We start from the raw sequence: 50,102 nt of genomic DNA on the forward strand, positions 1-50,102 counted from the left end.
CATACCAAGTTTTTCTGAGTTACTTGAAAAGTCTAACTTAATTTGACAATTTAGGAATAAAAAATAACAAAGGAACAAATACTAAAAAACTCCTACCTTACAAGGTAGGAGTCAATGTCAACGTGACTATTTCTGTTTACTTTGGAATCGCCACTCAAAGCGTTTCTGATTATAAAATGGATACATAATCTGCAAAAGCGTGATAGCCAGTAACCAACCACCGACAATATCTGTCGGATAGTGGACACCAATATAGATACGAGATATAGCCACCAAAATAGCTATCAGAATCAGACTAGCTTGTAAAATAAGTCTTGCCATGCTCTTCTTCATTCGCTGCTGAACAATAATAACAACTGCGCCCGCAATCATCATCGTTGATGCGGTATGCCAGCTAGGAAAGGAATATCCGATGGTATCAATCAACCATTCAATACTAGGACGCGGGCGTTGGTAGACATATTTCAGGGCTGTAGATGCCACTCCCATCGCCGCAAAACTAGCAAGTAAGAAATAGGCTTCCATCTTCCATTTTTTATAGTAATAAAAAACAGCAGCTAGAATCAAGGTAATGGCTAAAATAATGACCGTATTTCCTAAAACAGTAATGGAAGTCCAAAATTGCGTTGCTCCACTTGGTAAGTTTCCACGAATGACTGACTGGATAGTAGAGTCAAAACCAGCTAGGGTACTAGGATAAAATTTTACTATATAGCCCAATATCACAAAGGCTAAAGCAAAAAAAGATGCGTTTCGTAAATAGATTTGTTTATTCTTCATACAATATAGTTTACCTTGTAAAGGTTAAACTTTCTTTAAAATAGGTTGGGCTGCCTTGTAACAGATATAAAATATTGCTGAAAGTACTATCCCTTGTAAAAGATTAAAAGGAAGTACCATCATCAAAAGATAGTTAGTCAAACCCAAGATTTCTTTAATATCAAAATTTGCAAAGGCTGCATAGACAGGCACTGCATACACATAGTTTAAAATTAACATCACTACTGTAGAACCAATTGTCGCAACAGTTGCCGTTTTTAAATAATTTTTTATCGTCTGATCATTTTTCCAGAAATAAGCTACTGCTAAAATGAAGACTGACATAGCTGCAACATTCATTGGTAAGCCAATAATTGTCGATGGCCCCTGATTATTTAAAATCAGCTTGAGAAAAGTTCGTACCAAAAGGATGGCAAAGCTAGACTTCATATCTAAAATCAGCAGACCAAATAAAATTGGTACGAGAGAAAAATCCACTTCCAAGAAACTTGCCGTCGGAATCAGCGGAAATTTCAAATACATGAGCAGAAAGGATACTGCCGAGAGGATGGCGATAATCGTCATCTTGCGTGTGTTTGTCATAAAGGTTCCTCCAATTTTTGAAAATTGAAGAAGCATAGAAGAGCAGGCAAAAAGCCTCCACTTCGTCTTCTCCCATCCAGACTTTACTGTCGGTTGTGGAATTGCACCACATCAGCTTTCGCTCGCAGACTGTCACGTTTCGCCTATATCGTTTAAAACGCTTGTTTTTCTTGAAGACTGTTTTCTGAATCTAGGCATCGCAGTCATAGCTTGTACTCGAGGTACAGCAAGACAAGATAACGACGAGTCAGGAAACAGTAGCCAGAAAAACCACTGCCGGTCGGGAATTTCACCCTGCCCTGAAGACCTTTTAAGGATAACATAAAAAAACCTTGGTGACAAGGTTTTTAGTTTATGGATTTCTAATCTGTTGATAATCAATAACTATAAGTATTCTTTTAAGACAAAATGAAGTATCTATTTTAATTTATCATGCTGGTAACGGTGACTCAGCTCCAACCCCTCAAACTGTTGCTGGCGAAGAGCTTCATAGACAATCATGCAAACCGTATTTGAAACATTAAGACTACGGACATGTTCATCATTCATAGGAATACGAATAGCTTTTTCAGGATGCTCACGCATAAATTCCTCAGGTAGACCTGTATCCTCACGACCAAACATAAAATAGTGATCCTCACCATCAGCATAGACCTCTTCTGAATAAGTCATATCCGCAAACTTCGTTACTAGATGCAAACGACCAGCATGATTTTTAGACATAAAATCAGCCAAATTGTCATAATAAGTGATGTCAAGCTTATCCCAATAGTCCAGCCCTGCTCGCTTCATCTTCTTGTCATCAATTGGAAATCCCATAGGTCGAATGATATGGAGGGGACTATTGGTTGCTGCGCAGGTACGCGCGATATTTCCAGTGTTTTGTGGAATACGGGGTTCAAACAAGACAATATGATTACGTGACATCTGACTTCTCCTAGACATAAAAAATACCATGTCACCCGGAGTCAAGCTCAGCAGACGACATGGTTGTAGACATTCATTAGCTTAAATCATGACAGGTTAGATTTAAAATAACGAATCGTTGAATATATTTTAGCACTTTGGCTGTAAAAGTCAACACTATTAGCAGAAAAAATTAATATTTTTGCCTTCGTCACCTTTTTTACAGGAATAACCTATAAAGCTAGCTGAAAAGGATGATTTTTCGGCCAAAATAGAGTATCATAGTAGTGATTATTTGGAGGTAACTCATGCGTATTATTGTCGTAGGTGCTGGTAAAGTCGGTACAGCTCTCTGTCGTTCTCTTGTTGATGAGAAGCACGACGTTATTTTAATTGAAGAAAAGGAAGAGGTCCTCAAACGCCTCAGTAAACGCTACGATGTTATGGGCTTTGCTGGAAACGGGGCAAATTTCAAGATTTTGGAACAAGCCGAGGTTAACAACTGCGATGTCTTTATCGCTATGACTGATAAAGATGAAGTAAACATGATATCAGCAGTTCTGGCAAAACAAATGGGAGCCAAAGAAACTATCGTTCGAGTACGTAACCCAGAATATTCTAATGCTTATTTCAAAGACAAAAACTTCCTTGGATTCTCATTAGTAGTTAACCCTGAACTTTTAACAGCTCGCTACATTGCCAATACAGTTGAATTTCCAAACGCCCTATCAGTTGAAACTTTTGCTAATGGGCGCGTTATTCTTATGGCATTTAAGGTCACTGAAACGAGCCAATTGTCTGGTATGACAATGGAACAATTTCGTAAGAAATTCGGTAACATCTTGGTTTGTACGATTGATCGTCAAGGTGACCTCATCATTCCAGACGGGAATGCTACCATGCAAGTTGGGGATAAGATTTATGTAACTGGTAAACGTGTTGATATGGCACTTTTCCATAGTTATATCAAACCCAAAAGCATCAAAAAACTTTTGTTGATTGGTGCTGGACGCATCTCCTACTACTTACTAAATATCTTGAAAAACAACCGTATTAAGGTCAAATTGATTGAACAGAAAATGGACCGTGCGCAAACCTTTAGTCAAGTATTCCCTGAAGTTTCCGTTATCTTAGGTGATGGTACTGCTAAAGACCTTCTTCTTGAAGAGAGTGCAGCTAGTTATGATGCTGTTGCTACTCTAACTGGAGTAGATGAGGAAAATATCATCACCTCTATGTTCCTTGAAAGTCTTGGTATCCACAAAAATATTACCAAGGTCAACCGTACCAGCCTTTTAGAGATTGTCGATACACGTGAGACAACAACAATTGTCACTCCTAAGAGTATTGCTGTTGATACCGTTATGCACTTTGTTCGTGGTCGCTATAACGCCAAAGATTCTAGTCTTGACGCACTTCACCACGTAGCTAACGGTCGCATTGAGACCTTGCAATTCCAAATTAAGGAAAACAACAAAATCGCTGGGAAGAAACTTTCTGAACTTAAATTCGCTCATGGTGTCCTTATTGCTGCCATCATCCGTAATGGAAAAGCTATCTTCCCAAGTGGAGAAGATACATTGGCAATTGGTGATAAAATCGTGGTCGTTACTCTCTTGCAAAACGTGACCCACATTTACGACTTGTTGAAGAGGTAAGCTGCCATGAATCGATCTATTGTCCGTTTTCTCGTTTCTAAACTGCTCCTCATTGAAGCTGGACTCCTGGTTGTACCACTCATCGTGGCTCTTATTTATCAAGAAGATGCCAGGGTATTTGCCAGCATTTTGGGGACTATGGCTATTCTTCTTTTTATCGGAGTGCTTGGTACTTTCTTTAAACCTAAGAACTACCACATTTACACAAAAGAAGGGATGCTTATTGTAGCCCTCTGTTGGGTACTCTGGTCCTTCTTTGGGGGATTGCCATTTGTTTTTGCTGGGCAAATCCCAAGTGTTATCGATGCCTTCTTCGAGATGAGTTCAGGTTTTACAACCACGGGGGCTACTATTCTCACAGATACTGGGGTCTTGACCCATTCTCTCCTCTTCTGGCGAAGCTTCGCCCACCTAATTGGAGGGATGGGGGTACTGGTCTTTGCACTAGCCATCATGAACAACAGTAAAAATGGTCACCATGAGGTTATGCGTGCAGAGGTGCCTGGTCCAGTCTTTGGTAAGGTCGTTGCCAAGCTCAAAAATACAGCTCAAATTCTTTACATCATCTATTTGACCATGTTTGTTATTTTTGCTGTTATTCTCTGGCTTTGTGGTATGCCGCTCTTTGATAGTATTGTCATTGCGATGGGAGGGGCTGGTACAGGTGGTTTCGCAGTCTACAATGACTCTATCGCTCACTATCATAGTGACTTAATTACCTATGTGGTTACAGTTGGTACCCTTCTCTTTGGGGTTAACTTCAACCTTTATTTCTATATTTTGCTTCGCAAAGTCAAATCCTTCTTCCAAGATGAAGAGTTACGTACTTATTTTGCGATTGTTGCAATCTCAACAGGTTTAATCGTCCTCAATATTTTTAGTATTTACCACAACTTGGCTGATTCGTTTAAATATTCATTCTTTGAAGTGTCAACCATCATCACTACCACTGGTTTTGGTCTAACAGATATTACCAAATGGCCACTATTTTCTCAGTATATCCTACTTCTCCTGATGTTTATCGGGGGGTCAGCGGGTTCTACAGCTGGTGGTTTCAAGGTTATCCGTGCAATGATTATTGCTAAAATTGCTCGTAATCAGACCCTGGCAAGTCTTTATCCTAACAGAATACTTTCCCTTCACATTAATGGAAGTGTTCTTGATAAAGAAACACAACACAGTGTTCTTAAATACTTAGCTGTATATGTATTTATTATGCTAGGTTTAGTAGCCCTTCTGTCATTGGATAATCAAAGCCTTTTGGTCGTGACAAGTGCTGCTGCTTCAACCTTCAACAATATTGGACCATTACTAGGAACAAGTGATAGCTTTGCTATTTTTAGCCCTTTATCTAAGCTCATCATGGGATTTGCTATGATTGCTGGACGCTTGGAAATTTATCCTTTATTGCTCCTATTCCTACCAAAAACATGGTCAAAAATTTAAGCATAAAAAAGCTCCTTTGGATTCAATTATCCAAGGGAGTTTTATTACGTTTTAGGCTAAAATAATCTGGTACTGGATCATCACCAGTCTCAGACAGGGGATGACATCTTAAGATACGGGCGATTCCCATAAGAACTCCCTTTAAACCATGTTTTTCTATTGCTTGAATCATATAGACTGAGCAAGTTGGACGAAAACGACAAGACGGTGGAAATAGGGGAGAAATCCATCTCTGATAAGCCTTTACTAAGGCAATCAGAAACCTCTTCATCATTTAACCTTGTTAACAGCAACGTTATGAAGCTGACTGATTTCTTTTTTGTTGAGACGGCGTGACTCCCCCGGACGTAGTCCTGTCAAATCTAGGGTACCAAAACGGGTACGTGACAACTTATCAACAAGCAAACCTACTGATTCAAACATTTTCTTAACCTGATGGTTACGCCCTTCATGAATCGTCAACTCGACGACTGATCGGTTCTTTTCATGATCCACCTTGATAATATTGTAACGGGCCGGCTGGGTTTTTTTACCATCAAGTACCACACCACGAGTCAAAGGACGAAGATTTTCCTTGGTCGCAATACCTTTAACACGCGCCAAATAAACCTTATCAATCTCATTACGTGGGTGAATCATTTTATCGGTAAAGTCGCCATCATTGGTTAAAATAAGAAGGCCAGTCGTATCCCAATCAAGACGACCAACAGGATAGATACGTTCCTTAACGTGGGGCATTAGGTCAATAACCGTCTTACGATTTTTCTCATCAGATACTGAAGAAATAACCCCACGTGGCTTATTAAGAAGGTAGTATACCTTTTCTTCATTATAAATTGGGCTTCCATTTACCTCGACAATGTCGCCATTTTTGACAATTGTTGCCAATTCCGTAACGGTCTTACCATTTAAAGTCACACGGCCTTCTTTAATCAATTCCTCAGCCTTACGACGACTAGCCACACCAGCATGGGCAATATATTTATTAATTCGCATTCTTTTTCTACAGCTTCAGCTGTATCCTTTCTACCTAGCATCTCTGCTATGTTTCTTTATTTTTAATGATTCGTTTCAACAAAGTTTACTCTTAATTATCCAAGTCCTCAAGCTCTTCTGGAGCATCTTCCCTAAATAGACTCGTTTCTTGCTCTTCAAGTTCAAGTTGATCAATGGCCACAAGTTCATCTAAACTGTTAATTCCCATATAATCTAAGAAATAATCAGTTGTCGCATATAGGTTGGGACGACCCACAGCATCCTTCTTACCAGCTTCTCTAATGAGATCGAAAGTCTGAAGCTTGGCAATAGCGCCGCTGGAATTGACACCTCGAATGTCATCAACCTCAGCGCGAGTAATGGGCTGTTTATAAGCAACTATAGAAAGTACCTCGAGACTCGCTCGGGATAGACTTTGGTTGATTGGCGTTTTGGAATAGTCACGCAGAAGACTTGCAAAATCAGGCTTAGTCACGAGCTTATAGGTGTTTGATGATTCCAATAAACAAAGAGCTGTGTCCTCATCTGCCTCATACTTGGCTTGCAATTTTTCCAAGGACTGAGTTAGTCCCGTCACTGGCATTTCCAAGAGCTGTGCCATAGTCCTTAGACTAAGACCATCTTCACCAGCCACAAAAAGTAGGGCCTCTAATCGTGCTAAGTGACTACTCATTCGTCCATTCCTTTCTTAGAGTGATTGTTCCAAAAATTGTTTCTTGCTGTACCGAAATTCGATGTACCTTAATCAATTCAAGAGTTGCTAAAAAGAGTGTAATCACTTGATTCATATCCTTAGCGTCTGCAAAAAGCTCATCTAAAAGCAATTCATTTTTCGCACTAAAGGCTTCCTCAATGACTAACATCATGTCTTCAATCTTATAATCATCACGTGCAATAGTCGTGTGGCTTCGACGAATTTCTTCTTGCTTTTCAGCCATAATTTTTGAAAAAGCCAAGAAAATATCTTGAATCGTCTTATCCTGATTCAGCGTCACATCTTCATAAACTAACTCTACTTTTGGTTTTGAAAAATACTGAGCTCGCACTTCATGCTGCTTAGCCAACTCTTGACTAGCTGCTTTGAAGCGTGCATATTCTTCCAGTTGACTCAAGAGCTCTAGTTCTGGATCATCCGCTTCAGGCTCAGCCTCTACAACTGTCGGCAATAATTTTCGACTCTTAATCAGCATGAGCTGGCTAGCCATAAGCATATATTCCCCAGCAACCTCTAGCTTCATGGCCTGCAAGGTCGCCAAATAAGCCAAGTATTGCTCGATGACCTCAACAATGGGAACATCGTAAATGTCTACCTCATACTTAGAAACCAGATGGAGCAACAAATCCAGTGGCCCCTCAAAATCTTTTAACTTAATATCCATTAGGTTTTATAGTATTTCTCCAAGGTCACTGGACTTTTTAGCCCAAGTAAACGAGCAAGTTCAAAGGCGCCCGTTCCCTTTTCAATCTGTCTAAGAATAAATTGCTGGCGCAAGACTTGGGCAGTTACCCCCGATAAGCCGCATCCACCAACATAAGACTGAATTTGCTTATACAGCCACTGACGGGTAAAAGCCTTACTCAAAATCAATCCCTGACTATTGTCATTTCTAATCTCAAATAAGAGCTGTTTCAAAGCTCCATCCAGTCTGAGAACACGTTTAGTACTTCCCTTAGCCACGGTTACAACACCAAAATCTAAGTCGATATCTTCCCATTTCAGCTCCAAGATTTCTGAAGGTAAGAGTCCTAACTCTAGAATAAACAGACAAGCCAGTTTACCGGACCCTTCTTGTCCCTCATAGAGCGACGACAAATCTAAGCTTTCTAACTCTTCTTCCTGTGAAGGGAGTGGTGCAGTCTCTGACAGTTTAAAAAACTCCTCTAATTCACCCTTCTGATAAAGGTAAAGCAGAAACTGATTAACCGCCGAGCGCTTACGTTTTTGCACAGAAGGCTTCCACTCCTTGAGTTGGTTTTCATAAAGCTTGAGACTGGTTTGATCTATTGGTCCTGAAAGAGAGGTTACAAACTGCTTAAGATCATAAGCATAAGCTTGTTTCGAGCTATCAGAAATGGTCTTCCTAGCTAGAAAATCAGTAATCTGAGTTATCAGTTGTTTTTGGAATGATGATATAGTCATGTGTAAAGTCATGTAAGAGGCTATTAACTGCCTTGAGAATTGATTTTCGCGTAATAATCCCTTTAAAAATACCTTGGCTGTCAACTACTGCAAGGAAAGGATTATCAACCAGCTTATGCATCACCTCATTCAGATCAGCATCATCTTTCACTGTTGCCACAACATCTGATGTCATCGGTCTGATATCGCGATTAACCATCTCCCACTCTTGCAAGTTATGTTCATCTTGGTAACGCTTGATATCCGCCAAAGATACCGTCCCAAGATAATGCTTGTCCTTAGTCAAAACGGGAACACGTGAATAACCATTGCTTGTCAAAAGCAAAACCACATGATCAGCGTTATGGCTATCAATAAAAATAGTAACTTGGTCTGATGGAATCAAATAGTTATCTAAATGAGCCAACAAAAAATCTTCAAATTCTTTAGCAATCATCGTTCAAATTCCTGTGTAAGTTCTGAATAAAGTTCATGATCACGTGTGTAATATTCCACACAAATCTTTGCATCGTTTATAATCACCTTAGCATAGAGTTTCTCATGGATAGGGCCACGTGGCTGTGAAACAGAACCTGGGTTGATATACACTGTCTTACCATTTCGCCAAGCTGCTGCCGCATGTAAATGCCCATATAGACAGATATCAGCATCCTCTTGTTGCGCCCAAAGATCTAACTTGTCCCAGGTGAAATTAATCCCAAAGAGATGACCGTGCGTTTGCGCAATAATCACATCACCAAGTTTCACAACCAAACGTTCTGGATAACCTGAATCATAGTCACAGTTACCACGAACCACATGGATACCTTCCCAAACAGGATCGCTTGATTCTAACTCAGAATCTCCATTATGGAAAATGGCATCTACCTTCCCTTGATAACGTTTTTTTATGTCTACTACAATATCACGATCTCCATGGGAGTCGCTCATTACGATTATTGTTTGTTCTGCCATGCTGGGAATACCTCCATAAGCTTCTTAACAGCTTGTCCACGATGAGATTGTTCATTCTTCTCCTCTGCAGAAAGCTCTGCTGCTGTCCTACCCGTATTGCCAACTAAGAAAAGGGGATCATAACCAAAGCCATTATCACCTTTAGGTTCTCGGCCAATATAGCCTTTCCAGTCTGCATCAACAACCAAACTATCGCGTCCAGGTGCTGCAACAACTAAGGTTGTATGGAACTGGGCAGAGCGTTTGCTATCATCAAGTACCATGGCAAGTTCATGCAGTAACTTAGCATTATTTTCAGCATCGGTAGCTTCTGGACCCGCAAAACGAGCAGACCACACACCTGGCAAACCTCCAAGAACATCTACCTGCAAGCCTGAATCATCTGAAAGAACCATCTTACCTGTTAATTCCGAAATAGTTTCCGCCTTCAAGCGTGCATTTTCTTCAAAGGTCATACCAGTTTCAGCAACCTCAGGAAGATCTGGATAATCATTAAGATTTTCTACCTTAATACCAAGCTTTCCAAATAGTTTTCGAAACTCCTTAGTTTTTCCTTCATTGCGTGTCGCAATCAACAAAACATCACCAAAGTCTGATTTATTGTCAGAACCAAAGAAATCCTCCAAGGTGATACCTTCTCTAGGTACGTGGACATAGAGAAGCTTATCCCCTTCACTTACAAGCAAGGCCCCTTGATGTTGCGTAACAACCAAGTCTCGACCAAGCTCCTCTTTCAAACAATCCAAGATAAAAGATATTAGGCGAAGGTCCGAAGAGTGTTTAACAACGTGTAACTGAAAGCCACTAACAGCCAAGGCATTAGTCAAGCCTTGAAAAAAGTCAACATATTGTTCATAGGCCTCATCACCACCAAAACATGTCAAGTGATTATAGCTTCCAAAACTAGCCAAGTACCAGTCTTGATTATCCTTATATTCAAAAATTGATTTAGTCATTTTCTAACTCCTTGTCCAAATCTACATGTTGGACAGTAACTTCCTCACCCAGCCACTGTTCAGCAATTTCTTTAAAACCAAGTACACTAGCTGTGGTGTAGTATTCTTCCGTCTTGTCTTCGACCTCACGACTACGATTAATCTCAAAGTAATTGAGCAAGACAGAGACATCACGAACAGTTTCAGCTCCGCTATCAATCAACTTGACACTTGGCCCCATAACATTCTGAATAATCGAGCGTAAAAGTGGGTAATGGGTGCAACCCAAAACCAAGGTATCTACCCTATCAACTAAAGGAGCCATACTTTCATAGACAATCTTTTTAGCCACACTGGAATTAATTTCATTGGATTCAACAATTGGGGCAAAACGGGGACAAGACAAACTCAAGACATTCATTTGTGGTGCCAGACGCTTAATTTTTTGCTCATAGATATTAGACGCAATTGTCATAGGAGTACCAATGACACCAATATGGCCAGACTGACTAGACTTAATGGCAGCACTAGAACCAGGCAAAACCACACCTAGTACTGGAATATCCAAAGCCTCTTTAATTTCCTCCCAAACCACTGCTGTCGCCGTATTACAAGCAATAACAATCATCTTTACATCTTTGGTCAGAAGAAACTTAACCAACTGCCAGGTATATTCTCTGATTTGTCCTGCTGGTCTAGGGCCATATGGAGCCCTAGCAGAATCACCAATATAAACAATAGACTCGTGAGGCAACTGACGTTTAAGCTCACGTACTACCGTCAGGCCTCCGACACCAGAATCCAAAAATCCTATAGGTCGATTATCCATCTTGCCTCCTTATCCCCTTACATTATATGTAAAAAGCTGAGATTCACGTCCCAGCTCCCCACCATTATTTTTTCTTTTTCTTGCTATCTGCAAGTGCTTGTTTTTGTTGTTTGATAATCTGATTATATGTTTGACGCACTTTGGCTTCATTAGGCTTTTGGCCTGCTGCAGACATCATTGTACGAACAGCGTCCACATTCAAACGAGGATTTTCAGCTAATTCTTTCTCAATTTGTTTGCGGGCAAAATATGCGCCTCCATAAAAGCCACCCAAGAGGGCTACAAAAACAAGAATAATCCAAAGGACGGTGTTCATAAATTTAATTCTCCTATAACGTTGATTTACCTTATATTATAGCAAAAATGGGCCTTACTGACAAATGAGACGTTAGTTTCTTAACGAGTCCTCAAAAAAAATTATTTCTCTAAAATACTGATAAAATGAGACTTTCAGTTTCTTTTATTTACAACTGTAAAAGACTTGTAAGATTTCTAGAAAAAAAATAGGTTATTATATAAGTTGTGAAATTATTATGTTTATATAAAGGGAGTTATTTATGCTAAAGGAAGCAACTATTTCCGAACGAAAAATTGTCAATGCATTTATTGAACTCTTAGAAGAGAGTTCACTCGAACAAATCAGCATCACAGACATCATCAAGAAGGCAAATCTCAGCAGACCAACTTTCTACTACTACTATTCAAATAAAGAGGACTTGGTTGAAACCACCTTCTCTAAAATTTTAGATAAAATTTCAAGTATTCTGCAAGAGGACATGACCTATCAAGAAGGTGTTCTAACTGAGATGCTACGATATCTTAAGGAAAATCATAAGCTCTGTCTCACATTAATGACACACATTCCAAATATCAATGGATTAATTCGTGAGTTCATTATCGAGACCATCCTTAACTCTGATATCGAAAATGTCACAGAACTTATGGAAAGTAGCTATCATATTCCAGCCAAGTATTCTTTGGAAGTTTACGTTAGTACCATTGTTACCATTTTGACACTCTGGCTCAAAGAAGGCTGTATTGAATCTCCAGAAGAGATGGCCAATATAATTCTTGAAGCGGTTATCATTAAAGTAAAATAAGCTAGACCTCCTGGGCCTAGCCTATTTTTTTATTAAATTTCAAAATCAAAACCGTCCAGTGTCGCAAAATAATCATTCATAGTCTCTGCACGACGAATCATTCGTGCTGTTCCATCTTCTTGATAGAGGATCTCTGCAGAACGAAGACGACCATTATAGTTGTAACCCATTGAAAAACCATGGGCACCTGTATCATGGATAACCAAGGTATCTCCAATACGAGCCTCAGGCAATTCACGGTTCTTAGCAAACTTATCATTGTTTTCACAAAGCGAACCTGTGACATCAACCACTTGAATATCACCATTTGGATTAGTCATATTAGTAATATGATGGTAGGCATCATACATTGCTGGACGAAGCAAGTTAACTGCAGAAGCATCAACACCAACATAACGTCGATAAGTATCCTTAATATGGAGAACCTTAGTAACAACGAGTCCGTGTGGCGCTGTCATGAAACGACCAAGTTCAGTGTAAATACTGATGTGCCCAAGATCATTTGGAACAAGGATTTCATCAAATTTAGCATGAACACCTTCACCGATAGCAGCAATATCGTTTTGCTTGTTCGCTGGCGTGTAGTCTACTCCAACACCACCTGATAAGTTGATAAAGTCAAGGTTGACACCAAGCTCATTCTTAATTTCTACAGCCAATTCAAACAGTTGAGCAGCCAAGGTTGGATAGTACTCATTCGTTACTGTATTTGACGCCAAGAAGGCATGCAGACCGAATGATTTCACCCCTTTTTCTTTAAGGTAGGCATAACCTTTGAAAAGTTGCTCCTTAGTCATCCCAAATTTAGATTCTTCTGGATGATCCATAATATCTGTACCAAGTGAGAAGACACCACCTGGGTTAAAGCGTAAAGAAAGGGTTTCAGGAAGCCCTGCAACCTCCTCCAAGAAGAAGATATCTTCGTAAGCATCAAGGTTAATTGTCGCATTAATATCACGCGCGTAAACAAATTCTTCTGCACGTGTATCATTAGACGTAAAACTAATGGCAGAGCTATCAAAGCCAATTTTGTTACTCATGACAAGCTCTGTATCAGTCGCACAATCTACACCGCAGCCTTCTTCCTTCAAGATTTTGAGGATTGCTGGATTAGGTGTTGCCTTTACAGCAAAGAATTCTTTAAAACCTGGATTCCATGAAAAGGCTGCATTAACTGCACGCGCTGTTTCACGAATACCTTTTTCATCGTAAAGGTGGAAAGGTGTTGGAAATTCTGCAGTGATTTGATTGAGTTTGTCAGCCGTAATAAAGGGTGTTTTTGTCATTTTATTCTCCATATTTTTACAATAGTAATCTTATTATAGCATAAGAAAAGGCTTGAAACCCAAATTTCTAATAATCTCAAGGGATATTTCATGATACAATAGACGTATAACCTTAATAAAATAATGGGGGATTATTTATGAAAAAATATCTTTATTCTGGGGCGCTTGCTCTAGTAGCCGCCTTTACATTGTCAGCATGTGCCAAGCCAAAACTCGATGCTAAGCTTTCTGTTAACGACATTGTCTATATGTCTGGAAGCGACCTCAAACTTAAAGATGATCAAACCTTGGTTGAAGTCTCATTCAAACTTGAGAATACTTCTGAAGATATGGAAAATGAGCTAAAAATGTCTGCTAAACAATTCTACCTCAAAGATGAAGATGGTAAAAAAGTCACAGCAAGCAAGATTGAGAAAGATGACCTACCTACTCTCTTCAATAAAAATAAGAACGTAGAAGATGCTACAGATGACTTTGGAAAAGTTGAAGCTGATGACTACGAGACTGTCTCCCTCTTTTTCGAAGTTAACAACGACGAAAACTATAAACTCTATTTTGAATCAAAAGATGAAAAGACAGAGGGTCAAACTGTTTCTACTAGTCTAAAAGATTTCGATGGTCAAACAACTACCAATGTTAAAAAGGCTGTTGATGCTTATTTCAACGCAGTTCTTCTAGGTGGAGAAAGTAAAGACTACAGTAAATTTGTTTCTAACGACTTAGATAAGGCTAAGGGTGAACTTAGCCAATATTTCTCAGATAGTCTTCAATACAGCTATAATGAAACTGATAATATCAAACCAACTGGAGATGAAGTTCCAAAAGTTTTCGGATGGGTTCAAACTGCTAACCGTGAACGTGGTAGTTACACTGTTGACAACGTTATCGTTACTAAAGATAAGGCGGAGTTTAACGTTGATATGTCAACTATCAGTATGAAAGCTGCAGACGATGCCTATATTGCTAACCATCCAAGTCTTACTGACGATCTTAAAAACTATCTACAAAGCAATGGTGCTAACGCCGGAAATGTCGACCAATTGACCCGACAATACTACATGGAAACTTACTTACCCAATTCAATCAAAGAAGTAAGTCCATCAGCACCAAAGACAGACGGAACAAATATCTTTAATGATTACTCAGTTGAACTCACTAAGAAAGACGATAAGTGGGCCTTTCCAGACAAAGATAGCTATGTCGGAAAATGGGATTACTATCCACTCTTCTACGCCTATACAGGTCAACAAGGGACAATTACAAAAAACTATTAAACACAAAAAGAATCAGCCAGGTAGCTGATTCTTTTTTACTAATTACGTCTGGCAAAGATTCGCAAGATATTCAAGAACAAGTTAATAAAATTCAAGTAGAGACTGAGCGCCATAGAAACTGCCCATCCATCTGTGACTTGACCATTAGTACTATAATAAATTTTTTTAATTAACTGATTGTCATAAGCAATTAGACCAGAGAAAATGAGAACTGATACAATACTAATCACAAAACTCATTGTGCTACTTGCAAAGAAGATATTAACCAAGCTAGCCACAATAATTCCAATCAAGGCAGCCATAAGGAATTTGGCCATCCCTGACAAGTCACGCTTAATAGAAACTCCGATAAGTGCCATGACAAAGAAAACAATGGCAGTACTTAGGAAAGCTTGGAAAACAATAGCTTGCGTATATTGAGCGATGATAAAACTAAGTGTAAAACCATTCAGAACGGAATAAACTAAGAATAAAGGTAGAGCCGCAGGTGTATTTCTTCGTGCAGCACCACTAGCCAATAAGACCAAGCCAAGCTCCAAAAAGAGTGCTGCCATATAGACCCAAGAATAATTCATGAGAATGTTGACAAAAACATGAGAGAGAGGGAATAACATCAGATAAGAAATGACTGCTGAAAGCCCTACTCCAATACCAACAAGGCCATAAATCTTCCCGAAAAAGCGATTTAATCCTGCATCACTAGTTGTATAAATTGCATTTGATTCCATAGATATCTCCTAAGTTTAATAAATTAATGGTGGTGACTTTGTAGAGTCTTACGACGGAAAAACTTACGATTTTTAATGCGATTTCGTAAAGGCGTCGCTGCTTCTTTAACAGCCCAGTACTTATCCACCATGGTAACGATATAAGATTCCTTATACTTTGGCGGTGCAATAGTTGCTCCCCACATATGTTTGAGGATGATATCCTCTTCTTTTTTGTTTAAATTAACAAGCTTTCTGGCATTACGAACAGCAATCCGTGGGTGCACCCAAGCATGACTCTTATTAAATTTGGTTACTCGCCAATCATAATAGAAAAAGTCATGCAAGAGACCACCTCGAGCAGTGCTCTTAGCATCCCAACCAAATTTTTTAGCAATCTTGTAGCTGGTGTAACTAACATTAACCGAGTGTTCCAAACGTGTCGAATGATGGTGTTGGACAATCCCATCTAATTTTTGAAAACGTGGGTGTGAAATCAAATGTCCAACAACTTCCATGAATTCTTTATCATCTTCTGGTCGCTTCATAATAATACCTCATTAATGTCTCTAATGTTTCTTCATTATACCACTAGAACTTAAATTTATTTTAAAAGGCGAATGTTTTCCAATAAAATCATCCTTAGGACCTAAAGACTAAACATGAGAATCCCTGCAGCAACAGCAACATTGAGACTCTCTGCCTGGCCCGGCATGTTAATATGTACCAGTTGATCAGCGGACTTAGCCATTTCCTTACTGATTCCTTGACCTTCATTTCCCATCACTAGGGCAAAATTACCGTCTGTCTTAACTGCTTTATAGTCAACGGAATCCTCTGAGAGAGTCGTTGCCAAGACTGGTAAATCTTGTTTTTTACAAGTTTCAACCATCTCAAGAATCGGTCCACGGTAGATTGGCAGATGAAAATGACTTCCCTGCATAGAACGTAAGGTCTTCTGATTATAAATATCAGCGGATTTGTCTGATAAAAAGACCCCATCATAACCTGCAGCATCCGCTGTTCGAATCATTGTCCCAACATTACCAGGATCCTGAACATCCTCCAAGAGCAGATACTTCCCTGAAAGAGAGTCTGGCAAAGATTGAGCTTGTTTAGCCACTTCTGCAACAATCCCTTGAGGCGTCTGAGTTTCACAGAGCTCCTTCAGCACCTCTGGACTAACCAACTTAACCTTAGACATATTAGCTACACGGTCAGCCATCTCCTCAAGCACAAAAATTTGAAGAATATCCACACCACTTGCCTTTGCTTCCTCAAAAAGATGCCATCCTTCTAAAAGATAACTGGTTTTACGGTGCTTGCCTTGCAACAATTTTTTAGCAGTCTTGATACTAGCATTTTGCTTTGATTGAATGATTTCCATAAACTCATTATAGCAGAAATTCCTTGATAAATCTTGGACTTGACCGACTTTATAGCAAGGATTATACTAATAGAAAGAGCTTTCAAAAGGAGGTCATGGACCATGCAAAAAGTAAGATTAGTAGTCTCAGGAAGAGTCCAAGGTGTTGGTTTTCGTTATTCAACCTATGCTTTAGCACTCGAAATTGGAGACATTTACGGTCGAGTCTGGAATAACGATGATGGAACTGTTGAAATTCTAGCACAATCAGATAACCCTGCTAAGTTAGCTAAGTTTATCCAAGAAGTGCGAAAAGGGCCTTCAAAATGGTCTAATGTAACCTATGTTGATGTAACCATGACAAACTTTTCAAATTACAGTGATTTTCGCATGGCTAATTAAGATGTTGTCTCCATTTTTAGCTTGTTCTCTTCCTTAAAAAAAGGTAAAATAGACAAGTATAACTAAAAAACAAAAGGAATGATATTGTGAATAAAAATCAAAAACGTCTAGCCCTTATGGGGCTTGCTGCCAGCATGCTTATCTTTCTATCAGGATGTGTGAGCCTTGATAAGTCTGGTAATCCTACTGGTTGGGTCTGGAACCTAATTGGTCGTCCTATGAGCCACATCATCACCTACTTCGCAAATAATCTTGGTCTTGGATTTGGTCTAGGTATTATCTTCGTAACTATCATTGTTCGTTTGATTATCTTGCCACTTGGTCTTCACCAATCTCGTAGTGCAGCCTACCAATCAGCAAAACGTGAGTACCTTGCTCCTATCTTGGAACCAATCAACGAACGTTTGCGTAAGGCTGAAACTCAAGAAGAAAAAATGGCTGCTCAGTCTGAACTCATGCAAGCCCAACGTGAAAACGGTCTTAGCTTGATGGGTGGTGTTGGCTGTCTTCCTCTATTGATTCAGTTCCCATTCTTCTCAGCGCTTTACTATGCAGCACGTTACACTCCTGGGGTACTCAAGGATAACTTCCTCTGGTTTAACCTCGGTCATCGTGACTTCCCACTGATTATCATTATTGCTGCTCTTTACTATTTCCAATCTTGGTTGTCTATTCAACAAGTTCCTGAGGAGCAACGTAAGCAAATGGCAGCGACTATGTACAGCATGCCAATCATGATGATTTTCTTTGGTATCAGCTCACCTGCAGCCGTAATCCTTTACTGGTTAGTTGGTGGTATCTTCTCTATTATCCAGCAGTTGATTACTAACTATATCATCAAACCTCGCTTGAAAGAAAAAGTTGCTGAAGAGTTCAAAAAGAACCCTCCAAAAGCACCTCGTACAACACCGAGCAAGCGTAAAGATGTTACTCCAAAAAATACTCAAGCAATTACAAGTAAACCAAAGAAAAACCGTAACGCTGGTAAGCAAAATCGAAAATAAACTACAAAACACTCTTGAAGTTTTTTCCAAGAGTGTTTTTCTTATAGATAAATTCAAACTATCCTAGCTCCTAATTTCGCTGGTAACAAAAAAGGAGTAAGACAGAACAAATGTTCTGCCTCACTCCCATAAGGATCAAACAACTCCTACATCATGTAGTTATTTCGATGTTTATTCAAATACTGGACACTTTTGTCCTAGCATTTACTTAGGCTGTTTTTTCTACACTAAGGATTTCAACAGAGTAGCTACCTGCTGGTGATTCGATAGCTACTTTGTCACCAACTTTCTTACCAATCAAGGCTTGAGCAATTGGGCTTTCATTTGAAATTTTACCTGAGAAAATGTCAGCACCGGCTGCACCAACGATATGGTAAGTATCTTTGTCGCTTGTACCAACTTCTTGCACAACAACTGTTTTACCAATCGCAACCTCGTCATTAGCAACAGCATCACTATCAACGATTTCTGCGTAACGAATCTTTGTTTCAAGAATTTGAATTTGACCCTCAACAAAGGCTTGCTCATCTTTAGCTGCCTCATACTCAGAGTTTTCTGATAGGTCACCATAAGAACGGGCAATCTTGATGCGTTCTACAACTTCTGGACGACGTACGAGTTTGTACTCCTCCAATTCTGCTTCAAGTTGTTCTTTTTCCGCTAGGGTCATTACATATGTTTTTTCTGCCATTTTTTTCTCTTTCCTATTTTTTTAGCTAGTTGTTTTAAAATCAAACTCAGTAGTCAGTCGCTGAATTTTAATTAACCAATCAGGCTATTTATCTTTTAGTTTGCTATTAATATAAGTTTCAACATTATGCTGGTGCTCTTCATAGCTTTCAGCAAAATAGACTTCACCAGTTGTTACGTCCGCCACAAAGTACATGTACTTGGTAGAAGATGGATTGATAACCGCTTCTATTGCCGACAGACTCGGACTGTCCACAGGACCAGGCATCAGTCCTTTATGAACATAAACATTATAAGGGGAGTCAATATTCGTATCAATCGTTGCATCTTCTTTCAAGGTCGTTTCTTGACCAAGTTTTCCAAGAGCATAAAGAACTGCGATATTACTTTGCAAGGCCATATCTGAATCAAGACGATTATAGAAAACGCTAGCAATGTTTTTACGATCATCATCAGTTGCTCCCTCTTTTTCAACAAGAGAAGCTAGAGTCAAGATCTCATTAACATTATAGTTACTTGATGAAATTGTTGCATAGTATGGTGATAGGTAGGTGTCCATCGTAGAGAGCATTTCCTCCGCCAAAGATTCCACCGTCGTATCGTCATGAACGTTATAAGTCGCTGGGAACAGATAACCCTCTAGGACATACTTAGCATCTGTAGAATTCGGAAGGTTTGCCAACAAGGTTGGGTACTTCGCTTTCATCTTAGTAATGAAAGCATCATCCTTCATAAGTTTCAAGAAGTCTTTTGCCTTAAGTCCAGTAGATGAATTTTTACCTTTTTTAGCTGATGAATTAACTTCAACCGCCTTGGCGATTTGCTCAATGGTGTACCCTTCTTTAACCAAGACTGTACCTAGAGATGGTTCCTGAGGCTTATCACTTCCTTTTTTCTGAAGGGCCTCAATAATTTCATCCATAGTCATACTAGCCTGAAGGTTATAGTAACCACTTTTTAGATTCGAAATGTTCTTAAACTTGGTATAGTAATTAAAGACTTTACCAGATTTAATGACACCAGCTGATTCCAACAACTGACCGATGTAACTGCTACCTGAATTTTCAGGAATTTCAACACTAATAAACTTAGTCGAATTGACATCTTTTGCACCAACTGCATCACTAACATATCGATAACCAAAGAATCCAGCTAATGACAAGATAAGAATCAAGAAGACAATGATGTTTCTTGCAATTCGTCCTGCACGACGATTATTTTTATTGCGTTTTTGCTTTCGGTTGGAGCGTGAAATCGGCTCTTCGTCGATGATTTCGTCCTGTTCAACATCTTTTGGAGAAGACTTTTTCTTCTTCACTTTCTTACGTTTCTTTTTATCAGCTTTTTCAGAGACTGCTAAAGCAATGCTCTCATCACCCTCATTGTCGTTAGTTACTAGGTCTGACTGAACCTTTTCTGGTTCAGAGTGATTACTTGCTGTATGATGTTCTTGCAAAAATGCTTCTTTTTGACGTTCTGATGTCATCTTGGCCACCAATTCTTTAGGATCCGTGTAGATAGCTTCTTTAGCCTTAGCTTCAATGAGCTCCTTAGCAACATCTGCAGGAATATATTCTTCCTCTGATGCTGCGTTAAGACTAGTTTCCCAAACTGGACGTTTAAAACGACGTTTCGACGTTTCAGTCTCCTGAGGGATATTTAAATTTTTCTCCTCATCAACTTGTTCATTGTTAACTTGCTCTTTAGAGCTTGATGTTACGTTTGAATGGACATCAGACGCTAAAGACTCAGCTTGAGAATCAGAAGACAAGCCAATACTATCTTGAAAATCTCGGGCTGTCTCAGAAGTCATAGTTTTAGCTATAGCACTATGAGAAACAGAATGAGAACTCAAATTTTGGTTACTTACTTTATTTGACGCTGATCCAGCATCTATTGCATGGCTATCAGCTGACGTTGAAAGTGGTGTCTCGGGCATAGTTGCACTTTTATTATGCTCCTCCTCACGAAGAGAACGGAGCCGTGTCGCTTCTTGTAAATCTCGAAGAATCTGATTTTTAAAGCTCAGGCTATCTTCAGCAGATTCCGAGTGTTCATTATACTTGTCCGTCAAGGCATACCTCCTCTATAGTAACAAACGCCATTATATCTTAAAAAGTCAGTTAATGCAAATCAATTGGTCCTTTGTCACAGTAACGTAACACTGGCATTACTAGCTTTCTGGATTCTCCCAGACCATATTATACCAAGAGCTACCGCCATGATTTGATTCGGATTCTCCTTCGTCAATGAAACCATTCATCTCATAATAGCTAATCAGGTAATCATGACAAGTCAAGCTAATTCCTTGACGTTTTTGAGCAACAGCCAGGTCTTTAAGAGCTGCAATCAAGGCTGTTCCAACACCTTGCCCTTTAAAGTCTTTGGAGATAGATAAACTAGTCACTGCAATATAGCCTCCTTGACTAGCGTTAATAGTTACCTTGTGGAACAAGTCATCTGTAAGATAACGTTCCGAAATCACAGGTCCTTCGATATAACCAGCTACAGCGCCATCAATTTCAGCAATTAGGAAGGTGTCGCAAATCGTCTCTAAACGCTCTGCAATGGCCTCTGGTGTAGCAGCTTCTTCAGGCGAAAAATTATCTTGTTCGATACGAACAACATCAGCCCAATCATCCGTTCGAGCGTGTCGAATAATCATCTGAAATCCCTTTCTATCTAAGAGAAAGAGCTGAGCGAAATCGCTACAGCCCTTAATATATTACATATGCGTTTGCAAGCTTGCTAGGAGCTCTACAAATGAACGTTCATAAAGTTGGATGTCTCCAGCTCCCATAAAGACATAGACAGCATTGTCATGGTCAAGGAGAGGTGAAACATTTTCAACTGTAACCACTTTGGCAGGTTTATTGATCTTAGCAGCAAGATCTTCAACCTTTACATCACCATGGTCAACTTCACGCGCAGAACCATAAATTTGTGCCAGATAGACAGCATCCGCTTCATTTAAAGCCTCAGCAAATTCATCAAGAAGGGCAATGGTACGGGTAAAAGTATGTGGTTGGAAAATAGCAACAATCTCTTTAGATGGGTACTTTTGACGTGCTGCATCTAGCGTTGCAATAATTTCAGTTGGGTGGTGAGCAAAGTCATCGATAATAACAGTATCGCTAATAATTTTCTCTGTGAAACGACGTTTAACCCCTGAGAAAGTTTTTAGATGTTCAGCAACCAAGGCCATATCAAAACCAGCCACATAAAGGTTACCGATAACCGCAGTTGCGTTCAAGATATTGTGACGACCATAAGCTGGCACATGGAATTCTCCAAGGATTTGTCCGTCGTGTTTCACCTTAAAGTTAGACCCTGTCGTTGTACGAACAATATCCGTTGCCATAAAGTCATCATTTTCTTCAAAACCATAGTAATAGATTGGTGCATTAGCTGTAATTTTACGAAGATATTGGTCTTCACCGTAAACAAAGAGACCTTTTTGCACCTGTTTAGCATAATCATCGAATGCTGAAAAAACATCATCAATACTTGTAAAGTAATCTGGATGGTCAAAATCAATATTAGTAATGATTGAATAAGCTGGATGATATGGCATAAAATGGCGTTCATACTCATCAGACTCAAAGACAAAGTTTTGCGCATTGGCAGAGCCACGTCCAGTTCCGTCACCGATAAGGTATGATGTGTCTGTGATATTTTTCATAACATGTGACAAGAGGCCTGTTGTAGAAGTCTTGCCATGTGCACCTGCCACACCAAAACTAGTGAATTGGTCCATGAAGTGTCCCAAGAACTCATGATAACGCTTGAAGCTATAACCATTCTTAATAGCAAAGGCAACCTCAACATTATTGTCTTCACGGAAGGCATTCCCAGCAATCAATTCAACATCTTCAGTGATATTTTTTTCATCGAAAGGAAGAATCGGAATACCTGCTTTCTCAAGACCACGTTGAGTGAAGTAATATTTTTCCACATCTGAACCTTGAACCTTGTGTCCCATTTGGTGGAGCATCAAAGCCAAAGCCGACATACCAGATCCTTTAATTCCAATAAAATGATAAGTTTTTGACATAGTTTCTCCTTACAATCGCACTGCGATTAGTTTGCGTCTTCTAAATGCGTCAAATTTAGTTCTTGAGCAACTCGGTGTTCACGGTAAGTTTGACGTTCTGGGTAATTATAAACCTGGCTACGTTTCAAGAAGTCATAACTATTTTTCTTGACGTTCTTACGAGATGGGTTCCTAGGTTGTTGATAAGTTGGAGCTACTTCTGCCAAGATATAAGTATCTTGTTTCAGACGATTTGCCAAGTGATGGATTTTTGAGTGTTTTCCATTAGGTGCTAACGTTCTCTTGATAGCACTTACAGGAGCCCCCAAGATAGACGCTGTCACTGGCCCCTTGTCCGTTGTTACAGCAACTGGCTCAACAGTAGCCTCAAAATCTGGTTTCATTTCTACCTTAGGCTTAGCAGCTAGTGAACGGTTATTCGTATGTTTCGTTGGTTGAACTTCTTGGCGTAGGTATTTTTGGCGTTTCTCCCGTACGTCACGCTTCGCCTTTTCACGGGCTTCTTCAGCATAAGTCATTCCAGCCTCTTGTGTTTCAACTCGTTTTGGAGCCTGCTTACGTTTGCGAGGCTTGGCTGACAAGAATTCATGGTTCGGTAAGAAATCATTGTAGTCCTTATCCTGATAAGGGCCACGGATATTAGTGATTAAATCTTCATTTTCGTATAGGCGCATAGAGACAGGTTCTTGCAAGCAAGATTCCCCGTCCGGAATCAGCGGAAATTGTCGTCTTTGGCGATGCATAAAAGACTTCCTTTCGTTTTCGAGATGATGCGTATCTTAATATAAACAATCGGGAATGGGTAGATACGTCTTGCAATATCCTATTATAGCCTAATTCAAAAGATTTGCCTAGTGTCATTTTTATATTTTAGTATTTCAATATTAAATATAACAAATTAAGATATTGCAATACCAAGAATCTCTTTAATATCCTCAACTGTCATGCTGGCACGGCTTTCATTGCCATCCAATACTGTTGTAACGAGATTTTTCTTACCTTCTTGGAGCTCAAGAATCTTCTCTTCGATAGTACCTCTTGTAATCAAACGGTAAACTTCGACATTTTGCTCCTGACCTATACGATGAGCACGACTAATAGCCTGCATTTCCACCGCTGGATTCCACCAGAGGTCAATCAGAATAACTGTATCCGCACCAGTTAAGTTAAGCCCGACACCCCCTGCTTTTAAAGAAATCAAAAAAGCATCTCGACTTCCTTGATTGAAGGCTCTAGTCATCTCCTGACGACTATCAGATGGGGTTGACCCTGTTAGCTTATAAGAGGGAATGCCTAACTCTTGTAAAAGCTCCTCTGTAATATCTAACATCCCACGAAATTGCGAAAAGATAAGGACACGATGATCTGATTCCTTAATTTGACTAAGTAGGTCTCTAAGACTGTCTAATTTCCCACTATCACCGGCGTAATCCATAAAGAGGGCTGGCGTGTCACAGATTTGGCGTAAGCGGGTAATTCCTGACAAGATTTCTACCTTACGACGATTGATTTCCTGGTCACTTGCTGAAATTAAACCTTGTTGCATCTGTTGCAATTGCGCTAAATAAATAGCCTTTTGAGCATCCGACAATTCACTTTGGTAAGTAATTTCAATCAAGTCCGGTAAATCAGGAAGGACCTCATCTTTTTTACGTCTAAGAATAAATGGAGAAATGTACCGAGCCACTTCCTTAGGTGTTAACTTAAGAAAAGTTTTCTTAGCTGGTAAAAGCCCAGGTAAAATAATCTGAAAGATAGACCAAATTTCCAACAAATGATTTTCAATAGGCGTTCCAGACAGAGCTAGGCAATGCGGAACAGAAAAATCACGTAAATATTGAGCAATCTTCGTCTGAGTATTCTTCATGACCTGAGCCTCATCTAGAATGAGATAATCATACTTACCAGCCTTATAAGCATCAAAATCCTGACGGAAGGAAGCATAGCTAGTAATAATAATCTGATGGTCTTCTGCAATGATTTCATCACGTTTTGGCTTAAGTCCATAAGAAACTGCTACATCTAACTGAGGTGCAAATTTTCTAAACTCATCCTGCCAATTGTAAATCAAACTCGAGGGCGATAGAACCAAGACTCGTTGTCCTTCCTCTAAATGTGCAGAAAGATAAGCAATGGTCTGTAAAGTTTTCCCCAACCCCATATCGTCGGCTAAAATACCACCAAAACCATAGTGATGCAACATTGATAGCCATTGAACTCCTTTTTCTTGGTAGGGACGAAGGTCAACTTCCACCTGATAGGCCGGCAAGTCGAAGGTTTCTGGCTTTCTCAAATGTTTCGTTAACTGTTGAAAATCTTTTGAAAAACGAACAGAATCATTTTCTGAAAGAGAGTCCATCAATTGATAGGCGGCTAATTGATGGAGTTCCAGATGCCCTTGCCCCGAGTAACGGGCCCTCAAAGTTCTGAGACTCTCACTGATACGATGTGTCCCCTCATCAAAGACAATCAACTGACCACTACGATTAATAAAGTAGGGCGCACTTTCCATCAAGGCTTCTAAAGCATGATCCACATCCTCATCATCGAGACTTGAAAAATCAAACGAAATATCTAATAGATTTCCCTGACGCTCTACCTGAACTTGTGGACTCTGTTCAACACGTAAGTCACGCAACTCCTGTCCAATAAGAACTGGCCCTGCATTTTCAAAAGCTGGTAGAGTATTCACAAAGAAGTCATAGAGCTCTTGATTGCTATCTAAGCGTTTAGATGACTGAAAATCAGAGGTAAATCCATGTTTAGCCATCAAACGGAAAATAGCCTGCTCATGACGATAGTTACTAGTAAAGCCTAAATGACTCAACTCATGACGATTATCCACAACATAGCCATCAAAATCAAAAGCCAATGTAAGCATGACCTCGCGTTCACCTTTCAAATCAAAGCGAAATCTCGGGGTGAAATCTTTGATATTAAAGGCTTTTGGGGCTTTAACCGGTCCCATGGTCTTAAAATCAAAAAGACTAGCAGCCAAGATGGCTTGTTCTTCTAGATTAAAACTGACGTGTTTATTCAAATCGCTTCCGATAGGAAGAGAACGTAAGCCAAGTAAAAGTTTTTGCTGTTTTCGATTAAGACGATAGAAAACACCCTGATAAAAGAGAATACGATTATTAAAAAATGCTTGACTGTTTTTCTCAGCGACAGTCAATTCAATCATTTTGGGTTCGACACAAATATCAAATGAGAAAAGATTGGCTTCAGCAGTCAAATCCTCGACCAAAAGGCTGCGATATTCAATCCCTTCCCATTCAAACCTGAAGCCATCCAAATCCTGCATCAACCTCAATCCCTCCTCAAAAAAACCATAGGGGAGACTAAGGTGTCGTGCATTATTCGGTAAAATAAAGGTTAAATTGGATTTAGCTTCATCTGGAATCATCCGTCTTAAGAAGTCTAAAAATGCTTGTGAAGCCTGGTCAAACTGAATGAGTGATAGAGGTTCATAGTAATTCTTACCTATCTGATAATAGCCTTCAGTCTCTACAAGCTTAAGAAAGGCTGGGATATCTCGAATGACGTAAGAACGTTCATCTGGTAAGCGACGTAAACGTAAGCTCCACCAAATCTCTGAACCAAAGGCAGATTCCTCTCCCTCTACCGTGAGGCTATATCTAACAGTATCATCCTCATTAAGAGAAAGGCCCTCTAAAAATAAGCCACCAAAAGAATGCCCTCGCTCTTGGTCCTGGGCGGACTCTTGTTTCTCCTCTAGTTCTGCTAAGAGACGCTGGCCCTCCTTATCATTTTTTAGATAATACTCAACCGCTGCCAAATGGGAACAATAGCCTTTTTGAGCGAAAAAATCACAGTCACACTTGATTTCAGAATCATCGAGTGCATAAATTAAATGATGTTGCCCAACTGTCGTGTCCAACTGAGTTTCTGAGACCTGATGTATGGTAATTAAACCCTTTTCAAAAAGTTCAATCCCCTCATTACGGACTCTACCCGGCATCAATTTCGCCATAGTATTCACTCCTATCTTATCCCTCTATTATAGCACAAAATCCTTATAAACTCGGTCTTCACCAAGATAAAACAAAAAACACTCCCTGGGGAGTGTCGTCGATCATTATTCATAATCAAGTTTATCTGAGTGACCTGAACCATTACCTACATAGTAACCTGTCTTACAGTTGATACTAAAGAGATAAGTTCCATCTGGAAGGTACAGGTTGTAGTAACCATTACCGTTGATGATGTTGACTGGCTCAAGGATAAAGTTATCTCCTGAGAAGTAACCACGTGAGTGAGATGTTTCAATAATCTTATCAAGAACACCATCAGTCCAAATCCAAGCTGGATTACTTGTATCTGCTACTGCGTTTGCATTGTAAGGCACACGAGAGCGATCACGTTGAAGGATAGATGGATTGTAATTTGTGATACCTCGTGTCACAACTGTTGAAGCTGCAACTGAGCCACCAGAAGTTCCACCAGCCGCACCTGTTGCACCTGAATTAGCTGCTCCATTTTGTGCACCAGAAGTATTCGATGTTGCCGCATCACCACCATTAGAAGCTGTTCCAGATGTATTATCTCCCGAAGGAGTAGCAGTATTAACGCTTTCAGCAGCTGTCGCTGCAGACGTTGCACTTGCAGCCTTAGCTTTTTCTTCAAGCTGTGTTTTACCACCCTTAATGGCTTCTTGGATCGTGCTATCAAGACTAGCATTGCCAGTTTTTGTTACACTTTCTGGAAGATCATTAAAGTTAGCATCAGATTTAACTGAGATAGAGGCATTGTAGCTACCGTCTACAAGAGCATCTGATTCATACTTACTATTGACTTTTTGAATAGCTTCAATTTGCTTCTTCAAGTTATCGTATTTTGTCTTAGCTGCATCATAATACTTGGTTTTTTCCAATTTTTTAAGTAGTTTTTCCAAGTCTGATAGCTTACCAAATTGATCATTAGCTAGTTTTGTTTGCTCATCATCTGTGAAGAAATTCTTATACATGTCTTCGAAGGCTTTATTATCAGAGGCTGATGTGTCCTTGCTTGATGATGATGTCACTGCTGAAGAAGCTGTACTTGTTGTTTTCGCAGATTGGCTATGTGTTCCTTTATAAAGAGCATAGCTACCACCAATTATAGCTAGAGCAAGAACCGTAAGAGCACCGATAACAACACCTTTACGGCGGTAAACTGGAATATCACCATCAAAGAAACCTTTATGAGATGGAGAAATCGACTCTGAAGAAATTCTGTCTTCTGCTGATGGACGATTAACTGTCATAGAGACCTTTGGTGTCGCTTTTGCTTCATCAGCTTTAGCTCCTGTTACACCGGCAACTGTTGCAGCAATAGCTTCTAAGTCAATTGTTTCTGAGACTGCAACATCATCCAACAGAGGTTTAGAGTCTTGTGGTTCAGAAGCCTTGTCATTAGCAGGTAAAGTACTTTCTGGTTCCGGATCATCAATGTTAGCAATCAAAGGATTATTATCATCAATATTGTCTACCATAGCAGCGTTATCAACTTGTTGATTAGTTGATGTAGCCGTCGCAGCAAGGGCTTCACCAAGATCGAATTTTTCTGCTTCTGACGTGATAAAACGATCCGCATTCGTCGATGTTATGATGGTTTCAGAGCTTTGACTTTCTGGTTTCACAATAACTTCAGGTTCAACAGGAGCATTTGGCATTTGACGATCAACAGAAGCTTGGGTTTCATCTGCCTTAGCGTCAGTTGTGCCAAAACCAAATGTAACCGGTGTTACTGTTTCATCAGCAGTCGTTGAGTTAGTTGACTCATTAGCCAGTGATTGACCAATCAAACCTGAATCAGCAAATTCCTGACGTTGCTTTTGAATGAAGGCGTCCAAGGGTGATGTATCGCCGTCTGCTTCAATTTTCTTTGAAAATTTTTGGGAGGCAACTTCCTCACGATGTTGCTTGATATACTTATCCAAAATACTGTCTGTTTCGGTTACACCAGCATTAATCTCAGCTTCTTTGCGGACAGCCTCACCGACTGTCATTTCCTTGGCATCTTGGAAATCTAACTCTTGGCTTCCTTCATAGCCATTTTGTGTTTTATCTTCTGACACGTTTAATTTACCTTTCTAGCCTCAGAACGGCGAACACGCTCTCCAAAATATTGATATAAATCAACGCGGAGGGTCCCGTTATAAAGCTTACGTTTTTTATCGGCTTTCATACCGTATTTACTTTCAAATTGTTCATCACTGGTCAAGATAAACTTGCTCCACGTTTTAAGCGGTGCAAAAGTTTGACCCATTTCATTATACAAGATATCCACAGCCTTGTCATCCAACAAGCGCTCCCCATAAGGAGGGTTTGAAATAATGACACCGTTGATTTTATCTGTTTTCAAGTCCTGTAAACGCATTTGTTTCAATTTAATAACATCTTCAAGACCAGCCTCGCGAGCATTAGCCTTAGCAATCTCAACCATACGGCTATCAATATCACAACCCATAATGTCTAATTCAATATCGTAATTTGCCTTGCTATCAGCTTCATCTCGTACTGACTGTACTAAATCTTTATCCACCCAATTCCATGCTTCAAAGGCAAAATCACGATTAAAACCTGGTGCGATATTCATTCCAATCATAGCCGCTTCAATACAGAAGGTCCCTGAACCACAAGTTGGGTCAATCAAAGGTTTATCAGGATACCAATTGCTAAGTTCAAGAATAGCAGCTGCCATATTTTCTTTAATAGGTGCCCCACCTTTATCAGTACGATAGCCACGCTTAAAGAGACTAGCACCTGTAGTATCAATTAAAACAGTAGCCTTATCCTTTAAGATTGAAACTTCAATCTTAAATTCCGCACCTGTTTCTTGAAGAGGCACTCCTTCCGGACGGTGGAAATACTTCTGTAATTTTTTTACGACAGCTTTTTTAGAAATCGCTTGAACAGACGGCTCATTATGAAGCTTTGATTTAACACATTTAGCTTTTGAAATTGGGAACTTCGCACCTAAGGGAAGATAATTTTCCCAGTCCAAGGCAAAAATTCCCTGAAAAAGCTCCTCAAAAGTACGTGCTGGAAACTCTCCCACCACAATCTTGATACGGTCTGCAGCTCTCAACCAAAGGTTAGTTTCAGCAATTGCACGAACATCACCTTGGAAACGCACCTTACCATTTTCAACCCGAGTCTCATAGCCCAACTCACGTAGTTCACGTCCAACCACAGCTTCAAGTCCGGCTGCAGCAGTTGCTACTAATGTAAATGTTTCTTTCATTGTCATCCTTTTACCTAAAAACTATCCTAAGCTATAGCTTATTATTCACTCTTGCTCTTATTAAATGGTAGACGCAAAAGTGATGATTCTTGCTAAAAGAAGGCTGAGACATGTGTCCCAGCCTCACCTATATGCAATTTTCTATAAGCCATGTTTTGTTCCAGAAGTGACTAGGTACCACTTCCTTCGATAATCATCTGTCTACTGCATAGCAGTCAGAATGGTCCGTTCGTTTCCGGCCATTCCATGCCCCTACCAAAGTTTGGGTTGCTAGCTTGAGGGGTTTACCGCGTTCCACTTTTTAGGTTTCCCTAAAAACTCCGTCACTGTGGCACTTTCAGAGCTACTAAAACCTATCCGAAGACTTAGCCAGTTCGCTCGCCGTAACTTGAAAATCAAGTCCCTAGGCTTATTGATTCACCTAGCACAAACACTACTGGCATCACAGCCAGTGCTAGCATGGACTTTCCTCATGGAAGACTAGCAACCATGCGATTATCCAAAAATTGCACAAAACCAGTTTTATTCGACGATTTGTTTTCCAAAGACCTCTTTTTCCAAACGGCTGATACGTTTTAAAATATCATAGTTTGAAGCCGAAGCAACATTGGCAGTGGCATGTGATGGTTCACTTGTCGCACCTGCATATGCGGGGCGGCTTGCAGGAGCCGATGTCGCCTTAGCCTTCAGTTTTGCATTTTCCTCTTGCAATTCCTTAACTAGAGCAATGTAGACACCGTAATCTTTAATCACATCATCTAAAAACTCATCAACTTCTGTTTTATCGTATCCACGCATGCTTGTTTTAAATTCTTGTTCGTAGATTTTCTTGGGCGTTAAATTAATCTTAGCCATCATTCTTCTCCAATACTTGTCTTATCTAACTTACTAATACTTTACAGTCTAATGTTTTTATGATACAGAAAAAAATATAAAAATGCAAGTTTAAAACTCAATTATATCCTATTCCGACATGACTTCATTGAGGTCATCAAAAGTCAATCGAAATAAGGGATAATCCCTTGCTTCTATTATCATATCGTAAAAATATTTCAAATTTGTTTCATTTTCAGATTCATAAAATAAATAAGCTTGGTCTGTATTATCAATGAGAAACTGATTAAATTGTTTGAACTGAGCTGGCGATTGATAAGCTGGAAAACTATACTTTACAAAATCAACTTGTTTAAAGGTTGCCAATTTTGCTTGATTAGCTTCATTCCAATTCTGACCGTGTGTTTCAAATGGAAATAGCGTCGCTAACTTCAAAGGATAGTCTTTCTGAAGTTCCTTAGCCACTTCTAGCGCCCAAAATTCAAAACCAAGGTTCCCAGTAAAAATCATCCAATCCACACCTTCATCTAAAAAACGTTTAAAATCACGTTTGATCGCCTTCTTGATGATGTTTATCTTAGGATCCTTTTCTTTAAAAATACCAAGTTCAAAGCTTTTATATCCAGTTATTAGTAGTGATGTCATTTATTGTTTTCCTCGTTCATTTTATGGTATAATAAAATAGTCTTTATGCATATCTTATAAAAAAGAAGGGAAAGAAATGGTAAACTATCCCCATCAGATATCTCGTAAGATAGCACAAGTACGTACTAAAAAATCGAATAAAGTTGATTTTGCCAATCGGGGGATGAGCTTTGAATCTGCTATTAATGCAACTAATGATTACTATTTGTCGCGTGGTTTAGCTGTTATTCATAAGAAACCTACACCTGTTCAGATTGTCAAAGTCGATTATCCAAAACGCTCACGAGCAAAGATTGTAGAAGCTTACTTCAGGCAAGCCTCAACTACCGACTACTCTGGTGTTTACAAAGGATACTATATTGATTTTGAAGCCAAAGAGACACGGCAAAAAACATCTATGCCTATGAAAAACTTTCATGCGCATCAAATTGAGCATATGTCTCAGGTCATCAATCAAGATGGAATCTGCTTCGTGCTACTTCACTTCTCAACGCTTAAGGAAACCTACCTTCTGCCTGCCAAAGACTTGATCGCTTTTTATCGAATTGATAAGGGGACAAAATCAATGCCTCTTGATTATATCAAAAAAAGAGGTTATGCCATCGCAGAGGTAGCTTATCCTCAAGTTCCTTATTTAGAAATCATTGAAAAATTATTAGGTGGTAACACATAATGGCTAAATTTAATTTCAGCAACTTTAAAGAATCACTTAACGGTTTGACTAAACGTGCTAAAAACATAAAGGTCAAACGTTCAGATTCTTCTCGTTATAACAAAAGAAAACGTTCAGCTACTTCAGATCAAAGTTTAGGCTGGCGTATTGCAAAATACGGTTTTATTGGACTACTGACTTTCTTTGTAATCTCTGTCATCGCTGGGGGTGGACTCTTTGCTTACTATGTTAGCAGTGTGCCTAAACTTACCGAGAACAAGCTACAATCAACAAACTCAAGTAAGATTTACGATGCTAATGGTAGTCTTATCGCTGACTTAGGAGCCGAAAAACGCGAAAGTGCATCAACAGATGAGATTCCTACAACCCTAGTCAATGCAATTACCTCTATCGAGGACAAGCGTTTCTTTACCCATCGCGGTATTGATGTTTTTCGTATTATGGGGGCCGCTATTAACAACCTTAGTCGTAGCAGCACTCAAGGGGGATCTACACTTGACCAACAGTTGATTAAGTTAGCTTACTTCTCAACTAATACCTCGGACCAAACCCTTAAACGTAAGTCACAAGAAATCTGGTTATCTCTCCAAATGGAGCGTCAGTTCACTAAACAAGAAATCTTGACCTTCTACGTTAATAAGGTTTATATGGGTAATGGTTACTACGGTATGAAGACCGCAGCTGAATCTTACTTTGGTAAAGAATTGGGCGACCTTTCAATTGCCCAAGCAGCTCTCCTAGCTGGTATTCCTCAAGCACCAACACAATATGACCCTTATGCTAATCCGGATGCCGCTACAGAGCGTCGTAACACTGTTCTTAATGAAATGTATGAAGACAAAAAAATTTCTAAAGAAGAGTATGAGCAAGCTAAAGCAACGGATGTATCAGATGGTCTTCTTCCTCTTACGAAGAAAGCTAGCTACGAACTATACCTAGATAACTACATCAAACAAGTTATTGAACAAGTCGCTACCGAAGCCAATGCTGATATCTACTCAGCTGGACTCGATGTCTATACAAATCTTGACCCTGATATTCAAAAATTCATTTGGAACGTCTATAATACTGACGACTACATCTACTATCCAAACGATAGCTTCCAGGTTGCATCTACTATCATTGATGTTACCAATGGACATGTTGTTGCTCAATTGGGATCACGTCACCAAGACGAAAATATTGCCCTTGGTACAAACCAAGCGGTTCAAACTGACCGTGACTGGGGTTCTACAATGAAGCCTATCACCGATTACGCACCTGCTATTGAAAAAGGTGTCTACACTAACACCGGTACTACCGTTTATGATAACCCTTATAATTTCCCAGGTTCTTCAACACCAGTTTACAACTGGGACCGTAAGTATTACGGAAGCATCTCTCTGACTTATGCGATTCAACAATCACGTAACGTTACAGCCGTTAAAGCCCTTCAAGCGACTAGTTTGGAGTATGCTCAATCCTTCTTGAAAGATTTAGGTATTGAGTACCCAGAGATGTTCTATTCAAACGCTATCTCGTCTTCAACATCATCATCAGATCCTAAGTATGGTGCATCAAGTGAGAAAATGGCTGCAGCCTATGCAGCCTTCGCAAATGGCGGTACTTACTATAAACCTTCTTACATTAAATCAATTAAATTTGAAGATGGTTCAACAAAATCATACGATTCTAAGGGTGTCGAGGCCATGTCGCCACAAACAGCTTACATGATGAATAGCATGTTGAAACAGGTTTTGACAGGTGGTACGGCGACTGAAGCTTATGTACCTGGCACTATCAATGCCGGTAAAACGGGTACATCTAACTACGATGACGATGAATACTATCAAGTCCAAAAAGAAAGTGGCGTCTACGCTGATCTTATGGTTCCGGATGAAACTTTCGTCGGATACAACACTAAGTATTCAATGGCTATTTGGACAGGTTACAAGAATCGTAAAACACCGGTTTATGGTTCAGATCTTGATATCGCTAAACAAATCTACGGTGTAACAAGTAGCTACCTCAACCAGATGTATGGTGCAGGTTCTGAAGATTTCGATATGCCTAGTGGTGTTTACAACAATGGTAGTTATGTCTTCCTAACTGGTTCATCAACATCAAATGTTTATACAGGATCACTAGGAACATCTAGCTCATCATCAAGTTGGGATTCTAGTCAAAGCAGTGACTCATCAAGTTCACAAGGTAGTCAACAATACGGCCCTGATGCCTCAACTAATCCATCATCATCTGCATCTAGTGGCTCTGAGAATTCGAATACTTCTACAGAAGAATAGTACACTAAAAGAGTTATCCATTTGGATAGCTCTTTTTATATCTCTAAATGCTTATATAGTTGACAAAAAACACTGGGAATTCTATCCAGTGTTTTTGAGATATTCTCTTATTTTGAAGCAAGCGCTCCCATTGGGTCCCAAGGAGCAAGTATCTGTGGTTCTGCTTCATAGGCTGCCAACTCTTCAGATGTAAGGAAGTCTTTACGGACAACGATTTGATATGTGTATTCATCCATCCAAGCATCAGACGCAACAAAGTAACCTTTTTGTCCAACCTTGTCTCCCCAAGAGTTTTCAACCTTCCATTTAATTGGTTTACTATCGGCATCCAGATCAACACCTGTCAATACCATGGCATGGGTCATGAGAGATTCACTGTAGTCCAAACGCCCAGCCTTGTCCTGCGTCAAGTTAATATCCATGCTAGCAGTAAAGTCGTAAACATTAGTGGCAAGAATACCTTTTTGACGGTCCGAAACCTGACCAACATCTGAACCAAACCAAACACTCTCTCCAGCCTTCATTTGTACAATAGCAAGCTCTTTGAATCGGTCCATTGGGAGGTTAATATAACGAACACTTGGCGCACCTACAACATTTCCCAACATCTCAACCGTGTAAGATTTTCCGTAAGGTTTATCAGCTGTTGGAGCGTTGATAACTGATACATAGTCGCTGAGTTTAAGACCAACATATTTTTCAAAGAAGGCCTGTGGCGTGATATTCTTCTCAGAGTGATAGTTATCATCTTTATCTCGGTAAGCAAAATCAAACTGACGTGGTGGTAAGCCAAGGGTCATGGCAAGATAATTGAAGATTTCTTGAAGGAACTCCTCCTTTTTAGCTTGAACAGTAGCCTGATCAGCACCACTGGCAATCAAATCGCGCAAGATTTGGGCATCTTGACGAAGGAGCTTATTAAGGTATTGATTGAGCTCACGACTATTGCTTGAAGCTACAGATTCTGGATATACTGATTTTGGTACAACACCATATTTTTCAAAGAGAGATACGACCATATCCCATTGTCCACCATCTTGTTGAGGGGTATCCAAAAGGAATTTAACCTTACGACTACCAATTTCTTGATCTGCTGTAGCAATGATTTGTTCCAAGAACCAGTTTGATTTTTCATATTTATCCCAGAAAAATGTGTGGGCTTGAGAAAGTTCGAAACTTTCCAATTTGAAGTCTGAAATTAATTTATGGCGGAAAGTATTAAGGGCCGCAAACATCCAGCAACGACCTGAAGCTTTTTGGTTAGACACCTCATCTTTAGTCAAATCAATTGAAAAAACATAATCATTTTCCACTTCTGATTGACGTGTCTCAATAGATTTAAGCAAGCCGTTATGAGTTACTGCGTTTTCGATAGCGCCGTACTTGGCATTGGCCTCATAATCTGCAAATAGTTTTTCTGTGAAATCTGTTGATAGTGAAGTCATAAGATTCCTCCTTTTAAGCCTTATTCCTCTCTATTTTATCACTAATTTCTGAAAATTCAATTTAAAAATAACCCTAGGTTAAACCTAGAGTTACGACAATCTTATTCAACTTTATCCAAAAGCGTTTCGGGTGTTGGTTTAGTTGGCTGACACGACATTACAATGAGTACAATACTTCCAATGAATGAGAAGAAAGTCAAGATTGGTACAAACCCTATACAACTTAGAAGCCCCCAAGCCGGATGGATACCTGCATCTCGCAAACGACGAAATTGAAGAGACAGTTTTGGAATTAGTGTGATCAACCAAAAAATCATTGCTGGCGACATATATTTCAAAATCATTTTTTGTATTTCAGATGAGTCATTTAATATAGCTGGGTCATTAGACACATTACTGAAGGAAGGAATGAGAACAAAACCTACTACAAGGATAGTAGTAATGATGACATTAATCAAGTAAACCCACCAGTAATCTGGGCGTGTCGAACGTCCCCTAAAATCAAAGGCACGCTTCCAAAAATCAATATAAGCTTTAATCATAAATCATTTCTCCTCTTATTTCCAAAAATCGTCAAAAATAGTGATTGGCAAGTGACGTTTGTGTTGACCTTTATGCCACCAATTTTCAATGGTTTCTTGAGCTTTGGCTGATACTTGCTTGCCTTCAAGGTAGTCATCAATTTCACGATAGGTCACTCCTAGTGCCACTTCGTCGGCAATTCCTGGTTTATCTTCTTCCAGATCAGCTGTTGGTACTTTTTCATAAAGGGCTTTATCAGCACCAAGCTCTGCAAGAAGGGCAGCGCCTTGACGCTTGTTTAGACGAAAGAGCGGCAGGATATCCGCACCACCATCACCAAATTTTGTGAAGAACCCTGTAAGGTTTTCAGCGGCGTGGTCTGTCCCAATAACTGCTCCACTATTTTCACCAGCAACCGCATATTGGGTTATCATGCGTTGGCGGGCCTTGATATTTCCCTTATTAAAGTCAGATACGTTTACACCTGCCTTGGCAAGCTCAGCAACTTGACCATCAACAGCTTCTTTAATGTTAACCGTAAGACTTACATCTGGCTTGATAAAAGCTAGGGCACGTTGGGCATCGTCTTCATCTGCTTGGACTCCGTATGGTAAACGAATGGCGATAAACTGATAGTCTTTTTCTGTCTCTGCACGAAGCTCTTCAACCGCAAGTTGCGCAAGACGACCAGCCAATGTTGAATCCTGACCTCCTGAAATCCCTAAGACATATGTTTTTAGGAATGGATGTTTGAGCATGTAGGCCTTCAAAAAATCAACGGATTTTCGAATCTCTTCCTTTGGATCAATGCTAGGTTTAACTCCTAGTTGAGCAATAATCGTTTCTTGCAATGTCATATTTTCTCCTTTTACTCTGACAAGTTATGGGCTTTCTTACGCATATTATCAATCAAGGTCATCTTGTTATCCCAGACATCTTTGGCCAAGTCAACTGGATAATCTTGGGGGTTAAGCACGCGCTTGTACTCATTCCAAAGCTCATCCAATTCCTTAGTCGCATAGGTCTTGATTTCATCAAGACTTGGCAAATCATAAATTAGTTGCCCCTTATCGTAGATTGGGACCAAGAGTGGCACTGCATCGAAATCACGGACAGTCTTGTTGATGTAGGTGTAAGTCGGGTGGAACATATTAATTTCTTCTAAAGCATTAACATCCGTGTCTGCGAAGGTGATATAGTCACCTTCTGATTTACCCTTAGCACGACTCGTAATACGCCACACCTGCTTCTTACCTGGTGTCGAAACCTTCTCAGCGTTGTTGGATAGCTTGATGGTATCACGCATGACTCCCTGATCATCCTCAATTGAGACAATCTTGTAGACAGCACCCAAGGCCGGTTGATCGTAGGCTGTGATAAGCTTAGTACCAACACCCCAAACATCAATCTTGGCCTTCTGCATCTTCAAGTTAAGAATGGTATTTTCATCAAGGTCATTTGAAGCGTAAATCTTGGCATCAGGGAAACCAGCTGCATCTAGTTGCTTACGGACCTGCTTAGATAGATAAGCCAAGTCACCTGAATCAAGACGAACACCCAAGAAATTAATCTTATCACCTAACTCTTTAGCCACACGTATAGCATTTGGAACACCAATCTTAAGGGTATCATAGGTATCCACAAGAAATACGCAGTCTTTATGAGTAGATGCATAGGCTTTAAAGGCATCATAATCGTTGCCATAGGCTTGAACAAGGGCATGGGCATGAGTACCTGAAACTGGAATGCCGAAAATCTTGCCAGCACGTACATTTGATGTCGCATCCGCACCACCAATCACGGCTGCACGTGTCCCCCATATTGCTGCATCCATCTCTTGTGCACGACGTGTCCCAAATTCCAACAGAGGAGCATCCTCAATAACAGAACGAATACGAGCTGCCTTAGTCGCAATAAGAATCTGGTAATTAAGGATATTCAGTAGAGCAGTCTCTACTAGCTGACACTGAGCCAAGGGACCTTCCACTTGGAAAATCGGTTCATTAGCAAATACCAAATCACCCTCAAGGGCTGAATTGATAGTCAACTCGAGTTTTAGGTTAGCTAGATAGTCCAGAAAATCCTTAGGATATCCTAAATCCTTCAGATAAGCAATATCGGTTTCTGAGAAAGTCAGATTTTCAAGATAGTTGACAATACGCTCCAGACCTGCGAACACAGCAAAGCCATTTTTAAACGGAAGTTGACGGAAATAAACTTCGAAAACGGCCTTTTTATTGTGAATACCTTGGTTGAAGTAGACCTGCATCATATTGATTTGATACAAGTCAGTATGCAAGGTTAAACTGTCATCTTTATACATGGATTTCCTCCAATCGGATTGGTACTTATTTTTTTGTTATTAATAGCTTGTATATGCTGACTATTATAGCATTTTTGAGCAATTGTCTCCACTTTTCAGAAAGTTAAATATTGTTTGGATTTTCCGATTTTTCTAATGATTGCTTTGACGAAAAAGAGTAGCCTTGATAGACTACTCTTCATTTCTATTCATATCTTAGGGACTCGACAGGGTCCATTTTACTGATTTTACGTGCTGGAAGGTAGGCTGACACATAGCCCATCAAGAGTGAGAAGACAAACATAATGAGAATTGATGTCAGGTTGAGGTAAAATACCTTGCTGACATTTGGGTAGAGATGTGAAACAATCATGTTGGCCAGACTTCCAATTCCTTGTGATACAAGGAGGGCAAGAGCCAGTGAAATACCTGTAATCCAAAGTGCCTCATAAACAAAGATAGCTTTTACGTCACGATTAAGGTAACCTACGGCCTTCATAACACCAATCTCTTTTGAACGTTGCATGATATTGATATAGATGATAATCCCAATCATAACAGCCGAAACTAGGATAGCTTGTGACGACAGGATAATCAAGAGAGCCTGGATAACACGGATGAATTTAATAATGACATCTAGGATACCCTGTTGAGAAAGAACCAGGTACTTCTTGTTTTTCTGTAACTTTTTAGTAACCTCCTTAGTCTTGGCTGGATCCTTAAGCTCCAAAAGCATGTAAGAAACTGTCTTGGTAAAGCCATTTTCTTTGAGCAGAGATTCCAATTGTTTGGCAGGCATATAACTAGTGCTTTCTTCAGCATCCTCGCTGTCATCAACAATACGGACAATCTTTGCCTTGATATCAGCTACTTTAGTTCCCTCAGCAGTATTTTCGACAATTTGAGCTGACACTTCCTTACCGATAAAGTCTTTAGCCTTGAGCTTCTTGCCGGTTTCTTCATTGTACTGTTTAACAAAGCTCATTGGAAGGGTCAAGCCCTCTTCATCGGCAGATTCAAAAGGTTTACCAGCTGAAATCTTATCCTTATCATTGCGAGATGTAGAGATTTTTGTGTCCTTGTAGAGACTGATAATCTGAGAATAGTTAGGAAGGTCCTTGCTGAAATCCATGGTCTTGCCATCAAGAGTAAGACTGGCCATATTCATTCCGAAGGGACTCTCCAAATATTTAATGTCGTCACTCTTAATCTGACTACGAATAAACTTCTCATCATCCGCATTTAGAACTCCTCTAGCCGCTGATTTAGCACTAAGACTAATCTGAATTTGGGATGGAATGTTGCCACCATCGGTACTGTCATTAATCATACCAACAATAGCATTTCCCAAACCAAAGGAAATCAAGACACCGATAAAACCAATGGAGGTCGCTGTCGCAATCAATAGATTACGCCATTTACGTTCCATGAAATTGCTTAAAGATAATTTGAATTTGTTTTTGAGAGTCAACCCCTTATTTTTCGATTGTTTCAACGACTTCACCATCCTTCATTTTAATGACAACATCCGCATAATCCGCCACTTCAGGGTTATGGGTTACGATAATCACAGTCTTACCCGCCTCAGCTAGCTCTTTAAATATCTCTAGGACGTTTTCCTGAGACTGAGAATCAAGAGAACCTGTCGGTTCATCAGCTACAATCATTTCTGGATTATTGACTAGGGAACGGGCAATGGCTACACGTTGTTTTTGTCCACCAGAAAGCTGCTTAACATTTTTCTTGATAAAGTCTCCGATTCCAAGACGGCTGAGCTCCCTTTCCGCAATCTCGACCATCTCTTTATCAGTCATATTTTTAACGTAAAGAGGCATCTTGACATTTTCAAGGACTGTTTGATGAGGGATAAGATTGAAATTTTGGAAGACAAAGCCAATATGGGCCTTTCTAAAATAGGTCAAGTCACGCTCTGAAAAATCACGCATGTTCTGATTTTTGAAATAAAGATTACCTTGATACTGACTGTCCAAACCGCTAATAATACTAAGCAGACTGGTCTTACCACAGCCAGATGGACCGTAGATAGCAGTAATCTTTCCTGGTGCAATATCAAGTGTGACATCATTCAAAGCGCGCTCTTGGTTTGTCCCATCGAGATTATAGTACTTTGAGATGTGGTCAATGGTTAAAATGGACATGATTTCCTCCATAAATTTGATTTAGGTTAGACTTTGATTAACCTTCCACTGATTATCCGCAAGAAAATTTCAAGTAAATCAGTAGAAACCGTTAACTAATCGCCTTTTAAAACGATATATAAATTATAATCATTTAATGTTTATAAAAATAGTGACATAAATGTCACTATGGCATGAAAAAAGCCAAAGTCCGTAAGACTTTGGCCTTGGTTTATTGACAATAAATACAAATAGCTTCTGCGAGAAAGACCGCAGTCCCTTCTCCCCCGACTTTATCGATAAAGCTAGAAAAGCGATTATCTGTTTGGTACATCTGACCTAGCCCAGCTAATACCGTTTGGTCACATGGATAAAAATGTTGACTAATATAGTCTTGTAGCACCTTTACTTGCTCCTGAACACTATCATCACCGGGATTGGACTCCTTGAGCTGTCCAAAGGTAGACATAATTGCAGTCATCTCTTTGGTAACTTTAGGGAAGGATTCCTCCCCCTTGGCCGCAAAAGCTTGATAAGCTTCTGTCTGACCCCATCTAGCCTGAGCTTCTTGCTGAAATTCTTCCACAGCTTTTTGATCAAATACTTCAAATGACATTTCCTCTTCCTCCATTTGTAAGGCCCTAGCATGAGCTATGATAGCTTCTAAACGGGACTTTTTCAGCTCTAACAGCTTGATTTGATCCCTAAGTGCTTGGACTTTGTCATAGCTTGCTTGACCTACAATTTCCTTAATTTTTTTGAGAGGAAAGTCTAACTCACGGTAAAGCAATATTTCCTGCAAACGGACGACCGCATCGCGATTATAGTAACGGTAGCCATTTTCAGCAACAACTGACGGTTTCAGTAAATCAATTTCGTCATAATAATGAAGGGTGCGCACGCTGACACCTGATAGTTGGCTAACTTCTTTTACAGATTTCATTAGAACTCCTCTCTGATTAAGAGTATAGGCTATGACGTGGCGTGAGGGTCAAGGGAAAAAGATACTTTTTTAAATTTCAATAGAGTTTCTTACTTTTCTGTTTTCGACGATGTATTAAGGCTTGATTAATACGTTGGGTTCTCATATGCATTTGCCAAATGAGATAAAGCCATATAATAATATAAACGGAAATGAAGACAATCCATATGATAGGATTCAGCAAAGCATTAGTCCAACCCGATATTAGACAAGTCCCTATCAGTACAATCGCTGTCAACAAGAAATGTAACATTATTCTATGTCTGTACGACATATGGTCGAATTCTTCCAAAATCCACGAGAGCATTCCCATTAAGCCACTCATCATAAAGAGGGCTAAAATATTTCCCACACTAACTTTTGGATAGATAAGCTGGGGAAATAGTTGACCTAGTAAAAGGAGGGCAAGGTAGAAGAACGATCCCGTTCTCACGCCGGATACAAAATAAGCAATTAAACGTTTCATTGATTCCTCCTAGACCCCTAAATAATCCATCAAGGATTTGACATATTTTCGGCTGACACTAGACTTAAGGCCACCTGTCATTTTAGCCATCATATTTCCAGAAAAACTATCTGATAAAGACTCCAGATGGTCTATATTCATAACAGCATGACGTGATATCTGCAAAAAACTTCGACGATTAATACGATGCTGAAAATTTATCAGTGTCTCTTTCATCGTATATGTTTTGTCTATTGTATAAATCGTTAACACATTCTTATCAATCTCAGCTAGGATAATGTCGTCAATTTTTACCATAACCAAATGATCATCTGATTTAATAGGAATCACCACTTGATTTACAACTGAAAATTGTTCGAGGTAATCCATTACCTCTCGTGCTTGATCAGATAATCGCTCCGCTTGGATGACAACATAGGGGTCCTTTGTAGAAATATCTGACTTTTCTTCAAAACGAATTTTCATTCCTATTCCAACTCTCACTTATTTTTTCTTACTAGACTTTTTCACTAAAACAGACCAAAGAATGCCTACTAGAAGAATACCTCCTAACACTATAAGGTAAGTATTTTCCTTTGTCAACAAGTCTTGCCACTTGAGTTGAACACCCATTTTCTCTTGGAACTCTTGACGAAGATCATCTTGACCTTTAAAGGTCTCACTTAATGTTTCATTCATGAGGACTTGCCGATAAAGTGATGCAATATAGGTTGCTGGGGTACATTTCATTAGTAGTTGAGCAAAATTGGGTAGAACGCCCAAAGGTACATAGGTTCCTACCAAAAAGCCAGAAGCTGTACCCACTATGGTCGCAAACTTTCCAAGACTGTCTACTGATTGGAAAAAATGAACAAAAATGGCATTCACCAAGCTAGAAAGCAGGCTACTAAGCAGCATAATGAGGAGTACTTCAGGTAGCATGGATAGTTTGGGAACTTCTCTAAAATAGCCACACATCAGCACATACATAAGGACCTGCATGGCAAAAGAAATGATGATTGCACTCGCAAGATACGAAAACGCTATCCGCCATTTTCCTTGATCCGATAAATAAAGATCCTGATCTACTTGACGTTCGCGGTCCCTTACCAACTGAGTCAGGGTAGCCAGACTCGTTGTGATTCCTGTTACTGCCAACGTCCCGCCCATTAACCAATTATTTAACACAGAACCACTATTGGGGAGCTGAGCCCAGGCATCCGTTAGATTCTTTTGGAGAAAGATAATATAGAGAATAAAGGAAATCACGGCTCCCAACAAGGAAAAGAAAACTCCTGAACGATTCCTAAAATACAATAAAAAATTTCGCTTTAGTAAGGCTAGCATTAGCGGACCTCCCTTCCTGTAAGTGCAATAAAGGCATCATCCATGGTCCCTGGACGAAACTCAAAATGGGCTATTTTATCTCTAACTTGTGTCAGGTAATCAATGGCTTCCCTTTCACTCTCGGGTTGAAAAACATATTCCAATTGACTTTGTTGCTCTACTAACATTCCCGAAGATTTGACACTTTCTATCTGCTGTATCTCCTTGAAGCGAATCTTTAAGATATTAGTAGCATACTGGCTCTTAATATCTAGCGCCGATCCCTGAGCAATCACTTTCCCATGGTCCACAATATAAATCTGATCAGACTCATCTGCTTCATCAAGATAATGCGTGGTCAATACAACGGTCATCCCCTCTTCTCTCTGCAATTGATAGAGCAAATCCCAAATAGACTTCCGGGTTTGAATGTCTAAACCTGTCGTTGGCTCATCTAAGAACAGAATATCTGGACTGTGTAGTAGAGCACGCGCAATGTCAACCCGACGCTTTTGACCACCTGACAATGTCCCATAGAGTTGTTTCTGGAAAGCAGTCAAACCCAGTTGATTGATCAACTTCTCCACACGACTTGCTTTGATTCCCTTATACTGTTGGGCACGAATCGTGAGATTTTCCCTAACTGTCAACATCTCGTCCAGTACACTAGCTTGAAAAACAACTCCGATTTTTGTATTTGGTGCATATAGAACCTGACCTTGTGTTGGTTCTTTCAAACCGATTAACATGGAAATAGTTGTTGATTTTCCTGCACCATTGGGACCCAAAATAGCATTAAAACTTCCTTTTTCAAACTGTAACTGAATATCGTCAACAGCCGTGTGATTACCGTACCGTTTTGTTAAATGTTTAGCTTGTAAAATCATATTTCTCCCTCCTTCTGACACATTTAGTCTAACAAAAAAGCCGTCAGAAAAACGGCTTTTGGGGATAAGTGGTTGAAATGTTAGGTTAAGTGGTGAGATGGAAGAGCTAAAAATAAGGAAGTTGTTCATAAAACCATTACACAAGATCCATTCTACCAAAATGAGATTGCTCAATATGACATCATTGAATTTGAGACAAGTAAGTATTGTCCTGAATTTGAAACTGTCATTAGTAAAACTTTTAACGACAAGTAGATCTATTACGAAAGGAATTTTCAATACAAGCAAAAACAGCTCTTTTTATACGAAAAGAGCTGTTCTATTTTATGAAAGAGAAAGTCACTAGTGGCCCTTGTGCTTCTCTTTACGTTTCTGCTGTTGGCGTTTAAATTTCTCTTGTTTGAGCAATTGCTTTTGAAGACTAGACTGTTGTTTTGAATGCCTTTTTCGTTCATCATACTGCAACTGCAAGAGCTCTTGTGACTTAGAAGAAACTTTCTGCTTCACCTGTTTCTTTACAGCTCGCTGCAGACGCTTCGGATTCTTAATCTTCACATACTGTTTGACTGTTGCCTCTGGACTAAAAGATAACCGAGCAAACTTAGTCTGTAAAAATTTCAAAATTTCATCATCTTTTGGCTCCTGACCAAATGTCACACGACAAACTTGATAAGTTTCCTGATACTCTTGTTCAACCAATCCATGCCAAAATCCATCTTCAAAATAAACTGTCAATCCAATTGAAACAATTTCCACGACAGCACCTCCTTAAATCTATCCCTAAGAATGGACAACCAAGGAGGAAGGTTACTGATAGGCTTGCCTACGTCTGGACTACCAACCAGAACTGTGTTTTTATCTTAGTTGGGACTATTATAGCATATTTATAATCTATTTTTATTGCTTCTTCAAATGCCTATCAAAAAAATGAATCGTAGCCAACCAAGAATCCTTGTTCTCTTTCATCAGTAAACACCAGTCTTTTCGATAACGATGATTTGGTTGATAAGCCACCGTCAACATGTGACCTATTTCATGATATTTTTTAAATGTAATGTAGTGTCCTTTATAATGTGAGACAATATCATCAATTGCTGACGAGGCATCCCATATTTCATCAACAGTACTTCCAAGCAATAAGATTGGTGAATGGATGTGACCAATATCTATCCTAGCAGAACAATCTTTAGGGAAGGCTTTTCTAAAAAGTTTACTGAACAGATAATCTCTAAGTCGAAACTTTTGATAGGGAAGTTCTTTTTGCAAATACGTCCAAGAGGAAGTATGAGAGTTCCATTTCCCTTTTATTCCTTCATACACCACATCAGAGGGGGAATTTAGTACCAAACATTGAACGTCATTAAAAATGCTCTCCTCAGCTAAAACTAACTCTGCTCCCTTAGACCGTCCATAGATTCCAATTCTTTCACTATCTACTTGAGGGTGCTGACGTAGAAAATTCTTTGCCTCCACAAGACACTCCAAAGAAATACATTCCAAATGTTTTGGTAACCCCTCTAAACCAAAATAAGCTATTGCAAGACAAATATAACCTCTAGAAGATAAAAGTTGGGCAATATTCTGTGCCTTTTCAATCCTTCCTTCACTACCGCTCACAATAATCAATGCTGGTGTTTTCATTGCCTTTTTATCATAAAAGAGTCTCCCTTGAAAATGTTTCCCATAAATATCTTGATGACTAATTTGTGAACTCATGTAATGTCTCGTGAAAGTTCTCTCTGCAATGACAGTATTTCCTTGCATAATTTTGATTCCTACAAAAAAACGATCTAATAAGGGAATTTTAGAAAGAGAGTTTGGAAGTTTCTTTCTCTTATTGGTCAAGGGCTTGGCATTAAAAAATAGTCCCATTGTTGAAATGCCTTCATAAGAGCCAGAACAGGATGGAGTTTGTGAAATATCAATAATACCATTCGTATCTGATACAAAAGTCGCTGTTGATTTCCATAAAACATCATGATCTAAAAACATGGGAGCATTGATACAATAATAATCAGATAGAAGCATTTCGACTCGATATGTTTCTCTTGGTTTTAAGTCATTGATGACAATATTAAAAGACTCGTCTGCTAACTCAGACTCTGAGATAAGTTCAATTTGTATATTCATATCTTCCTCTTTTTTGTTAATATAATTAACAATATGGTTTTAAAATTACCGTGATGTTTACCACGGTAATTCTCGCCATACCTGTTCAACATCATCCATCAGTTTCATAACCATTTGAAGATCCTCCTCACTATAGCTTCTTAAAACTGAAAAAATGGCTTTTTCAATATGTTCTTGCTGCTCTTTATGGATGTTAAAAACTTCAACTCCTTTTTTAGATAATGTCAGATATTTATTTTTTTCATTATCCTGTGCAAATTCAAAAGAAACGAGGTCTTTCTTGGTTAAACGTCTAACACTTTGAGTAACGGCACTCCTTGATACTTCAAGTAACTCAGATAATTTCACTAGATTTACAGGCTGATTCCGACCTATTAGGTCAATCAAATGAACTTCATTAATAGTGATTGACTTATCAATGCTATTCCTATGCTGATCCTTTTTTAACCGTTCAAAGGCTAAAGCAAAGCTGTTAAAACGATTATTAAACCTATGCAGTTCTCTCTTATTCATAGCTTCCTTCCTTTTGTTAATTATATTAACAAAATATCATTTTCTTGTCAAGAAAAGTAAAAAATCCTCCAGAACTTAGCTCTGAAGGATTCATTTTTATTTCACAACAATATTAACGAGTTTATTAGGGACACTAATCACTTTCACGATTTCCTTGCCATCAATCTCTGCTTTGACTTTTTCGTTAGCGAGAGCGACCTCTTGCAATTCTTCGCGTGAAAGGTCTTTAGCGACCATGAGTTTGGCACGGACTTTACCTTTGATTTGGACAACGATTTCGATTTCGTCTTCGACCAATTTACTTTCGTCCCATGTTGGCCAAGCTACATAAGAGATAGACTCACCTGTTGCTGCCACTATTTGCCAGAGTTCTTCTGCCAAGTGAGGCGCAACTGGGGCAAGCAATTGGATAAAGCCTTTGGCATAATCCACATAGAGTTTGTCTTCCTTATTAGCGGCATTGACAAAGACCATGAGTTGGGCAATGTCTGTGTTGAACTTCATCGACTCGATTTGCTCTGTGACAGATTTAACAGTTTCGTTATAAACCTTGTCAAGAGCACCATTGTTTTCCGCAACGATTTCTTTGGTTGTCATCAAACGGTAAACACGGTCGAGGAATTTACGGCTTCCTTCCAGACCTTCTTCTGACCAAGCGATTGAAGCATCGAGTGGTCCCATGAACATTTCATAGACACGAAGGGTATCGGCACCGTATTGTTCCACCACATCGTCTGGGTTCACCACGTTCTTGAGGGATTTCGACATCTTAGCTGGTGCTTGCTCCAACTCTTCTCCTGTTTCCACATGGAAGAAGGAACCGTCACGTTTTTCAACCTTGTCAGTCGCTACAAGAGCCCCACGGTGGTCACGGTAGCTAGTCCCCAAGATCATTCCTTGGTTAAAGAGTTTTTGGAATGGTTCTTTCGTCGGAACGACACCGATATCATAGAGGAATTTATGCCAGAAACGAGCGTAAAGCAAGTGAAGAACGGCGTGCTCTGCACCACCCACGTAGATATCAACTGGCAACCATTGTTTGAGGAGGTCTTCATCAGCCAATTTCTCTGTATTATGTGGGTCGATGTAGCGGAGGTAGTACCAGCTTGAACCTGCCCATTGTGGCATCGTGTTAGTTTCACGACGACCTTTGACACCATCTTCACGAGTCACTTCAAGCCAGTCTGTCAAATTAGCTAGTGGACTTTCACCAGTACCTGAAGGGCGGATATCCTTGGTGACTGGCAAGACAAGTGGGAGTTCACTTTCTGGAACGGCTGTTGAAGTCCCATCTTCCCAATGGATGATTGGGATTGGCTCACCCCAGTAACGTTGACGGCTAAAGAGCCAGTCACGAAGACGGTATGTGATTTTTTCTTGACCAAAGCCTTTTTCTTCCAACCAAGCCACAATTTTAGTAATCGCTTCTTCTTTGTTGAGACCGTTCAAGAAGTCAGAGTTGACGTGAAGTCCATCTTCTGTGTAAGCAGCTTCTTCAACGTTTCCACCTTCAAGTACTTCTACGATTGGAAGATCGAATTGTTTGGCAAATTCCCAGTCACGCTCATCATGGGCAGGTACGGCCATAACAGCACCTGTTCCGTAGCTAGCAAGAACATAGTCCGCAATCCAGATTGGGATTTCTTTACCGTTAACAGGGTTTACAGCATAAGCTCCAGTCCAAACCCCTGTTTTTTCCTTGGCAAGGTCTGTACGAGCCAAGTCTGATTTAAGGCTGGCTTGGTGTTTGTAGTCAGCCACAGCTTCAGCTTGTTCAGGACTTGTGATAGCATCTACTAGTTCATGCTCAGGCGCCAAAACAGTGAAGGTTGCACCAAAAAGGGTATCTGGACGTGTCGTAAAGACGGTAAATTCCTTGTCAGTACCTTTCACTTTGAAGGTGACATTGGCACCAGTTGATTTCCCAATCCAGTTGCGTTGCATGTCCTTGATAGACTCTGGCCAATCTAAGTCATCCAAGTCATTGAGCAAGCGCTCTGCATAAGCAGTGATTTTGAGCATCCATTGGCGCATTGGTTTGCGGACAACTGGATAACCTCCACGCTCAGATGTTCCATCTGGAAGGACTTCTTCATTGGCGATAGCTGTTCCTAATTCCTCAACCCAGTTTACTGGCACTTCCGCTTCATAAGCCAAACCTTTTTCGTAAAGCTTAGTGAAAATCCACTGCGTCCACTTGTAGTAGTTTGGATCTGTCGTATTGACTTCACGGTCCCAGTCGTAAGAGAAGCCAAGCGCGTTGATTTGGCGTTTAAAGTTGGCAATATTTTCCGCCGTAAAGTCAGCTGGATCATTACCAGTATCCATAGCGTACTGCTCTGCAGGCAAACCAAAAGCATCCCATCCCATTGGGTGAAGGACGTTATAGCCTTGGGCACGTTTGAAACGGCTAAGGATATCGGTCGCTGTGTAACCTTCTGGGTGTCCTACGTGCAGACCTGCTCCAGATGGGTAAGGGAACATGTCAAGCGCATAAAACTTAGGTTTTGAGGCATCTGTTCCTGTCTTAAAAGTGTGATGGTCAGCCCAGTATTTTTGCCACTTGGGCTCGATTTCTTTATGATTGTAAAAACTCATGGTTTCTCTCCAATATTCGTAAT

General features: G+C 39.8%; 50 protein-coding genes, 1 other RNA gene, 1 pseudogene and 1 riboswitch. Of the genes and pseudogenes, 9 read left to right on the plus strand and 43 right to left on the minus strand.

Features of this window, described 5'->3' with window-relative positions; translation table 11 throughout:
• Window positions 1–126: 126 nt before the first annotated feature.
• The 3 genes from RWZ99_RS03765 to RWZ99_RS03775 form a co-directional block, all read right to left on the minus strand.
• Complete coding sequence (locus tag RWZ99_RS03765; protein ID WP_314676533.1) at window positions 127–780, minus strand: phosphatase PAP2 family protein; 654 nt, start codon at window positions 778–780, stop codon at window positions 127–129.
• A gap of 24 nt (window positions 781–804) precedes the next feature.
• Window positions 805–1,362 carry an ECF transporter S component gene (locus RWZ99_RS03770; protein WP_314676535.1) on the minus strand — a complete coding sequence of 186 codons (558 nt, stop codon included), beginning with the start codon at window positions 1,360–1,362 and terminating at the stop codon, window positions 805–807.
• A gap of 60 nt (window positions 1,363–1,422) precedes the next feature.
• Window positions 1,423–1,673: riboswitch (FMN riboswitch) on the minus strand.
• Window positions 1,674–1,779: 106 nt separating this feature from the next.
• A complete protein-coding gene (locus RWZ99_RS03775) occupies window positions 1,780–2,289 on the minus strand; it encodes a tRNA (cytidine(34)-2'-O)-methyltransferase (protein ID WP_314676537.1) in 510 nt (169 codons plus the stop codon).
• A 287-nt stretch (window positions 2,290–2,576) separates the two neighbouring features.
• Between RWZ99_RS03775 and trkA the strand changes: the two genes are divergently transcribed.
• Both trkA and RWZ99_RS03785 read left to right on the plus strand, forming a co-directional pair.
• Window positions 2,577–3,926 (plus strand): Trk system potassium transporter TrkA, encoded by a 1,350-nt coding sequence (gene trkA / locus RWZ99_RS03780; protein ID WP_314676538.1) that lies wholly within the window; start codon window positions 2,577–2,579, stop codon window positions 3,924–3,926.
• A gap of 6 nt (window positions 3,927–3,932) precedes the next feature.
• Window positions 3,933–5,372 carry a TrkH family potassium uptake protein gene (locus RWZ99_RS03785; protein ID WP_314676539.1) on the plus strand — a complete coding sequence of 480 codons (1,440 nt, stop codon included), beginning with the start codon at window positions 3,933–3,935 and terminating at the stop codon, window positions 5,370–5,372.
• Window positions 5,373–5,394: 22 nt separating this feature from the next.
• On the opposite strand, the gene yidD is transcribed toward RWZ99_RS03785, so the two are convergent.
• The 10 genes from yidD to RWZ99_RS03835 all read right to left on the minus strand — a co-directional run bounded on the left by yidD (window position 5,395) and on the right by RWZ99_RS03835 (window position 11,542).
• Entirely contained in the window at window positions 5,395–5,643 is a 249-nt protein-coding gene (gene yidD, locus RWZ99_RS03790; protein ID WP_314676595.1) for a membrane protein insertion efficiency factor YidD, read from the minus strand.
• The gene (locus RWZ99_RS03795) at window positions 5,643–6,368 is read right to left on the minus strand and encodes a pseudouridine synthase (protein ID WP_314676540.1); all 726 of its coding nucleotides are present in this window, start codon (window positions 6,366–6,368) and stop codon (window positions 5,643–5,645) included. Before RWZ99_RS03795 ends, yidD begins: the two co-directional genes overlap by 1 nt.
• 91 nt (window positions 6,369–6,459) lie before the next feature.
• A complete protein-coding gene (scpB, locus tag RWZ99_RS03800; protein ID WP_314676541.1) occupies window positions 6,460–7,041 on the minus strand; it encodes an SMC-Scp complex subunit ScpB in 582 nt (193 codons plus the stop codon).
• Window positions 7,034–7,747 carry a segregation/condensation protein A gene (locus RWZ99_RS03805; protein WP_314676542.1) on the minus strand — a complete coding sequence of 238 codons (714 nt, stop codon included), beginning with the start codon at window positions 7,745–7,747 and terminating at the stop codon, window positions 7,034–7,036. The genes scpB and RWZ99_RS03805 overlap by 8 nt, the downstream gene beginning before the upstream one ends.
• Entirely contained in the window at window positions 7,747–8,508 is a 762-nt protein-coding gene (gene xerD, locus RWZ99_RS03810; protein WP_314676544.1) for a site-specific tyrosine recombinase XerD, read from the minus strand. The genes RWZ99_RS03805 and xerD overlap by 1 nt, the downstream gene beginning before the upstream one ends.
• A complete protein-coding gene (gene cbpB, locus RWZ99_RS03815; RefSeq protein ID WP_314676546.1) occupies window positions 8,462–8,944 on the minus strand; it encodes a cyclic-di-AMP-binding protein CbpB in 483 nt (160 codons plus the stop codon). Before cbpB ends, xerD begins: the two co-directional genes overlap by 47 nt.
• Window positions 8,941–9,462 carry a metallophosphoesterase gene (locus RWZ99_RS03820; protein ID WP_314676548.1) on the minus strand — a complete coding sequence of 174 codons (522 nt, stop codon included), beginning with the start codon at window positions 9,460–9,462 and terminating at the stop codon, window positions 8,941–8,943. Before RWZ99_RS03820 ends, cbpB begins: the two co-directional genes overlap by 4 nt.
• Window positions 9,444–10,418: a nucleoside-triphosphate diphosphatase gene (locus RWZ99_RS03825; protein ID WP_314676550.1), complete on the minus strand. Its 975-nt coding sequence runs from the start codon at window positions 10,416–10,418 to the stop codon at window positions 9,444–9,446. The genes RWZ99_RS03820 and RWZ99_RS03825 overlap by 19 nt, the downstream gene beginning before the upstream one ends.
• A complete protein-coding gene (gene racE / locus RWZ99_RS03830; RefSeq protein ID WP_314676551.1) occupies window positions 10,411–11,226 on the minus strand; it encodes a glutamate racemase in 816 nt (271 codons plus the stop codon). The genes RWZ99_RS03825 and racE overlap by 8 nt, the downstream gene beginning before the upstream one ends.
• 64 nt (window positions 11,227–11,290) lie before the next feature.
• Window positions 11,291–11,542, minus strand: a complete 252-nt coding sequence (locus RWZ99_RS03835) for a YneF family protein (RefSeq protein ID WP_314676552.1) — start codon at window positions 11,540–11,542, stop codon at window positions 11,291–11,293.
• A gap of 241 nt (window positions 11,543–11,783) precedes the next feature.
• Between RWZ99_RS03835 and RWZ99_RS03840 the strand changes: the two genes are divergently transcribed.
• Entirely contained in the window at window positions 11,784–12,326 is a 543-nt protein-coding gene (locus RWZ99_RS03840) for a TetR/AcrR family transcriptional regulator (RefSeq protein ID WP_314676553.1), read from the plus strand.
• 32 nt (window positions 12,327–12,358) lie between these two features.
• On the opposite strand, the gene RWZ99_RS03845 is transcribed toward RWZ99_RS03840, so the two are convergent.
• The gene (locus RWZ99_RS03845) at window positions 12,359–13,612 is read right to left on the minus strand and encodes a diaminopimelate decarboxylase (protein ID WP_314676554.1); all 1,254 of its coding nucleotides are present in this window, start codon (window positions 13,610–13,612) and stop codon (window positions 12,359–12,361) included.
• Window positions 13,613–13,749: 137 nt separating this feature from the next.
• Here RWZ99_RS03845 and RWZ99_RS03850 point away from each other — a divergent pair, with 137 nt between their 5' ends.
• Window positions 13,750–14,886, plus strand: coding sequence for a DUF5105 domain-containing protein (locus RWZ99_RS03850; RefSeq protein WP_314676556.1), 1,137 nt, complete (start codon window positions 13,750–13,752; stop codon window positions 14,884–14,886).
• A 38-nt stretch (window positions 14,887–14,924) separates the two neighbouring features.
• On the opposite strand, the gene RWZ99_RS03855 is transcribed toward RWZ99_RS03850, so the two are convergent.
• From RWZ99_RS03855 to RWZ99_RS03865, 3 genes are all read right to left on the minus strand, one after another.
• Window positions 14,925–15,614: a Bax inhibitor-1/YccA family protein gene (locus RWZ99_RS03855; protein ID WP_314676557.1), complete on the minus strand. Its 690-nt coding sequence runs from the start codon at window positions 15,612–15,614 to the stop codon at window positions 14,925–14,927.
• A 23-nt stretch (window positions 15,615–15,637) separates the two neighbouring features.
• Window positions 15,638–16,141, minus strand: coding sequence for an HD domain-containing protein (locus tag RWZ99_RS03860; RefSeq protein WP_179968634.1), 504 nt, complete (start codon window positions 16,139–16,141; stop codon window positions 15,638–15,640).
• 101 nt (window positions 16,142–16,242) lie between these two features.
• The gene (locus RWZ99_RS03865) at window positions 16,243–16,980 is read right to left on the minus strand and encodes an RNA methyltransferase (RefSeq protein ID WP_314676559.1); all 738 of its coding nucleotides are present in this window, start codon (window positions 16,978–16,980) and stop codon (window positions 16,243–16,245) included.
• A 102-nt stretch (window positions 16,981–17,082) separates the two neighbouring features.
• Between RWZ99_RS03865 and RWZ99_RS03870 the strand changes: the two genes are divergently transcribed.
• Together RWZ99_RS03870 and yidC are read left to right on the plus strand one after the other, a co-directional pair.
• Window positions 17,083–17,361, plus strand: coding sequence for an acylphosphatase (locus RWZ99_RS03870; RefSeq protein ID WP_314676561.1), 279 nt, complete (start codon window positions 17,083–17,085; stop codon window positions 17,359–17,361).
• Between the two features lie 86 nt (window positions 17,362–17,447).
• Window positions 17,448–18,365, plus strand: coding sequence for a membrane protein insertase YidC (gene yidC / locus RWZ99_RS03875; protein ID WP_314676562.1), 918 nt, complete (start codon window positions 17,448–17,450; stop codon window positions 18,363–18,365).
• A 208-nt stretch (window positions 18,366–18,573) separates the two neighbouring features.
• On the opposite strand, the gene greA is transcribed toward yidC, so the two are convergent.
• The 11 genes from greA to RWZ99_RS03930 all read right to left on the minus strand — a co-directional run bounded on the left by greA (window position 18,574) and on the right by RWZ99_RS03930 (window position 31,836).
• A complete protein-coding gene (gene greA / locus RWZ99_RS03880) occupies window positions 18,574–19,056 on the minus strand; it encodes a transcription elongation factor GreA (RefSeq protein ID WP_003095077.1) in 483 nt (160 codons plus the stop codon).
• A gap of 84 nt (window positions 19,057–19,140) precedes the next feature.
• Entirely contained in the window at window positions 19,141–21,129 is a 1,989-nt protein-coding gene (mltG, locus tag RWZ99_RS03885) for an endolytic transglycosylase MltG (protein ID WP_314676564.1), read from the minus strand.
• Between the two features lie 99 nt (window positions 21,130–21,228).
• Entirely contained in the window at window positions 21,229–21,720 is a 492-nt protein-coding gene (locus tag RWZ99_RS03890) for a GNAT family N-acetyltransferase (RefSeq protein ID WP_314676565.1), read from the minus strand.
• A 60-nt stretch (window positions 21,721–21,780) separates the two neighbouring features.
• A complete protein-coding gene (murC, locus tag RWZ99_RS03895; RefSeq protein ID WP_314676566.1) occupies window positions 21,781–23,109 on the minus strand; it encodes a UDP-N-acetylmuramate--L-alanine ligase in 1,329 nt (442 codons plus the stop codon).
• A gap of 26 nt (window positions 23,110–23,135) precedes the next feature.
• Window positions 23,136–23,852 carry a hypothetical protein gene (locus tag RWZ99_RS03900; protein ID WP_314676567.1) on the minus strand — a complete coding sequence of 239 codons (717 nt, stop codon included), beginning with the start codon at window positions 23,850–23,852 and terminating at the stop codon, window positions 23,136–23,138.
• A gap of 155 nt (window positions 23,853–24,007) precedes the next feature.
• Window positions 24,008–27,103, minus strand: a complete 3,096-nt coding sequence (locus tag RWZ99_RS03905; RefSeq protein ID WP_314676569.1) for a DEAD/DEAH box helicase — start codon at window positions 27,101–27,103, stop codon at window positions 24,008–24,010.
• 105 nt (window positions 27,104–27,208) lie between these two features.
• Window positions 27,209–29,188 carry a cell division site-positioning protein MapZ family protein gene (locus tag RWZ99_RS03910; protein ID WP_314676571.1) on the minus strand — a complete coding sequence of 660 codons (1,980 nt, stop codon included), beginning with the start codon at window positions 29,186–29,188 and terminating at the stop codon, window positions 27,209–27,211.
• A gap of 2 nt (window positions 29,189–29,190) precedes the next feature.
• On the minus strand, window positions 29,191–30,357 hold the full coding sequence (locus RWZ99_RS03915; protein WP_314676573.1) for a class I SAM-dependent RNA methyltransferase: 1,167 nt from the start codon (window positions 30,355–30,357) through the stop codon (window positions 29,191–29,193).
• A 139-nt stretch (window positions 30,358–30,496) separates the two neighbouring features.
• Window positions 30,497–30,864: RNase P RNA component class B (gene rnpB, locus RWZ99_RS03920), an RNA gene on the minus strand.
• A 15-nt stretch (window positions 30,865–30,879) separates the two neighbouring features.
• Complete coding sequence (gpsB, locus tag RWZ99_RS03925; protein ID WP_314676574.1) at window positions 30,880–31,212, minus strand: cell division regulator GpsB; 333 nt, start codon at window positions 31,210–31,212, stop codon at window positions 30,880–30,882.
• A gap of 108 nt (window positions 31,213–31,320) precedes the next feature.
• Window positions 31,321–31,836, minus strand: coding sequence for a DUF1273 domain-containing protein (locus RWZ99_RS03930; RefSeq protein ID WP_314676576.1), 516 nt, complete (start codon window positions 31,834–31,836; stop codon window positions 31,321–31,323).
• 76 nt (window positions 31,837–31,912) lie between these two features.
• Between RWZ99_RS03930 and recU the strand changes: the two genes are divergently transcribed.
• Together recU and pbp1a are read left to right on the plus strand one after the other, a co-directional pair.
• Complete coding sequence (gene recU, locus RWZ99_RS03935; RefSeq protein WP_314676577.1) at window positions 31,913–32,509, plus strand: Holliday junction resolvase RecU; 597 nt, start codon at window positions 31,913–31,915, stop codon at window positions 32,507–32,509.
• A complete protein-coding gene (gene pbp1a / locus RWZ99_RS03940) occupies window positions 32,509–34,791 on the plus strand; it encodes a penicillin-binding protein PBP1A (RefSeq protein WP_314676578.1) in 2,283 nt (760 codons plus the stop codon). Before recU ends, pbp1a begins: the two co-directional genes overlap by 1 nt.
• A gap of 107 nt (window positions 34,792–34,898) precedes the next feature.
• On the opposite strand, the gene pepC is transcribed toward pbp1a, so the two are convergent.
• The 11 genes from pepC to RWZ99_RS03995 all read right to left on the minus strand — a co-directional run bounded on the left by pepC (window position 34,899) and on the right by RWZ99_RS03995 (window position 44,838).
• A complete protein-coding gene (pepC, locus tag RWZ99_RS03945) occupies window positions 34,899–36,236 on the minus strand; it encodes an aminopeptidase C (protein WP_314676579.1) in 1,338 nt (445 codons plus the stop codon).
• A gap of 101 nt (window positions 36,237–36,337) precedes the next feature.
• Window positions 36,338–36,778 (minus strand): DUF805 domain-containing protein, encoded by a 441-nt coding sequence (locus tag RWZ99_RS03950; RefSeq protein ID WP_314676580.1) that lies wholly within the window; start codon window positions 36,776–36,778, stop codon window positions 36,338–36,340.
• A gap of 15 nt (window positions 36,779–36,793) precedes the next feature.
• Window positions 36,794–37,615, minus strand: coding sequence for an ammonia-dependent NAD(+) synthetase (gene nadE, locus RWZ99_RS03955; RefSeq protein WP_314676581.1), 822 nt, complete (start codon window positions 37,613–37,615; stop codon window positions 36,794–36,796).
• 11 nt (window positions 37,616–37,626) lie between these two features.
• The gene (locus tag RWZ99_RS03960) at window positions 37,627–39,081 is read right to left on the minus strand and encodes a nicotinate phosphoribosyltransferase (protein ID WP_314676583.1); all 1,455 of its coding nucleotides are present in this window, start codon (window positions 39,079–39,081) and stop codon (window positions 37,627–37,629) included.
• 184 nt (window positions 39,082–39,265) lie between these two features.
• Window positions 39,266–40,567 (minus strand): ABC transporter permease, encoded by a 1,302-nt coding sequence (locus RWZ99_RS03965; protein WP_314676584.1) that lies wholly within the window; start codon window positions 40,565–40,567, stop codon window positions 39,266–39,268.
• Window positions 40,536–41,219, minus strand: a complete 684-nt coding sequence (locus RWZ99_RS03970) for an ABC transporter ATP-binding protein (RefSeq protein WP_314676586.1) — start codon at window positions 41,217–41,219, stop codon at window positions 40,536–40,538. Before RWZ99_RS03970 ends, RWZ99_RS03965 begins: the two co-directional genes overlap by 32 nt.
• A 211-nt stretch (window positions 41,220–41,430) precedes the next feature.
• Complete coding sequence (locus RWZ99_RS03975) at window positions 41,431–42,141, minus strand: MerR family transcriptional regulator (protein ID WP_314676587.1); 711 nt, start codon at window positions 42,139–42,141, stop codon at window positions 41,431–41,433.
• Window positions 42,142–42,217: 76 nt separating this feature from the next.
• Entirely contained in the window at window positions 42,218–42,646 is a 429-nt protein-coding gene (locus tag RWZ99_RS03980) for a DUF3021 family protein (protein ID WP_314676588.1), read from the minus strand.
• Between the two features lie 9 nt (window positions 42,647–42,655).
• On the minus strand, window positions 42,656–43,111 hold the full coding sequence (locus tag RWZ99_RS03985) for a LytTR family DNA-binding domain-containing protein (protein WP_314676589.1): 456 nt from the start codon (window positions 43,109–43,111) through the stop codon (window positions 42,656–42,658).
• A gap of 18 nt (window positions 43,112–43,129) precedes the next feature.
• Window positions 43,130–43,972, minus strand: a complete 843-nt coding sequence (locus tag RWZ99_RS03990; protein ID WP_314676590.1) for an ABC transporter permease — start codon at window positions 43,970–43,972, stop codon at window positions 43,130–43,132.
• On the minus strand, window positions 43,972–44,838 hold the full coding sequence (locus RWZ99_RS03995) for an ABC transporter ATP-binding protein (protein WP_314676591.1): 867 nt from the start codon (window positions 44,836–44,838) through the stop codon (window positions 43,972–43,974). The genes RWZ99_RS03990 and RWZ99_RS03995 overlap by 1 nt, the downstream gene beginning before the upstream one ends.
• Window positions 44,839–44,940: 102 nt before the next feature.
• On the opposite strand from RWZ99_RS03995, the pseudogene RWZ99_RS04000 reads away from it, so the two are divergent.
• Window positions 44,941–45,093, plus strand: a pseudogene (locus tag RWZ99_RS04000) (GTP cyclohydrolase); the annotation flags it as partial.
• Between the two features lie 87 nt (window positions 45,094–45,180).
• Here the strand turns inward: RWZ99_RS04000 and RWZ99_RS04005 are convergent.
• The 4 genes from RWZ99_RS04005 to leuS all read right to left on the minus strand — a co-directional run bounded on the left by RWZ99_RS04005 (window position 45,181) and on the right by leuS (window position 50,079).
• Window positions 45,181–45,594 (minus strand): YjdF family protein, encoded by a 414-nt coding sequence (locus tag RWZ99_RS04005; RefSeq protein ID WP_314676592.1) that lies wholly within the window; start codon window positions 45,592–45,594, stop codon window positions 45,181–45,183.
• A gap of 141 nt (window positions 45,595–45,735) precedes the next feature.
• Window positions 45,736–46,968 (minus strand): acyl-CoA thioesterase/BAAT N-terminal domain-containing protein, encoded by a 1,233-nt coding sequence (locus RWZ99_RS04010; protein ID WP_314676593.1) that lies wholly within the window; start codon window positions 46,966–46,968, stop codon window positions 45,736–45,738.
• Window positions 46,969–47,025: 57 nt separating this feature from the next.
• A complete protein-coding gene (locus RWZ99_RS04015) occupies window positions 47,026–47,481 on the minus strand; it encodes a MarR family transcriptional regulator (protein ID WP_314676594.1) in 456 nt (151 codons plus the stop codon).
• Window positions 47,482–47,577: 96 nt separating this feature from the next.
• Complete coding sequence (gene leuS, locus RWZ99_RS04020) at window positions 47,578–50,079, minus strand: leucine--tRNA ligase (RefSeq protein ID WP_314676596.1); 2,502 nt, start codon at window positions 50,077–50,079, stop codon at window positions 47,578–47,580.
• Between the last annotated feature and the right edge of the window lie 23 nt (window positions 50,080–50,102).

The sequence above is a fragment of the uncultured Streptococcus sp. genome, assembly GCF_963545685.1.
Taxonomy (GTDB): Bacteria; Bacillota; Bacilli; order Lactobacillales; family Streptococcaceae; genus Streptococcus.

Coding starts and splice junctions, on each gene's coding strand:
- RWZ99_RS03765 (WP_314676533.1), bottom strand. CDS start 780: ATGAAGAATAAACAAATCTATTTACGAAACGCATCTTTTTTTGCTTTA.
- RWZ99_RS03770 (WP_314676535.1), bottom strand. CDS start 1,362: ATGACAAACACACGCAAGATGACGATTATCGCCATCCTCTCGGCAGTA.
- RWZ99_RS03775 (WP_314676537.1), bottom strand. CDS start 2,289: ATGTCACGTAATCATATTGTCTTGTTTGAACCCCGTATTCCACAAAAC.
- trkA (WP_314676538.1), top strand. CDS start 2,577: ATGCGTATTATTGTCGTAGGTGCTGGTAAAGTCGGTACAGCTCTCTGT.
- RWZ99_RS03785 (WP_314676539.1), top strand. CDS start 3,933: ATGAATCGATCTATTGTCCGTTTTCTCGTTTCTAAACTGCTCCTCATT.
- yidD (WP_314676595.1), bottom strand. CDS start 5,643: ATGAAGAGGTTTCTGATTGCCTTAGTAAAGGCTTATCAGAGATGGATT.
- RWZ99_RS03795 (WP_314676540.1), bottom strand. CDS start 6,368: ATGCGAATTAATAAATATATTGCCCATGCTGGTGTGGCTAGTCGTCGT.
- scpB (WP_314676541.1), bottom strand. CDS start 7,041: ATGAGTAGTCACTTAGCACGATTAGAGGCCCTACTTTTTGTGGCTGGT.
- RWZ99_RS03805 (WP_314676542.1), bottom strand. CDS start 7,747: ATGGATATTAAGTTAAAAGATTTTGAGGGGCCACTGGATTTGTTGCTC.
- xerD (WP_314676544.1), bottom strand. CDS start 8,508: ATGACTATATCATCATTCCAAAAACAACTGATAACTCAGATTACTGAT.
- cbpB (WP_314676546.1), bottom strand. CDS start 8,944: ATGATTGCTAAAGAATTTGAAGATTTTTTGTTGGCTCATTTAGATAAC.
- RWZ99_RS03820 (WP_314676548.1), bottom strand. CDS start 9,462: ATGGCAGAACAAACAATAATCGTAATGAGCGACTCCCATGGAGATCGT.
- RWZ99_RS03825 (WP_314676550.1), bottom strand. CDS start 10,418: ATGACTAAATCAATTTTTGAATATAAGGATAATCAAGACTGGTACTTG.
- racE (WP_314676551.1), bottom strand. CDS start 11,226: ATGGATAATCGACCTATAGGATTTTTGGATTCTGGTGTCGGAGGCCTG.
- RWZ99_RS03835 (WP_314676552.1), bottom strand. CDS start 11,542: ATGAACACCGTCCTTTGGATTATTCTTGTTTTTGTAGCCCTCTTGGGT.
- RWZ99_RS03840 (WP_314676553.1), top strand. CDS start 11,784: ATGCTAAAGGAAGCAACTATTTCCGAACGAAAAATTGTCAATGCATTT.
- RWZ99_RS03845 (WP_314676554.1), bottom strand. CDS start 13,612: ATGACAAAAACACCCTTTATTACGGCTGACAAACTCAATCAAATCACT.
- RWZ99_RS03850 (WP_314676556.1), top strand. CDS start 13,750: ATGAAAAAATATCTTTATTCTGGGGCGCTTGCTCTAGTAGCCGCCTTT.
- RWZ99_RS03855 (WP_314676557.1), bottom strand. CDS start 15,614: ATGGAATCAAATGCAATTTATACAACTAGTGATGCAGGATTAAATCGC.
- RWZ99_RS03860 (WP_179968634.1), bottom strand. CDS start 16,141: ATGAAGCGACCAGAAGATGATAAAGAATTCATGGAAGTTGTTGGACAT.
- RWZ99_RS03865 (WP_314676559.1), bottom strand. CDS start 16,980: ATGGAAATCATTCAATCAAAGCAAAATGCTAGTATCAAGACTGCTAAA.
- RWZ99_RS03870 (WP_314676561.1), top strand. CDS start 17,083: ATGCAAAAAGTAAGATTAGTAGTCTCAGGAAGAGTCCAAGGTGTTGGT.
- greA (WP_003095077.1), bottom strand. CDS start 19,056: ATGGCAGAAAAAACATATGTAATGACCCTAGCGGAAAAAGAACAACTT.
- RWZ99_RS03890 (WP_314676565.1), bottom strand. CDS start 21,720: ATGATTATTCGACACGCTCGAACGGATGATTGGGCTGATGTTGTTCGT.
- murC (WP_314676566.1), bottom strand. CDS start 23,109: ATGTCAAAAACTTATCATTTTATTGGAATTAAAGGATCTGGTATGTCG.
- RWZ99_RS03900 (WP_314676567.1), bottom strand. CDS start 23,852: ATGCATCGCCAAAGACGACAATTTCCGCTGATTCCGGACGGGGAATCT.
- RWZ99_RS03905 (WP_314676569.1), bottom strand. CDS start 27,103: ATGGCGAAATTGATGCCGGGTAGAGTCCGTAATGAGGGGATTGAACTT.
- RWZ99_RS03915 (WP_314676573.1), bottom strand. CDS start 30,357: ATGAAAGAAACATTTACATTAGTAGCAACTGCTGCAGCCGGACTTGAA.
- gpsB (WP_314676574.1), bottom strand. CDS start 31,212: ATGGCTAAGATTAATTTAACGCCCAAGAAAATCTACGAACAAGAATTT.
- RWZ99_RS03930 (WP_314676576.1), bottom strand. CDS start 31,836: ATGACATCACTACTAATAACTGGATATAAAAGCTTTGAACTTGGTATT.
- recU (WP_314676577.1), top strand. CDS start 31,913: ATGGTAAACTATCCCCATCAGATATCTCGTAAGATAGCACAAGTACGT.
- pbp1a (WP_314676578.1), top strand. CDS start 32,509: ATGGCTAAATTTAATTTCAGCAACTTTAAAGAATCACTTAACGGTTTG.
- pepC (WP_314676579.1), bottom strand. CDS start 36,236: ATGACTTCACTATCAACAGATTTCACAGAAAAACTATTTGCAGATTAT.
- RWZ99_RS03950 (WP_314676580.1), bottom strand. CDS start 36,778: ATGATTAAAGCTTATATTGATTTTTGGAAGCGTGCCTTTGATTTTAGG.
- nadE (WP_314676581.1), bottom strand. CDS start 37,615: ATGACATTGCAAGAAACGATTATTGCTCAACTAGGAGTTAAACCTAGC.
- RWZ99_RS03960 (WP_314676583.1), bottom strand. CDS start 39,081: ATGTATAAAGATGACAGTTTAACCTTGCATACTGACTTGTATCAAATC.
- RWZ99_RS03965 (WP_314676584.1), bottom strand. CDS start 40,567: ATGGTGAAGTCGTTGAAACAATCGAAAAATAAGGGGTTGACTCTCAAA.
- RWZ99_RS03970 (WP_314676586.1), bottom strand. CDS start 41,219: ATGTCCATTTTAACCATTGACCACATCTCAAAGTACTATAATCTCGAT.
- RWZ99_RS03975 (WP_314676587.1), bottom strand. CDS start 42,141: ATGAAATCTGTAAAAGAAGTTAGCCAACTATCAGGTGTCAGCGTGCGC.
- RWZ99_RS03980 (WP_314676588.1), bottom strand. CDS start 42,646: ATGAAACGTTTAATTGCTTATTTTGTATCCGGCGTGAGAACGGGATCG.
- RWZ99_RS03985 (WP_314676589.1), bottom strand. CDS start 43,111: ATGAAAATTCGTTTTGAAGAAAAGTCAGATATTTCTACAAAGGACCCC.
- RWZ99_RS03990 (WP_314676590.1), bottom strand. CDS start 43,972: ATGCTAGCCTTACTAAAGCGAAATTTTTTATTGTATTTTAGGAATCGT.
- RWZ99_RS03995 (WP_314676591.1), bottom strand. CDS start 44,838: ATGATTTTACAAGCTAAACATTTAACAAAACGGTACGGTAATCACACG.
- RWZ99_RS04010 (WP_314676593.1), bottom strand. CDS start 46,968: ATGAATATACAAATTGAACTTATCTCAGAGTCTGAGTTAGCAGACGAG.
- RWZ99_RS04015 (WP_314676594.1), bottom strand. CDS start 47,481: ATGAATAAGAGAGAACTGCATAGGTTTAATAATCGTTTTAACAGCTTT.
- leuS (WP_314676596.1), bottom strand. CDS start 50,079: ATGAGTTTTTACAATCATAAAGAAATCGAGCCCAAGTGGCAAAAATAC.